Annotated in this window: 49 protein-coding genes and 1 tRNA gene; 29 read left to right on the forward strand and 21 right to left on the reverse strand. The window is 74.6% G+C overall.

The features are described 5' to 3' along the window. Positions 1 to 137 precede the first annotated feature (137 nt). Both ACIQUQ_RS18190 and hmgA read right to left on the reverse strand, forming a co-directional pair. Positions 138 to 887, reverse strand: coding sequence for a GntR family transcriptional regulator (locus tag ACIQUQ_RS18190; protein ID WP_403976793.1), 750 nt, complete (start codon positions 885 to 887; stop codon positions 138 to 140). Positions 888 to 926: 39 nt separating this feature from the next. Then, positions 927 to 2,258, reverse strand: a complete 1,332-nt coding sequence (hmgA, locus tag ACIQUQ_RS18195; RefSeq protein WP_403976795.1) for a homogentisate 1,2-dioxygenase — start codon at positions 2,256 to 2,258, stop codon at positions 927 to 929. Positions 2,259 to 2,429: 171 nt separating this feature from the next. Here hmgA and ACIQUQ_RS18200 point away from each other — a divergent pair, with 171 nt between their 5' ends. The 8 genes from ACIQUQ_RS18200 to ACIQUQ_RS18235 all read left to right on the forward strand — a co-directional run bounded on the left by ACIQUQ_RS18200 (position 2,430) and on the right by ACIQUQ_RS18235 (position 14,519). Next, complete coding sequence (locus ACIQUQ_RS18200) at positions 2,430 to 4,535, forward strand: right-handed parallel beta-helix repeat-containing protein (protein WP_403976797.1); 2,106 nt, start codon at positions 2,430 to 2,432, stop codon at positions 4,533 to 4,535. Beyond that, positions 4,532 to 5,446 (forward strand): hypothetical protein, encoded by a 915-nt coding sequence (locus ACIQUQ_RS18205; RefSeq protein ID WP_403976799.1) that lies wholly within the window; start codon positions 4,532 to 4,534, stop codon positions 5,444 to 5,446. Before ACIQUQ_RS18200 ends, ACIQUQ_RS18205 begins: the two co-directional genes overlap by 4 nt. Continuing rightward, positions 5,443 to 6,852, forward strand: coding sequence for a hypothetical protein (locus ACIQUQ_RS18210; protein WP_403976801.1), 1,410 nt, complete (start codon positions 5,443 to 5,445; stop codon positions 6,850 to 6,852). Before ACIQUQ_RS18205 ends, ACIQUQ_RS18210 begins: the two co-directional genes overlap by 4 nt. A gap of 89 nt (positions 6,853 to 6,941) precedes the next feature. Further along, positions 6,942 to 7,559 (forward strand): TetR family transcriptional regulator, encoded by a 618-nt coding sequence (locus tag ACIQUQ_RS18215; RefSeq protein WP_403976803.1) that lies wholly within the window; start codon positions 6,942 to 6,944, stop codon positions 7,557 to 7,559. Positions 7,560 to 7,886: 327 nt separating this feature from the next. Beyond that, the gene (locus ACIQUQ_RS18220) at positions 7,887 to 10,187 is read left to right on the forward strand and encodes a molybdopterin oxidoreductase family protein (RefSeq protein ID WP_403976805.1); all 2,301 of its coding nucleotides are present in this window, start codon (positions 7,887 to 7,889) and stop codon (positions 10,185 to 10,187) included. 143 nt (positions 10,188 to 10,330) lie between these two features. Next, positions 10,331 to 11,860 carry a CitMHS family transporter gene (locus tag ACIQUQ_RS18225; RefSeq protein WP_403976807.1) on the forward strand — a complete coding sequence of 510 codons (1,530 nt, stop codon included), beginning with the start codon at positions 10,331 to 10,333 and terminating at the stop codon, positions 11,858 to 11,860. A 149-nt stretch (positions 11,861 to 12,009) separates the two neighbouring features. After that, a complete protein-coding gene (locus ACIQUQ_RS18230; protein WP_403976809.1) occupies positions 12,010 to 13,422 on the forward strand; it encodes an aldehyde dehydrogenase family protein in 1,413 nt (470 codons plus the stop codon). A gap of 17 nt (positions 13,423 to 13,439) precedes the next feature. After that, a complete protein-coding gene (locus tag ACIQUQ_RS18235) occupies positions 13,440 to 14,519 on the forward strand; it encodes a Zn-dependent alcohol dehydrogenase (protein WP_403976811.1) in 1,080 nt (359 codons plus the stop codon). A 110-nt stretch (positions 14,520 to 14,629) separates the two neighbouring features. Here the strand turns inward: ACIQUQ_RS18235 and ACIQUQ_RS18240 are convergent, their stop codons facing one another. Beyond that, positions 14,630 to 15,229: a hypothetical protein gene (locus ACIQUQ_RS18240; RefSeq protein WP_403976813.1), complete on the reverse strand. Its 600-nt coding sequence runs from the start codon at positions 15,227 to 15,229 to the stop codon at positions 14,630 to 14,632. 40 nt (positions 15,230 to 15,269) lie between these two features. Then, a complete protein-coding gene (locus tag ACIQUQ_RS18245) occupies positions 15,270 to 15,914 on the reverse strand; it encodes a TetR/AcrR family transcriptional regulator (protein WP_399957372.1) in 645 nt (214 codons plus the stop codon). A gap of 74 nt (positions 15,915 to 15,988) precedes the next feature. Here ACIQUQ_RS18245 and ACIQUQ_RS18250 point away from each other — a divergent pair, with 74 nt between their 5' ends. The 3 genes from ACIQUQ_RS18250 to ACIQUQ_RS18260 all read left to right on the forward strand — a co-directional run bounded on the left by ACIQUQ_RS18250 (position 15,989) and on the right by ACIQUQ_RS18260 (position 18,189). Continuing rightward, a complete protein-coding gene (locus ACIQUQ_RS18250; protein WP_403976815.1) occupies positions 15,989 to 17,140 on the forward strand; it encodes an acyl-CoA dehydrogenase family protein in 1,152 nt (383 codons plus the stop codon). A gap of 84 nt (positions 17,141 to 17,224) precedes the next feature. Then, positions 17,225 to 17,458: a YiaA/YiaB family inner membrane protein gene (locus tag ACIQUQ_RS18255; protein WP_403977028.1), complete on the forward strand. Its 234-nt coding sequence runs from the start codon at positions 17,225 to 17,227 to the stop codon at positions 17,456 to 17,458. A gap of 104 nt (positions 17,459 to 17,562) precedes the next feature. Continuing rightward, a complete protein-coding gene (locus ACIQUQ_RS18260) occupies positions 17,563 to 18,189 on the forward strand; it encodes a TetR/AcrR family transcriptional regulator (RefSeq protein WP_403976817.1) in 627 nt (208 codons plus the stop codon). 45 nt (positions 18,190 to 18,234) lie between these two features. On the opposite strand, the gene ACIQUQ_RS18265 is transcribed toward ACIQUQ_RS18260, so the two are convergent. After that, the gene (locus tag ACIQUQ_RS18265) at positions 18,235 to 18,696 is read right to left on the reverse strand and encodes a MaoC family dehydratase (RefSeq protein ID WP_403976819.1); all 462 of its coding nucleotides are present in this window, start codon (positions 18,694 to 18,696) and stop codon (positions 18,235 to 18,237) included. Between the two features lie 119 nt (positions 18,697 to 18,815). Between ACIQUQ_RS18265 and soxR the strand changes: the two genes are divergently transcribed. Then, positions 18,816 to 19,259 carry a redox-sensitive transcriptional activator SoxR gene (soxR, locus tag ACIQUQ_RS18270; protein WP_399957384.1) on the forward strand — a complete coding sequence of 148 codons (444 nt, stop codon included), beginning with the start codon at positions 18,816 to 18,818 and terminating at the stop codon, positions 19,257 to 19,259. On the opposite strand, the gene ACIQUQ_RS18275 is transcribed toward soxR, so the two are convergent. The 4 genes from ACIQUQ_RS18275 to ACIQUQ_RS18290 form a co-directional block, all read right to left on the reverse strand. Further along, positions 19,240 to 19,974, reverse strand: coding sequence for a 3-keto-5-aminohexanoate cleavage protein (locus ACIQUQ_RS18275; RefSeq protein WP_403976821.1), 735 nt, complete (start codon positions 19,972 to 19,974; stop codon positions 19,240 to 19,242). The two genes, soxR and ACIQUQ_RS18275, sit on opposite strands and share 20 nt — an antisense overlap. A 97-nt stretch (positions 19,975 to 20,071) precedes the next feature. Further along, positions 20,072 to 20,641, reverse strand: a complete 570-nt coding sequence (locus ACIQUQ_RS18280) for a hypothetical protein (RefSeq protein WP_403976823.1) — start codon at positions 20,639 to 20,641, stop codon at positions 20,072 to 20,074. Positions 20,642 to 20,817: 176 nt separating this feature from the next. Further along, on the reverse strand, positions 20,818 to 22,173 hold the full coding sequence (locus ACIQUQ_RS18285; RefSeq protein ID WP_403976825.1) for a serine-threonine protein kinase: 1,356 nt from the start codon (positions 22,171 to 22,173) through the stop codon (positions 20,818 to 20,820). Positions 22,174 to 22,326: 153 nt separating this feature from the next. Further along, positions 22,327 to 23,568: an exo-beta-N-acetylmuramidase NamZ domain-containing protein gene (locus ACIQUQ_RS18290; RefSeq protein ID WP_403976827.1), complete on the reverse strand. Its 1,242-nt coding sequence runs from the start codon at positions 23,566 to 23,568 to the stop codon at positions 22,327 to 22,329. A 110-nt stretch (positions 23,569 to 23,678) separates the two neighbouring features. Here ACIQUQ_RS18290 and ACIQUQ_RS18295 point away from each other — a divergent pair, with 110 nt between their 5' ends. From ACIQUQ_RS18295 to ACIQUQ_RS18305, 3 genes are read left to right on the forward strand one after another with little or no spacing between them, the layout of a single operon-like run. Next, on the forward strand, positions 23,679 to 24,437 hold the full coding sequence (locus tag ACIQUQ_RS18295; protein ID WP_403976829.1) for an SDR family oxidoreductase: 759 nt from the start codon (positions 23,679 to 23,681) through the stop codon (positions 24,435 to 24,437). Next, positions 24,434 to 26,344, forward strand: coding sequence for a class I adenylate-forming enzyme family protein (locus tag ACIQUQ_RS18300; RefSeq protein WP_403976831.1), 1,911 nt, complete (start codon positions 24,434 to 24,436; stop codon positions 26,342 to 26,344). The genes ACIQUQ_RS18295 and ACIQUQ_RS18300 overlap by 4 nt, the downstream gene beginning before the upstream one ends. Positions 26,345 to 26,402: 58 nt before the next feature. Next, positions 26,403 to 26,996, forward strand: coding sequence for a TetR/AcrR family transcriptional regulator (locus tag ACIQUQ_RS18305; RefSeq protein ID WP_403976833.1), 594 nt, complete (start codon positions 26,403 to 26,405; stop codon positions 26,994 to 26,996). 29 nt (positions 26,997 to 27,025) lie between these two features. On the opposite strand, the gene ACIQUQ_RS18310 is transcribed toward ACIQUQ_RS18305, so the two are convergent. The 7 genes from ACIQUQ_RS18310 to ACIQUQ_RS18340 all read right to left on the reverse strand — a co-directional run bounded on the left by ACIQUQ_RS18310 (position 27,026) and on the right by ACIQUQ_RS18340 (position 32,371). Continuing rightward, positions 27,026 to 28,258, reverse strand: coding sequence for an acyl-CoA dehydrogenase family protein (locus ACIQUQ_RS18310; RefSeq protein WP_403976835.1), 1,233 nt, complete (start codon positions 28,256 to 28,258; stop codon positions 27,026 to 27,028). A gap of 6 nt (positions 28,259 to 28,264) precedes the next feature. After that, on the reverse strand, positions 28,265 to 29,287 hold the full coding sequence (locus tag ACIQUQ_RS18315) for a phosphotransferase family protein (protein ID WP_403976837.1): 1,023 nt from the start codon (positions 29,285 to 29,287) through the stop codon (positions 28,265 to 28,267). Between the two features lie 188 nt (positions 29,288 to 29,475). Then, positions 29,476 to 30,396, reverse strand: coding sequence for an MBL fold metallo-hydrolase (locus ACIQUQ_RS18320; protein ID WP_403976839.1), 921 nt, complete (start codon positions 30,394 to 30,396; stop codon positions 29,476 to 29,478). Between the two features lie 94 nt (positions 30,397 to 30,490). Then, entirely contained in the window at positions 30,491 to 30,787 is a 297-nt protein-coding gene (locus ACIQUQ_RS18325) for a hypothetical protein (protein ID WP_403976841.1), read from the reverse strand. A 229-nt stretch (positions 30,788 to 31,016) separates the two neighbouring features. Next, entirely contained in the window at positions 31,017 to 31,433 is a 417-nt protein-coding gene (locus tag ACIQUQ_RS18330; RefSeq protein ID WP_403976843.1) for a DUF202 domain-containing protein, read from the reverse strand. Then, positions 31,430 to 31,828 (reverse strand): YidH family protein, encoded by a 399-nt coding sequence (locus ACIQUQ_RS18335; protein ID WP_403976845.1) that lies wholly within the window; start codon positions 31,826 to 31,828, stop codon positions 31,430 to 31,432. The genes ACIQUQ_RS18330 and ACIQUQ_RS18335 overlap by 4 nt, the downstream gene beginning before the upstream one ends. Before the next feature lie 9 nt (positions 31,829 to 31,837). Further along, positions 31,838 to 32,371, reverse strand: coding sequence for an NUDIX domain-containing protein (locus ACIQUQ_RS18340; protein ID WP_403976847.1), 534 nt, complete (start codon positions 32,369 to 32,371; stop codon positions 31,838 to 31,840). A gap of 56 nt (positions 32,372 to 32,427) precedes the next feature. Between ACIQUQ_RS18340 and ACIQUQ_RS18345 the strand changes: the two genes are divergently transcribed. From ACIQUQ_RS18345 to ACIQUQ_RS18360, 4 genes are all read left to right on the forward strand, one after another. Continuing rightward, positions 32,428 to 34,083, forward strand: coding sequence for an FAD-binding dehydrogenase (locus ACIQUQ_RS18345; protein ID WP_403976849.1), 1,656 nt, complete (start codon positions 32,428 to 32,430; stop codon positions 34,081 to 34,083). 228 nt (positions 34,084 to 34,311) lie between these two features. After that, positions 34,312 to 35,256: a hypothetical protein gene (locus ACIQUQ_RS18350; RefSeq protein WP_403976851.1), complete on the forward strand. Its 945-nt coding sequence runs from the start codon at positions 34,312 to 34,314 to the stop codon at positions 35,254 to 35,256. Positions 35,257 to 35,483: 227 nt separating this feature from the next. Next, positions 35,484 to 37,019, forward strand: a complete 1,536-nt coding sequence (locus ACIQUQ_RS18355) for an APC family permease (RefSeq protein WP_403976853.1) — start codon at positions 35,484 to 35,486, stop codon at positions 37,017 to 37,019. Between the two features lie 321 nt (positions 37,020 to 37,340). Continuing rightward, a complete protein-coding gene (locus ACIQUQ_RS18360; RefSeq protein ID WP_403976855.1) occupies positions 37,341 to 38,798 on the forward strand; it encodes an amino acid permease in 1,458 nt (485 codons plus the stop codon). A gap of 178 nt (positions 38,799 to 38,976) precedes the next feature. Here ACIQUQ_RS18360 and ACIQUQ_RS18365 read toward each other — a convergent pair. Further along, positions 38,977 to 39,061: transfer RNA gene (locus ACIQUQ_RS18365), tRNA-Leu, on the reverse strand. A 209-nt stretch (positions 39,062 to 39,270) separates the two neighbouring features. Between ACIQUQ_RS18365 and ACIQUQ_RS18370 the strand changes: the two genes are divergently transcribed. The 3 genes from ACIQUQ_RS18370 to ACIQUQ_RS18380 all read left to right on the forward strand — a co-directional run bounded on the left by ACIQUQ_RS18370 (position 39,271) and on the right by ACIQUQ_RS18380 (position 42,047). Then, positions 39,271 to 40,596: a M20/M25/M40 family metallo-hydrolase gene (locus ACIQUQ_RS18370; protein ID WP_403976858.1), complete on the forward strand. Its 1,326-nt coding sequence runs from the start codon at positions 39,271 to 39,273 to the stop codon at positions 40,594 to 40,596. Between the two features lie 130 nt (positions 40,597 to 40,726). After that, positions 40,727 to 40,960 (forward strand): chaplin ChpH, encoded by a 234-nt coding sequence (gene chpH / locus ACIQUQ_RS18375; protein WP_399957482.1) that lies wholly within the window; start codon positions 40,727 to 40,729, stop codon positions 40,958 to 40,960. 148 nt (positions 40,961 to 41,108) lie between these two features. After that, a complete protein-coding gene (locus tag ACIQUQ_RS18380) occupies positions 41,109 to 42,047 on the forward strand; it encodes a chaplin (RefSeq protein ID WP_403976861.1) in 939 nt (312 codons plus the stop codon). A 36-nt stretch (positions 42,048 to 42,083) separates the two neighbouring features. Here ACIQUQ_RS18380 and ACIQUQ_RS18385 read toward each other — a convergent pair whose 3' ends face one another. After that, on the reverse strand, positions 42,084 to 42,272 hold the full coding sequence (locus ACIQUQ_RS18385) for a DUF5703 family protein (protein ID WP_403976863.1): 189 nt from the start codon (positions 42,270 to 42,272) through the stop codon (positions 42,084 to 42,086). Positions 42,273 to 42,319: 47 nt separating this feature from the next. On the opposite strand from ACIQUQ_RS18385, the gene ACIQUQ_RS18390 reads away from it, so the two are divergent. Further along, the gene (locus ACIQUQ_RS18390; RefSeq protein WP_403976865.1) at positions 42,320 to 42,952 is read left to right on the forward strand and encodes a hypothetical protein; all 633 of its coding nucleotides are present in this window, start codon (positions 42,320 to 42,322) and stop codon (positions 42,950 to 42,952) included. A gap of 213 nt (positions 42,953 to 43,165) precedes the next feature. On the opposite strand, the gene ACIQUQ_RS18395 is transcribed toward ACIQUQ_RS18390, so the two are convergent. Then, positions 43,166 to 45,529 (reverse strand): ATP-binding domain-containing protein, encoded by a 2,364-nt coding sequence (locus tag ACIQUQ_RS18395; RefSeq protein WP_403976866.1) that lies wholly within the window; start codon positions 45,527 to 45,529, stop codon positions 43,166 to 43,168. After that, positions 45,526 to 46,512, reverse strand: coding sequence for an aldo/keto reductase (locus tag ACIQUQ_RS18400; RefSeq protein ID WP_403976868.1), 987 nt, complete (start codon positions 46,510 to 46,512; stop codon positions 45,526 to 45,528). The genes ACIQUQ_RS18395 and ACIQUQ_RS18400 overlap by 4 nt, the downstream gene beginning before the upstream one ends. A gap of 93 nt (positions 46,513 to 46,605) precedes the next feature. On the opposite strand from ACIQUQ_RS18400, the gene ACIQUQ_RS18405 reads away from it, so the two are divergent. Together ACIQUQ_RS18405 and ACIQUQ_RS18410 are read left to right on the forward strand one after the other, a co-directional pair. Continuing rightward, on the forward strand, positions 46,606 to 47,655 hold the full coding sequence (locus ACIQUQ_RS18405) for an LLM class F420-dependent oxidoreductase (RefSeq protein WP_399957498.1): 1,050 nt from the start codon (positions 46,606 to 46,608) through the stop codon (positions 47,653 to 47,655). Between the two features lie 332 nt (positions 47,656 to 47,987). Further along, positions 47,988 to 48,776 (forward strand): ferritin-like domain-containing protein, encoded by a 789-nt coding sequence (locus tag ACIQUQ_RS18410; RefSeq protein ID WP_403976871.1) that lies wholly within the window; start codon positions 47,988 to 47,990, stop codon positions 48,774 to 48,776. 123 nt (positions 48,777 to 48,899) lie between these two features. On the opposite strand, the gene ACIQUQ_RS18415 is transcribed toward ACIQUQ_RS18410, so the two are convergent. Next, positions 48,900 to 49,883: a magnesium and cobalt transport protein CorA gene (locus ACIQUQ_RS18415; protein ID WP_403976873.1), complete on the reverse strand. Its 984-nt coding sequence runs from the start codon at positions 49,881 to 49,883 to the stop codon at positions 48,900 to 48,902. A gap of 57 nt (positions 49,884 to 49,940) precedes the next feature. Here ACIQUQ_RS18415 and ACIQUQ_RS18420 point away from each other — a divergent pair, with 57 nt between their 5' ends. The 4 genes from ACIQUQ_RS18420 to mshC all read left to right on the forward strand — a co-directional run bounded on the left by ACIQUQ_RS18420 (position 49,941) and on the right by mshC (position 53,502). Next, entirely contained in the window at positions 49,941 to 50,651 is a 711-nt protein-coding gene (locus tag ACIQUQ_RS18420) for a histidine phosphatase family protein (protein WP_403976875.1), read from the forward strand. Positions 50,652 to 50,735: 84 nt separating this feature from the next. Next, positions 50,736 to 51,326: a DUF3090 domain-containing protein gene (locus ACIQUQ_RS18425; protein ID WP_403976877.1), complete on the forward strand. Its 591-nt coding sequence runs from the start codon at positions 50,736 to 50,738 to the stop codon at positions 51,324 to 51,326. Next, entirely contained in the window at positions 51,290 to 52,162 is an 873-nt protein-coding gene (locus tag ACIQUQ_RS18430; RefSeq protein WP_403976879.1) for an SCO1664 family protein, read from the forward strand. The genes ACIQUQ_RS18425 and ACIQUQ_RS18430 overlap by 37 nt, the downstream gene beginning before the upstream one ends. 110 nt (positions 52,163 to 52,272) lie before the next feature. Further along, entirely contained in the window at positions 52,273 to 53,502 is a 1,230-nt protein-coding gene (gene mshC, locus ACIQUQ_RS18435; RefSeq protein WP_403976881.1) for a cysteine--1-D-myo-inosityl 2-amino-2-deoxy-alpha-D-glucopyranoside ligase, read from the forward strand. The last annotated feature ends 131 nt before the right edge of the window (positions 53,503 to 53,633 follow it).

Consider the following 53,633-nt stretch of genomic DNA (forward strand, 5'->3'; position numbering starts at 1 on the left):
CCCCGCGGGGGCGCGGGCCCCCCCCCCCGCCCCCCCCGCGGGGGCCCCCCGGGGGGGGGGGGCCCCGCCCCCCCCCCGGGGGGGGGGCCCCCCCCCCCCCCCCCGCCGCCGTCCCGCCGGCCCTGCGCCTCGGCCGGCTACCGCGCCTCGACCGTCACCGTGAACGAGAAGCGGTCCCCGCGGTACCGGATCCGCGCCACGTCCACCACCCGCCCGTCCTCGTCGTACGTCACGCCCGTGTAGTGCAGGATCGGGCTCAGCAGCGGCACCTGCAGCAGCTCCGCGGTGACCGGGTCCGCCAGCCGCGCCTCCACGGTGTCCGTGATCCGGCTGATCCGTACGCCGACCACGTCCCGCAGCACCTTCGTCATCGGCCACCGCTCCAGGTCGGCCACGTCGATGGCGTCCGCCAGCTCGGGCCGGACCGCGTTCTCCGCCCAGTTGGTCGGCTCGCCGGTGCCGCCGTCGCGCCGCAGCCGCCGGTACGTGACCACCTCGGGCAGCCCGCCGAAGAACTCGGCCAGCTCCCCGGGCACCGGCCCCGGCCCGTGACCGAGGACCGTGGTCCGCTCGCCCGACTGCTGGGCCACGATCGCGTCGACCGAGCCCAGCAGCCGTACCGGGGCACCGCGCTGCGCCCCCGGCTCGATGAACGTGCCCCGCCGCCGGTGCCTGCTGATCAGCCCCTCCTGCTCCAGCTCCTTCAGGGCCTGGCGCATGGTCAGCACGCTCACCCCGTAGTGCTCGGCGAGCTGCTCCTCGGTGGGCAGCCGCAGCGAGGCGTCCGGGGTGCGCCCCAGTATCGAGGCGCGCAGCGACTGCGACACCTGGTACCACAAGGGCAGCTTGCGGTTCAGGACCAGGGAGTCGGGGGCGAAAGCGGTCACGCGGTGTTCTCCGTACGGGCGGGGCGACGTGCAGGCAGCCTACGGCCGGAAGTGCCGCTCCAGACCCTGCCAGACGTCGTCGTACCCGCGCTGCAGGTGGTCGGCGCCCGCGGCCTGGGCGGTCGCGGTGACCGGCCAGCGGGTCTCGAACATGAAGGCCAGGCCGTCGTCGATCTTCTGCGGCTTCAGCTCGGCGGCGCTGGCCTTGTCGAAGGTCTCCCGGTCCGGGCCGTGCGCGGACATCATGTTGTGCAGCGAGCCGCCGCCGGGTACGAAGCCCTCGGCCTTGGCGTCGTACGCGCCCTCGATCAGGCCCATGTACTCGCTCATCACGTTCCGGTGGAAGTACGGCGGCCGGAAGGTGTCCTCGCCGACCAGCCAGCGCGGCGCGAAGACCACGAAGTCGACGCCGGCCAGCCCGGGGGTGTCGGAGGGCGAGGTCAGCACCGTGAAGATCGACGGGTCGGGGTGGTCGTAGCTGATGCTGCCGATGACGTTGAAGCGGCGCAGGTCGTAGACGTACGGCACGTGGTTGCCGTGCCAGGCGACGACGTCCAGCGGCGAGTGGCCGTACGTGGCCGCCCACAGGTTCCCGCAGAACTTGTTGACCACCTCCACCGGGCCCTCGACGTCCTCGTACGCCGCCACGGGCGCGAGGAAGTCGCGGACGTTGGCCAGGCCGTTGGCGCCGATCGGGCCCAGGTTCGGCAGCTCGAAGGGCTGCCCGTAGTTCTCGCAGACGTACCCGCGGGCCGTCTCGGCGAGGAGCTCGACGCGGAAGCGCACCCCGCGCGGGACCAGCGCCACGTGTCCGGGCTCGACGCGCAGCAGGCCCAGCTCGGTGCGGAGCAGCAGCCCGCCGCGCTCGGGGACGATCAGCAGCTCACCGTCGGAGTCGCTGAACACCCGCTCCATGGGGGCGTTCGCGGCGTAGAGGTGGATGGCCATGCCGGTGCGCTGTGACACGTCACCGTTGCCGCCGACGGTCCACAGGCCGGCCAGGAAGTCGGTGCCCGGCGCCGGCTCCGGCAGCGGGTTCCAGCGCAGCCGGTTCGGGTCCGGGACGGTCTCGGTGAAGGGTGCGGAGCGCAGCGCGCCGTTGTCGATGCGGGTGAACGGCGGGTGCGCGGCCGACGGGCGGATGCGGTAGAGCCACGACCGCCGGTTGTGCGTGCGCGGCTCGGTGAACGCGCTGCCGCTCAGCTGCTCGGCGTACAGGCCCAGCGGGGCGATCTGGGGGGAGTTCCGGCCGATCGGCAGCGCGCCCGGGACGGCCTCCGAGCTGTGCTCGTTGCCGAAGCCGGACTGGTACGCCAGCCCCTCCGCCGTCTTCCTGGCCTGCTCAACGCCCGCGCCCATGCCCGCGCCCATGTACGTGCTCCCGCTCTGCCGAAGGAATCCTATGGTCGACAGTAGGATTGCCGGCCCCCGTCCGTCAACGGGGTCCCCGTACGGGCCGGGCGGGCGCGGATTCGAAAGTCCGTCGGATCGGTACCGCAGAGGGGGCTCCCAAAAGATGAACATTGCTCTACTCTCACGCGCATGTCGTGGATCCGCAGGTTCCCTGCCGTTCCGGCGGCGCTCGTCGCCGCCCTCCTCGCACTCCTCGGAGTGCTCGCCGCCGCCCCCGCCGCCCAGGCGCACGAGGAGCGGCCCGTCACCTTCCCCGACGGCTCCGGATCGGTCCCCGCGTACCGCGCTGGCGAACCCGACCTGCTGGTCTGCAAGACCGACCGGGCCGAGTTCGAACGCCGGACCGCCGCCTTCCCCGCCGCCCTGAAGCAGCGGAACCTGGCCCTCTTCGAGCGCTGCCTCAAGAGCGGCTACCGCCACCTCCAGCAGGCCGTCGACGCCGTCGGCCGGCCGGGCATGAACATCGCGATCCTGCCGGGCCTCTACGAGGAGGAGCCCTCCCTCCCGAAGCCGGCCGGCCCCTGCGCCCGCCTGAAGGCCCCCAACTCCTCGCTGGGCTACCAGATCCTGTCGTACGAACAGCAGGTCCAGTGCCGCCACAACCAGAACCTGGTGGCCATCCTCGGCAAGACGGACCTCCAGATCGAGGGCACCGGCGCCGCCCGCACCGACGTGGTCGTCGACGCCAAGTACCAGAAGCTCAACGCCATCCGCGCCGACAGGTCCGACGGCATCTACTTCCGCAACTTCACCGCCCAGCGCACCACCTTCAACTCGCTGTACGTGCTGGCCGGCGACGGCTTCGTCATCGACGACGTGCTGACCCGCTGGAACGACGAGTACGGCTTCCTGACCTTCGCCAGCGACCACGGCCTGTACAAGAACTGCGAGTCGTACGGCAACGGCGACTCCGGCATCTACCCCGGCAGCGCCTCGGACATCAACGACGGCCGCGGCTACGACGTCCCCCGGCACTCCATCGAGATCACCGGCTGCCGCAGCCACCACAACATGGTCGGCTACTCCGGCACGGCCGGTGACTCCGTCTGGGCCCACGACAACGAGTTCGACCACAACATGGGCGGCGCCTCCATGGACAGCGCCTTCCCCGGCCACCCCGGACTGCCGCAGAACCACGCGAAGTTCGAGCGGAACCTGATCCACGACAACAACCAGGACTACTACCGGCACGTCGCCGACGGCACCTGCGCCAAGCCGCCCGCCCAGCGCGGCTACGAGCAGGGCGTGGTCTGCCCGCAGATCTCCATGCCGCCCGGCACCGGGATCATCACCGCCGGCGGCAACTGGAACATCTACGAGGACAACTGGGTCTACGGCCACGACCGCGCCGCCTTCTTCCTCAGCGCCGTCCCCGCCTTCATCCGCGGCGAGGAGCGCTGGTCCAAGCAGGCCGACACCTCGCACCACAACCGGTACGCCCGCAACCACCTGGGCGTGGACCGCTCCGGCGCCGCCCGCCCGAACGGCATGGACGTGTGGTGGGACGGCCAGGGCAAGGGCAACTGCTGGCAGCAGGGCCCGGACGGCTCCACCCCGGGCACCCTGCCCGAGTGCGGGGCGGCCCGCGGGGACGTCTCCGGCGGCTCGGCACGGCTGGCCGGCGAGCCGGTGAAGCTGGTGCAGCTGCTGGTCTGCGCCGACTACAACGTGCAGGCCAGGCGGCTGCCGGCGGGCTGCGACTGGTACGGCGCCACCGGCCTGGAGCGGGTCGAGACGCAGCTCGCGCTGGGCGTGGCCGCCGTACTGACGCTGGTCGGCGGGGTGCTGTGGTGGCGCAGGCTGCGGGGGAGCCGGCTCGGCACCGTCTCCGCCGCACTGGGCCTGGCCGGCCTCGCGCTGGACGTGGCCGGCTCCACCACCCCGCTGCAGGACACGGCCGTCCCCGCGCTCGGGCTGCTGCTCCTCGGCGCCGGCTGGACCGGCACGGGCCTGGCGCTGCGGCGGGGCGGGCGCCCGTGGCTCGGCTGGACGACCGTGGTGCTGGGCGCCCTGACCCTGCTGGACGCCTTCGACAAGGCGGTGCTGCTGATCCCGTGGATCCCGCTCGGCCCCGCCTGGATCCGCGGCCTGCTGGGCGTGGTCTGGGTCCTGTGGGCCGTCGTCGCCTCGGCCCGCCACGAGACCGGCCCCGCCGGGGACCCGGCCGACGACCTGCAGACGGCCCTCGCGGGCCGGCCGGCCCCCGGCACGCCCGCCGAGGAGGCCACCGCATGACCCGGCGCAGCCCCGCCCCCACGATCACGCCCCCCGTCCCCCCGGGCGCGGGTGCCTCCGGCGCCGCCGGGCGGGCCGGCCGGTGGGTGGCCGGACTGACCGCCGGGCTGCTCGTCGCCGGGGCGCTGGGCGGGTGCGGGGGACGGGCGACCACCCACCACAAGCCCGGCACCAGCCACCAGGAGGCCTCCGGGCCGGCCGGGACGCTGCTGGCCGCGCAGGACGGCCAGGGCCACCGGCTGCGGCAGGTCGGCGCCGACGGCGCACCCGAGGTCCAGCTGTCCGTACGCCCCGACACCGAGGACGGCTGGAACCTTCAGCTGACCGTGCGGAACTTCCGCTTCACCCCCGACAGCACCGGCGGCGGGGCCGTGCTCGGCGGCGGGCACGCCCACCTCCTGCTCGACGGCCGCAAGCTGGCGCGCCTGTACGGGCCCTGGCACCACCTGTCCGCGGCGCAGGTCCCCGCGGGCGGCCACACGCTGACCGTCCGCCTCTACGCCGACGACCACACCGCCTGGGCCGTGGCCGGCAAGCCGGTCGAGTCGAGCACCACCCTCACCGCCACCGGGGCCGGGGCCGGGCACGGTCACGCGCCCGCCCCGGGCGGCGGCCCGTCGACCCCCGCCGGCCCCCGTACCACCCCCGTCGACCGCACGGTCACGGTCGCCGTCCGGGACGGCAAGGTGGAACCCCCGCCCGGCCGCACCGAACTCGAGCGCGGCCGGCGCGTCGCCCTCACCGTCACCAGCGACACCGCCGACACCCTGCACGTCCACGGCTACGACAAGGAGCTCGCGCTGCCCGCGGGTCGCCCCGCCACCCTCGTCCTGACCGTGGACCGCGCCGGCCTCTTCGAGGTCGAGACCCACGACACCGGCCTCGTCCTCACCCAGCTCCTCGTCCGATGACCTCCACGCGCCTCCTCGCCCCGCCCGCCGGCCCGCCCGCCGGTGGGGCCGCCGTTCCCGCCGGCGGCCCGTCCCTCGCCCCCGACACCTTCCCGGACGCCCTCGCCGGTTTCCCCGGCACGTCCCCGCACCTCGACCCCCTCCGCGCCCTCGCCCACGGCGTCGGGTCCCAGCACGACCTGCCGATCTCCCCCTTCTACGCCTTCGCCGGAGCGTTCACCGCCCTCTTCGTCTCCTTCCTGGCCCTCGGCCTGCTCTGGTCCCGCTCCCGCTTCCGCGGCGACGCCTCCGGCCTCCCGCTGCCGGACGCCCTCCAGCGTGCGGCCGACGCCCCCGCGACCCGCACCGCCCTGCGGGTCCTCGGATCGGCCGCCTGGGCGTTCGTACTCCTGTGCCTGCTCCTCGGCCCCGACGACCCCGACTCCAACCCCGCTCCCGGCGCCGTCTACGTCCTGCTCTGGGTCGGACTCGTCCCCGCCTCCCTCCTCCTCGGCCCCGTCTGGCGCCTCCTCAGCCCCCTCCGCGCCCTGCACGCCCTGCTGCCCCGGCCGGCCGCGCCCCGCCCGCTGCCGCCACGGCTCGGTCTCCGGCCCGCCGCGCTCGGACTCTTCGCCTTCACCTGGCTCGAACTCGTGGCCCCCGACTCCGCGTCCTCGGCCACCCTCCTCGCCGCCCTCGCCGCCTACACCGTGCTCCACCTCCTCGCCGCCGCCCGTCACGGGGAGGCGTGGTTCGCCCAGGCGGACCCCTTCGAGGCGTACTCCACCCTGCTCGCCCGCCTGGCCCCCCTGGGCCGCCGCGCCGACGGACGCCTCGTCCTGCGCAACCCCTTCCACGGCCTCGACGCCACCCCCGAACAGCCCGGACTCGTCGCCACCATCTGCGTCCTGCTCGGCTCCACCGCCTACGACGGCTTCTCCGACACCCCCTCCTGGATCGACACCGTCCAGACCTCCCCCCTCGGCCGCACCCCGACCGCCACCCTCGGACTCCTCGGCGCCGTGGCCCTGGTCGCCGCCCTCTACTGCCTGTGCGCCGCCGCCACCCGTCCCCTCTCGGGCCCGGTCCCGCGCCCGCTCACCGCCTTCGCGCACTCACTCCTGCCGATCGCCCTCGGCTATCTCGTCGCGCACTACTTCTCCCTCCTCGTGACCGAAGGACCACGCACCGTCATGGTGGCACTGGGCACCGACAACGCCCTCCCGCCCGCCCCACCCCTGGGCCCCGGCGGCCTCGCCGCCCTCCAGGTCACCGCCGTCGTCACCGGCCACGTGCTGGGCGTCGTCGCCGCCCACGACCGCTCCGTGCGCCTCTTCCCGCCCGCCCGCGCGGTCGCCGGCCAACTGCCGCTGCTGGCCCTGATGATCACGTACACCACCGGGGGGCTCACCCTGCTCCTCGCCTGAGCCCGGCCCCCTCCCTCCCGGGCCCTCCCTCCCGGGCGCCCCACGCCGGCGCGGCCCCCGCCCGGCCGCCGTCACACCGGAGCGGCATCATGGACCCCGTGTCTCCCGCGAACTCACTCCGCCGCACCCCGATCCAGCAGCGCAGCACGGAGCGGCTGGCCCGGATCCTCGACGCCTGTGCAGAACTGCTCGACGAGACGGGCTACGAAAACCTCAGCACCCGCGCCGTCGCCCTGCGGGCCGGCGTGCCCATCGGCTCCGTGTACCGCTTCTTCGGCAACAAGCGGGCCATGGCCGACGCCCTCGCCCACCGCAACCTCGACCAGTACGCCGAGGGCATCGCCGCACGCCTGTCGGCCCTCCCGGCCACCGACTGGCGGCCCGCCGTCGACGCCGTCCTCGACGAGTACCTCTCGATGAAGCGCACCGTCCCCGGCTTCGGGCTGGTCGACTTCGGCGTGCCCGCGCCGCCCGAGAGCCCGGCCGCCGACACCAACCAGATGGTGGCCGCGCGCCTGGCCGAACTCCTCTGCGCCCACCTCGGCCGCCCCGCCGACGTGCCCCTGCGGCGCGCGGTGCTCGTCGCCGTCGAGGCCACGGACGCCCTGCTCCACCTGGCCTTCCGCAACGACCCGCAGGGTGATGCCGAACTGATCACCGAGACCCGGGCGATGATGCACGCCTACCTGGCCCGCGTCCTCGACTGACCCTCCCGCCGAACCGCCCCCGTACCTCCCACCGCACCACACCGAACCACCCCGCACCGAACCACTCCGCCCCGCACCACCCGGCACCGCGCGCCCGCACCCCGCGTCCCCCCACCGCGCGGCCCCTCCACCCGCAGCTCAGCACTCGCGGCCCCTCCCCCCGCAGCTCACCACTCGCGGCCCCTCCCCCCGCAGGTCACCACTCAGCGGCCCCCTCTCACCGCGCCCCCCACACCCGCCCGGCGCCCCGCACCCCTCCCCGCCGTCCCTACCGGTCGGTATGCTCGCACCGCTCGTGTGCCGCCAGCCCGCCGCCCGGGAGGACCCGTGTCCGCAACGCCGCCCGCTCCGCCCGCACCCCCCGCTCCGCCCGCCCCCACCCGCACCGCCCTCCGCATCTGCCCCCTCTGCGAGGCCACCTGCGGACTCACCCTCACCATCGAGGGCACCCGCGTCACCGGCGCCCGCGGCGACCGGGACGACGTCTTCAGCCGCGGCTTCATCTGCCCCAAGGGCGCCGCCTTCGGCGAACTCGACGCCGACCCCGACCGCCTCACCACCCCCCTCGTCCGCGGCGCGGACGGCGAACTCCACGAGGCCGGCTGGGACGAGGCCTTCGACGCCGTCGCCGCCGGACTGCGCCCCCTCGTCGAGCAGTACGGCCCCCAGGCCCTCGGCGTCGTCCTCGGCAACCCGAACGTCCACACCATGGCCGGCGCCCTCTACCCGCCGGTGCTCCTCCAGGCGCTGCGCACCCGCAACCTCTTCACCGCCAGCACCCTCGACCAGATGCCCAAGCACGTCTCCAGCGGCCTCCTCTTCGGCGACCCCCTCGCCATCGCCGTCCCCGACCTCGACCGCACCGACCACCTGCTGCTGCTCGGCGCCAACCCCCTGGAGTCCAACGGCAGCCTCTGCACCGCCCCCGACTTCCCCGGCCGCCTCAAGGCCCTCCGCGCCCGCGGCGGCACCCTGGTCGTCGTCGACCCCCGCCGCACCCGCACCGCCCGCCTCGCCGACCGCCACCTCGCGATCCGGCCCGGCACCGACGCGCTGCTCCTCGCCGCCCTCGCACACGTCCTGCTCGCCGAGAAGCTCACCGCGCCCGGCCGGCTCGAAGAGCACACCGACGGCCTGGCCGAACTCGCCGACGCGCTCGCCCCGTTCACCCCCGAGGCCGCCGCCGGCGCCTGCGACGTACCGGCTGCGGAGATCCGTACCCTCGCCCGGGAGCTCGCCGCCGCCCGCACCGCCGCCGTCTACGGCCGCATCGGCAGCTGCACCGTCGCCCACGGCACCCTCGCCAACTGGCTCGTCGACGTACTGAACGTCCTCACCGGCAACCTCGACCGCCCCGGCGGCGTCCTCTTCCCGCTCCCCGCCGCGGGCCCCCGCCCCCGCCCCGCCGGCCCCGGCCGCGGCTTCGCCCTCGGCCGCTGGCACAGCCGCGTCTCCGGCCACCCCGAGGCCAAGAGCGAGCTGCCCGCCGCCGCCCTCGCCGAGGAGATCGACACCCCGGGGGAGGGCCGGATCAGGGCCCTGGTCGCCATCGCCGCCAACCCGGTGCTCTCCGCCCCCGACGGCCGCCGCCTCGACGCGGCCCTGGCCGGCCTGGACTTCATGGTCAGCGTCGACCCGTACCTGAACGAGACCTCGCGCCACGCCCACGTCGTCCTGCCCCCGCCGCCGCCCTCCCAGAGCGCCCACCACGACTTCGCCTTCAACGCCTTCGCCATCCGCAACCAGGTCCGCTACACCCGGCCCGCCGTCCCCCTCGCCGACGGCCTCATGGACGAGTGCGAGATCCACGCCCGCCTGATCCTCGCCGCCTCCGGCATGCACGGCGCGGACCCCGGGAGCGTCGACGACCTCGTCATTGCCACCACCCTCGGCAAGGCGGTGGCCGACCCCGCCTCACCCGTCCACGGCCGCGACCCCGAGGCCCTCGCCGCCCTCCTGACCGGCGAGAACGGACCCGAACGCCGCCTCGACCTGATGCTGCGCCTCGGCCCCTACGGCGACGGCTTCGGCGCCGACCCCGAGGGCCTCACCCTCGACCGGCTGCTCGCCGCACCCCACGGCATCGACCTCGGCCCCCTCGCGCCCCGCCTGCCCGGCATCCTGCGCACCACCACCGGCCGCATCGACCTGCTGCCCGCCCCCGTCGCCGCGGACCTGCCCCGGCTCCGCGCGGCCCTCACCCCCGACCCCGCCGCCTTCCTCCTGGTCGGCCGCCGCCACCTGCGCTCCAACAACAGCTGGCTGCACAACGTCCCCGCCCTGACCGGCGGTTCCAACCGCTGCACCCTCCAGATCCACCCCGACGACGCCGGCCGCCTCGGCATCACCGACGGCACCCGCGTGCGCGTCACCGCGGACGGCGGCTCCGTCGAGGCCCCCGCCGAACTCACCGACACCCTCCGCCCCGGCGTCGTCAGCCTCCCGCACGGCTGGGGCCACGACCGGCCCGGCACCCGCCTCTCGGTCGCCTCGGCCGACCCCGGCGCCAACGTCAACCAGCTCCTCGACGGCACCCGCATGGACCCGCTCTCCGGCACCGCCGTGCTGAACGGCTTCCCCGTCACGCTCGCGCCGCTGCCCGCACCCGCACCCCTCACCCCCGCCTGACCAGGGCTTTTGCGCGTATTGCTCGCGGGCCGACGTCTTGTTCACGTCGTCCCGCGAGCCCTACGTTCATCCGGACCGCGGCCCCCAAGGGCGTCCACCAGCGGCTCAAGCGGAACTCCCAGGGTGAACGTGAGGTTCCTTCCATGCTGACCATTCTCGGCTTCGTCATGATCGCGACCTTCCTGGTCCTGATCATGATGAAGAAGCTGTCGCCGATCGCGGCGCTCGTGCTGATCCCCGCCCTCTTCTGCGTCATCGCCGGACAGGGCGCCCACCTCGGCGACTACGTCATCGAAGGCGTCGGCAAACTCGCGCCGACCGCCGCCATGCTGATGTTCGCCATCGTCTACTTCGGCGTGATGATCGACGTCGGGCTGTTCGACCCGGTCGTCCGGGGCATCCTGCGCTTCTGCAAGGCCGACCCGGTGCGTGTCGTCGTCGGCACCGCCGTCCTCGCCGCGATCGTCTCCCTCGACGGCGACGGCTCCACCACCTTCATGATCACGGTCTCGGCCATGTACCCGCTCTACAAGCGGCTCGGCCTCAGCCTCGTCGTCATGACCGGGGTCGCCGCCACCGCCAACGGCGTGATGAACACCCTCCCCTGGGGCGGCCCGACCGCCCGGGCCGCGACCGCCCTCAAGCTCGACGCCGGCGACGTCTTCGTCCCGATGATCCCCGCCCTCGGCGTCGGCCTGCTCTTCGTCTTCGCCCTCGCCTACGTCCTCGGCCTGCGCGAGCGCAAGCGGGTCGGCACCCTCGTCCTGCCCGGCGCCGCCGAGGAGCGGGAGCCCGTCCTGGTGGGAGGCCCGGGCGCGGCCGCCGGTACGGACTCCGCCGCGCCGGGTACGAAGGCCGGCGCGTCCGGTACGACGGCCACCGCGTCCCGCACGACGAGCGGCACCCCCGGCACCAGGACCACCGGCGGCCCCGCCGCGGCCGACGCCCCCCGCCCCGCCGGAGGCGCCACCGAGAACCCCGAGGGGAACCGCGAAAAGAACCCCGACGAGGACCCCGCCGAAGACCTCGCCCTCCAGGGCCTCGACCCGCACCGGCCCACCCTCCGCCCCCGCCTCTACTGGTTCAACGCCGGCCTCACCGTCGCCCTGCTCACCGCGATGATCATGGAACTGCTCCCCATCCCGGTGCTGTTCCTCCTCGGCGCCGCCCTCGCCCTCACGGTCAACTACCCCCGCATGACCGACCAGAAGGCCCGCATCGCCGCCCACGCCGAGAACGTCCTCAACGTCGCCGGCATGGTCTTCGCCGCCGCCGTCTTCACCGGCGTCCTCTCCGGCACCGGCATGGTCAAGGACATGGCCGACTGGCTGGTATCGGCCATTCCCGACGGCATGGGCCCGCACATGGCCCTCGTCACCGGCCTGCTCAGCCTGCCGCTCACCTACTTCATGTCCAACGACGGCTTCTACTTCGGCGTCCTGCCGGTCCTCGCCGAGGCCGGCGCCGCCCACGGCGTCTCGCCCCTGGAGATCGCCCGCGCCTCGCTGGTCGGCCAGGCCCTGCACATGTCCAGCCCGCTGGTGCCGGCCGTCTACGTCCTGGTCGGCATGGCCAAGGTCGAGTTCGGCGACCACACCCGCTTCACCGTCAAATGGGCCGCCCTCACGTCCCTGGTGGTCCTCGGCGCGGGCATGCTGTTCGGCATCATCTGACCCGCGGGCCGGCACGCGCCGGCGGGGTCCGGCCGGCCACGGCCGGACCCCACCCCTGGTGGCCGAAAACTATCACCGCTAGTTTGTAGGGTGGTCGACCAGCACCCGTCCCCCGGCCACCGCCGGGGAGGGACCCCAGGGAGGACGCGATGAAGGCGCACGACGGCATGTACATCGGCGGGGAGTGGCGCCCCGCCGCCGGCACGGACACGATCGCCGTCCTCAACCCCGCCGACGAGCAGGTCATCGGCCACGTCCCCGCGGGCACCGCCGAGGACGTCGAGGCCGCCGTACGGGCCGCCCGTACCGCCTTCCGCGGCTGGGCCGCCACCCCGCCCGCCGAGCGCGCCGCCCGGATCGCCGCCCTCCGCGACGTCCTGGTGGCCCGCAAGGCCGAGATCGCCGAGACCGTCACCGCCGAGCTGGGCGCCCCGCTCGGCTTCGCCGAGATGGTGCACGCGGGCGCCCCGATCGCGGTCGCCTCCTCGTACGCCGACCTGGCCGCCACGTACGCCTTCGAGGAGCGCATCGGCAACTCCACCGTCTACCTGGAGCCGGTCGGCGTCGTCGCCGCGATCACGCCCTGGAACTACCCGCTCCACCAGGTCGTCGCCAAGGTCGCCCCCGCCCTCGCCGCGGGCTGCACCGTGGTCCTCAAGCCCTCCGAGGACACCCCGCTCACCGCCCAGCTCTTCGCCGAGGCCGTCCACGAGGCGGGCCTGCCGGCCGGCGTCTTCAACCTGGTCACCGGCACCGGCCCGGTCGCCGGCCAGGCCCTCGCCGCCCACCCGGACGTCGACCTGGTCTCCTTCACCGGCTCCACCGCCGTCGGCCGCGCCATCGGCGCCGCCGCGGGCGGCGCCGTCAAGCGGGTCGCCCTCGAACTCGGCGGCAAGTCCGCCAACGTCATCCTCCCCGGCGCCGACCTCCCGAAGGCCGTCGGCCTCGGCGTCTCGCACGTGGTCAACAACTCCGGCCAGAGCTGCAACGCCCTGACCCGCATGCTGGTCCACCGCGACCAGTACGAGGAGGCCGTCGCCCTCGCCGCCGAGGCCGCCGGCAAGGCCCGGGCCGGCGACCCCCGCGACCCCGCCTCCCGCCTCGGCCCGCTGGTCAACGCCCGCCAGCTGGAGCGCGTACGCGGCTACATCGCCAAGGGCGTCGAGGAGGGCGCCCGCCTGGTCGCCGGCGGCGCCGAGGCCCCCCACGACAAGGGCTACTACGTCGCCCCGACCGTCTTCGCCGACGTCACCCCGGAAATGACCATCGCCCAGGAGGAGATCTTCGGGCCGGTCCTCGCGATCCTCCCGTACGAGGACGAGGAGCACGCCCTGGAGATCGCCAACGGCACCTCCTACGGCCTCGGCGGCGCCGTCTGGGCCGCCGACGCCGAGACGGCGGCCGCCTTCGCCCGCCGCATGGACACCGGCCAGGTCGACATCAACGGCGGCCGGTTCAACCCGCTCGCCCCCTTCGGCGGGTTCAAGCAGTCCGGCGTCGGCCGCGAGCTCGGCCCGCACGGCCTGACCGAGTACCTCCAGACCAAGTCCCTGCAGTTCTGAGCCCCCGGGAGCCGTCCGTGGTCCGCGCCGCCATCCTGCCCGCCGTCGGTTCACCCCTGCGGATTGCCGAGATCGACCTGCCCGAGCCCGGCCCCGGCCAGGTCCGGGTCCGGCTCGCCGCCGCCGGGGTCTGCCACTCCGACCTGTCCCTCACCAACGGCACCATGCGGGTCCCCGTCCCCGCCGTCCTCGGCCACGAGGGCGCCGGCACGGTGGTCTCCGTCGGCGAGGGCGTCACCCACGTCGCCCCCGGCGACGGCGTCGTCCTCAACTGGGCGCCCTCCTGCGGCGCCTGCCACCACTGCCGGCTGGGCGAGGTGTGGCTCTGCGCCTCCGCCCTGACCGGGGTGGGCGCCGTGTACGCCCGTACCGCCGACGGCACCGACCTGCACCCCGGCCTCAACGTCGCCGCCTTCGCCGAGGAGACCGTCGTCGCGGCCAACTGCGTGCTGCCCGCACCCGAGGGCATCCCGCTCACCGAGGCCGCGCTGCTCGGCTGCGCCGTGCTGACCGGTCACGGCGCGGTGCACCACAACGCCCGCGTGCGCGAAGGCGAGTCCGTGGCCGTGTTCGGCGTGGGCGGGGTCGGCCTGGCCGCCCTCCAGTCCGCCCGCATCGCGGGCGCCGGACCGGTCGTCGCCGTCGACGTCTCCCCGGCGAAGGAGGAACTCGCGCGGGCGGCCGGAGCCACCGACTTCGTCCTCGCCTCGGAGACCACGGCCAAGCAGGTCCGGGCCCTCACCGGCGGCCACGGCGCGGACGTCGCGATCGAGTGCGTGGGCCGCGCCGAGACCATCCGCACGGCCTGGGACTCCACCCGGCGCGGCGGCCGCACCACCGTCGTCGGCATCGGCGGCAAGGAACAGCAGGTCACCTTCCACGCCCTGGAGATCTTCCACTTCGCCCGCACCCTCTCGGGCTGCGTCTACGGCAACTGCGACCCGGCCCGCGACCTCCCGGTCCTGGCGGACCACATCCGCGCCGGCCGCCTGGACCTCGCCGCCCTGGTCTCCGACCGCATCACCCTGGACGGCATCCCGGCCGCCTTCGAAGCCATGCTGGCCGGCAAGGGCGGCCGCTCACTGGTGGTCTTCTAGCCGGCCCGAACGAAGCACCCACCCGGCTCCGGGACCTCAGCGGCACGTTCCGCCGGGGCCCGGAGCCGGGACACACAGCTGTCCTGGCCCCGGGCCACGGGCTCCCTCCGCTACGGCCCGCCCCCGGCGATTCGGTCCGCGGCCGGGACCGGGCCCTCGGACTGCCGTGCCGGCGCCACGACCCGTACCGGCGCGGTCGCCACCCCGAGGTCGTGACGCATCGCGCTCCTCATGGCCCGCAGCAGCTCCCAGACCTCTTCCCGGGCCCGGGCCGCTGTGTCCACGGTCTCGCCGGCTCCCGGCTCGCCGCGCTCCAGCCGCTTGACCTGGCCGTAGACGGCGTTGAGGGCCTGGTTGACCGCGCTCGCGCGGGCGAGCACCTCGTCCGGGGCGATCATCTGCGCCTCGGAGTACCGGTCCCGGTGGGCGGCCTTCGCCTCGTCGAGCGCGACGACGTCGGCCTCCCCGACGCCGCGCTCCCGCATGACGTGCAGATGGCGGTTGAGGGCGGTGGTGAACTGCCGGGCGTCCCGGTTGAGTTCCGCGTAGCAGGTGCGGCGCAGCTGCCGGGTTTCACGGGCTTCCTCCTGGGCGCGCACGAGCGCCAGTTCCCGCCGCTTCGCGCGCTCGGCCACGCGCTGGGTGAGGAACGAGCCCCCCAGCGTGCCGGCCACCCCCGCGACCGCGATGATCACTGCTCCCGGATCCAAGGTTCCCCCTCGTGCTTCGTGTCCGCCGGCCGAGGCTCCGTCAGGCGCGGGCCAGGGCCTCGTACTGGGTGGTGAGGCCGTCCAGGAGGGCGGTCAGGCCCGTTTCGAAGGCGCCCTCGTCGATCTCCTGCCGGCGTTCGGCGAGGAGGTGGGCCTGGCCCAGGTGCGGGTAGTCGGCCGGATCGTACGCGGTGCGGTCGTCGACGAAGCCGCGGGCGAACGAGCCGAGGGCCGAGCCCATCACGAAGTACCGCATCAGCGCGCCGATCCGGGTGGCCTGCGCGGGCGGCCAGCCGGCCCGGGTCATCGCCCCGAACACCGCGTCCGCCAGCCGCAGCCCCGCCGGGCGGCGGCCCGGCCCCCGCGCCAGCACCGGGACGATGTTCGGGTGGTCGGCCAGGGCACGGCGGTACGAGACGGCCCAGTCGTGCAGGGCGGTGCGCCAGTCCCGGCCGTCGCCGTCCTCGAACATCGAGAGGTCCACCCGCGCGCTCACCGCGTCCGCGACCGCGTCCAGGATCTCGTCCTTGGTCCGGAAGTGGTTGTACAGCGAGGGCCCGCTCACCCCGAGCGCGGCCGCCAGCCGCCGGGTCGACACCGCCTCCAGGCCCTCCGCGTCCACCAGCGCCCCCGCCGCGTCGACGATGCGTTCTCGGCTGAGGAGGGGCTTGCGCGGTCGGGCCATGCGGCACATAGTAAGGCCTCCCAGCCAAAAACTAGCGGTGATAATTAACCGCCCTTCGGAACCCGAGGTGCCCGGTGAACCTGGAGCTGAGCGAGGAGCAGACCGCCGTACGCCGGCTGGCCCGCGAGTTCGTCGAGCGCGAGGTCGTCCCGTACGCCGCCGCCTGGGACCGCGCCGAGAGCGTGGACCCCGGCATCGTCAAGAAGCTGGGCGACCTCGGCTTCCTCGGCCTGACCGTCCCGGAGGAGTACGGCGGCTCCGGCGGCGACCACCTCTCGTACGTCCTGGTCACCGAGGAACTCGGCCGCGGCGACTCCGCCGTGCGCGGCATCCTCTCCGTCTCCCTCGGCCTGGTCGCCAAGACCGTCGCCGCCTGGGGCAGCGAGGACCAGAAGCGGCACTGGCTGCCCCGCCTCTGCTCCGGCGAGGCCCTCGGCTGCTTCGGGCTCACCGAGCCCGGCACCGGCTCCGACGCCGCCCACCTCGCCACCCGCGCGGTCCGCGACGGCGACGCGTACGTGATCGACGGCAGCAAGACGTTCATCACCAACGGCACCCTCGCCGACGTGGTGCTGCTCTTCGCCCGCACCGGCGAGGAGCCCGGCCACCGCGGGATCTCCGCCTTCCTCGTCCCGGCCGACACCCCCGGCCTGACCCGCCGCGAGATCCACGGCAAGCTCGGCCTGCGCGGCCAGGCCACCGCCGAACTGGTCCTCCAGGGCGTCCGGGTGCCGGAATCGGCCCTCCTCGGCCCCGCCGGCAAGGGCTTCTCCGTCGCCATGTCCGCCCTGGCCAAGGGCCGGATGTCGGTGGCCGCGGGGTGCGTCGGGCTGGCGCAGGCGGCGCTGGACGCGGCCGTCTCGTACGCCGGACAGCGCGAGCAGTTCGGCCGCACCATCGCCCACCACCAGCTCGTCCAGGAGCTGATCGCCGACATCGCCGTCGACGTCGACGCGGCCCGGCTGCTGACCTGGCGGGTGGCCGATCTCATCGACCGGGGGCTGCCGTTCGCCACCGAGTCCTCCACCGCCAAGCTCTTCGCCTCCGAGGCCGCCGTCCGCGCCGCGGGCAACGCCCTCCAGGTGCACGGCGGTTACGGCTACATCGACGAGTACCCGGCGGGCAAACTGCTCCGCGACGCCCGCGTGATGACCCTCTACGAGGGCACCAGCCAGATCCAGAAACTCGTCATCGGGCGTGCGCTGACCGGGGTTTCGGCCTTCTGAGTAGCGGACTGAGTACGAGCGCGGATGTGGCGCCGGCCACAGCCGCCCATGCTGGGGGTCATGACATCGATGAACCCCGCGCCCATGCACCCGGTGCGCCCGGCCGGCACGCCGGGCAAGCCGCAGAACAGCGGCGCCTACTACGGCCAGGCCGTCGCCTCGTTCGCCATCGCGCTCGCCGCCGTGGCCATCGGGATCTACCAGCTGGACGCGGACGGCTGGGTCCGCGCCTTCCTCGGGATCGGCGTGCTCTACCTGACCACCTCGGCCTTCACGCTGGCCAAGGTGATCCGCGACCGCCAGGAGGAGGGGCGCTAGCGCCCGCCGCGCGTCCCGGCGCCCACCACGCCCGTCCCGGAGATCCGGCTAAGCGCTTGCTCACCCTCCGGTAAGGTGGTCAGTCACCGGGGAAAGGGTGAACGATGGACGGCGTGGAGGAGCAGGTCGGGGAGTACGTGCCCTGGTCGGAGGTCAGTCCCGACGCGGCCCGGCGGCTGCTCGTCGCCGCAGTCGACGCCTTCGCGGCACGCGGGTACCACGCCACCACCACCCGTGACATCGCGGGCCGCGCCGGCATGAGCCCCGCCGCGCTCTACATCCACTACAAGACCAAGGAAGAGCTGCTCCACCGGATCAGCCGCATCGGCCACGACAAGGCACTGGAGATCCTGCGGAGCGCCGCCGACGGCCCCGGCACCGCCGCCGACCGCCTCGACGCCGCCGTCCGGTCCTTCGTACGGTGGCACGCCGCGCACCACACCACCGCCCGCGTGGTCCAGTACGAACTCGACGCCCTGGGCGACGAGCACCGCACCGAGATCGTCGCCCTGCGCCGCGAGAGCGACGCCGCGGTGCGCCGGATCCTGGCCGACGGGGTCGCGGCCGGGGAGTTCGACGTACCGGACGTGCCCGGCACCACGCTCGCCGTGCTGTCGCTCTGCATCGACGTCGCCCGCTGGTTCGACGTGGCCGGCCGCCGCACGCCCGACGAGGTCGGCGCGCTCTACGCCGACCTCGTGCTGCGCATGGTGGGCGCCCGGACCGTCTGACGGCCGGCCCGCGGGCGCCGGAGCGCCCCGGCTGCCGCGAGCGGCTCAGAAGTAGTAGCGGGAGACCGTCTCCGCCACGCACACCGGCTTGTCGCCGCCCTCGGTCTCCACCGTGACCGTGGCCGCGACCTGCACGCCCCCGCCGGCCTCGGTGACCGCGGTGATCACGGCCGTGGCGCGCAGCCGCGAGCCGACCGGCACCGGGGCGGGGAAACGCACCTTGTCCACGCCGTAGTTGATGCCCATCCGCATCCCCTCGACCCGCATCACCTGCGGGACCAGGCTGGGCAGCAGCGACAGCGTCAGGTAGCCGTGCGCGATGGTCGAGCCGAACGGCCCGGACGCCGCCCGCTCCGGGTCCACGTGGATCCACTGATGGTCGCCGGTCGCGTCGGCGAACAGGTCGATCCGCTTCTGGTCGACCTCCAGCCAGTCGCTGGGCCCGAGCGGGGCGCCGGTCCCGGCGGCCAGCTCCTCGGCGGACGTGAAGATCCTCGGCTCGGCCATGCCTCTGCCTCCCATGGGGGTCACTTGATTAAGCGCTTGCTCAGAATGGCTTGCCCAGGATGCTCGGGCGCGGCAGCCCTGTCAACGCGTGCACAGGACCGCCCAGTAGGGTCGGCGGAGTGCCCCAGATTCCAGAGAAGATCCACGAACTGACCGTCGGACAGCTGTCCGCCCGCAGCGGCGCCGCCGTCTCCGCGCTGCACTTCTACGAGTCCAAGGGCCTGATCAGCAGCCGCCGCACCACCGGCAACCAGCGCCGCTACAGCCGCGACACCCTCCGCCGCGTCGCCTTCGTCCGCGCCGCGCAGCGCGTCGGCATCCCCCTCGCCACCATCGGCGAGGCCCTCGCCCAGCTGCCCGAGGGCCGCACCCCCACCCGCGAGGACTGGGCCAACCTCTCCGCACACTGGCGCGCCGTCCTCGACGAACGCATCGCCCGCCTCGGCCGCCTCCGCGACCAGCTCAGCGACTGCATCGGCTGCGGCTGCCTCTCCCTGAAGACCTGCGGCCTGTCCAACCCCGACGACGAGTTCGGCAACCGCCTCACGGGCTCCCGGCTGTGACCCCGTCCCGCACGGCCGCGGCGGCGGCCACCAGCTGAGCGTTCGACGCCGCCCGCCGGCCGTCGGGCAGGTACCCGGTGTCCGCCACCCCCGCCCGCACGTCCAGCCCGCGCCCGGCGGCCCACCGCAGCACCGGCCAGGCCGCCGCATCCACGCCGTACGCCAGCACCCGCAGACCCGGCACCCCCGCCGCCAGCCGGTCCACCACCACCCGGGCCGCACCCGGCGCCCCCGCCGGATCCCCGCCGGACACGGCCACCGCCACCCGCAGCACCCGGCCGCGCAACGGCGAACCCAGGAACCGCCCCGCGCCCGCCGAACCCGTACGCACCACCGCCTCCACCCCCACACCGCGCGCCAGCAGCAGCCCCGCCAGCTCCTCCGCACCCGGCAGGGCCCAGTCCACCGCCGCCACCTCGGGCAGCTCGGTCCACTCCCGCACCCGGTCGCCGCCCGCGTACGCGTCCACCCCGACCGGCACGCCGACCGCCGCCCGCACCTCCGCCAGCAGCGGGCCCAGCACCCGCGGCGACAGGCTCTCCCGCCCGCACGGCGTCCGCGGCCGCACCCGCACCTCACCCGCGCCCGCCGCCACGGCCAGCGCCGCGGCCTCGGCCAGCGCGGCCGGGGACAATGGCACGGCCGGCCCGTCCGCCGCACTCCGCGCCCCGTTCAGGGCCGCCAGGATCAGCACCACCACACCATCCTGTGACATGTCACCCTGTACGGTCACGCCTTACGCACGCCGGGTACGCCGCAGCGCCCCCGCTCCACACAGCCGGCCGCCCACCCCACGCACCCGGCCGCCCGCCTCACGCCGCACGCCCCGCCGCCCCCACGACGCCCTCGTCCAGCGCCCCCGCCAGCGCAGGCGGCGGCACCACGATCCCGCACCCCCCGCACACCGGCCCCCGCCCCGCCCCGGCCGGCCACCGCAGCTCCGGCTCCCCGCACACCGGACACCCCGTCCCCGGCGCCTCCGCCTCCAGCGCCCGCACCAGCCGCCGCAGCACCTCGCCCAGCGCCCCCTCCGGCCGCACCCCCGGATCCGCACAGGGCACCACTGCGGCACCGCTCCACGCCCACTCCGGCGTGCGCACCCCCACGTGCTTCTCGCGCCGCCGCCGCTCCGCGAACTGCCGCTCGTACGCCAGCCAGACGCCCCGCGCGTCCTCCAGCTCCTCCAGCGCCGCCACCAGCCGCAGCGGATCGCAGCCCCGGTCCTCGGGCCCGATCCCGTGCCGGTCGCACAGGTGCCACCACGTCGCCCGGTGCCCGTACGGGGCGAACCGCTCCAGACACCGCCGCAGCGAATGCCGGCGCAGCGCACGGTCGTTGGACGCGTCGCGCACCTGCACCGCCAGACTCCGGAAACCCGCCATCGCGCAGCCACCTCCATCGCTCGTGCCCGGGTGCGCCGGGGGAGAGACGATCCGGAGGGCGCTCCGGCTCCATCGACGACACGATGGGAACCATCACCGGCGCTGTGCCCAACATGCCCGGAGCCGGCCGGGCGCATGCCGAGCGCACGGGGCGCCCGGGTGGCATTGGCGCGATCTCAGCGGCCGATCCGGCCCGCCGAGACGACGATCCGGGCGAGTTCCTCGTGGCAGATGTCACTGTGCGCCCCCGAGGGCGCCCCGCCCCGCCGCACCACCGCCGCCGCGTCGACACTGACGCATCCCGCACCCGGCAGCCCGTCCCGCAACGCCGCCTCCAGCGTCAGCCGGACCGCCCCGCCGACCGCCTGCACGCCGTCGTGCCCCATGGCGCCCCACCGCTCGTCGAAGCCCGCGAAGGACGAGGAGTCCCCGGCCATCCGCGAGGCCAGCGGATAGAACACCCGCAGCGCCGCGTCGTGCCGCGAGTAGCAGCACACCACCGGCCCCGCCACCCGCCGCTGGAGCCCCCGCAGCGCCCCGCCGCTGCCCCGCGCGTGCGGCAGCGACTCCGCGAACGCGTAATGGGAGAAGGCGCCCTGAAGGAGCGTCAGAGAACGGACATGGCGCGCCCCGGCCGGTACGCCCCGCAGCGCGTACGCCACGAGCCGCGCGCCGAAGCTGTGGCCGACCAGATGGACCCGTACGCCCGGGCGCGCCCCCGCCAGCCGCGCCAGCACCGGACCCAGCCCCCGCTCGCCGACCTTCCCGGCCCGCCGCTTCATCTCGTAGTACGTCGCCTGGCGCAGCAGCTCCCGGCCGCCGCTCCACAGCCTCTTCAGCCCGCCGCCCACGGAGAACGAGGCCTCCGGCCCGGCGACCTCCGCCCCGGCCTCCCGCAGCCCCTCCGTCAGCAGCCGGCACAGGACCAGCGGATCCTCCGCGAGCAGCGCGGGCACCGGGTCGCCGACGACGTCCTCCACACCGCCGCCCGGGCCGTAGCCACCGCCGCCCGGCCCGCCCGCACCGGCCGCCGGCGCCGCCGCGACCGGGCCGCCCTCCGGCCCGGCGAGCAACTCCCGCACCAGGAAGCCGAATTCCGCGAACGCCTCCTCCGACTCCGGCTGCTCCCGCAGCAGTTCCGCGATCCGGTCCAGCTCCGTGCCGCGGCCCGGCCAGAACTCCCCGAGCGCCGCCCGCGTCCCCGCGTCCAGCTCGGGGCCGGCAGCCGGGCCGCCGGCCGCGGAGGGGGCGTCGAAGTCGGGGATCGGCTCGTCGGAGAACCGGATCGACGGCCACACCACGCCCACGTAGCCCAGCCGGACGCCGGGGGAGCCGGCCACCAGCGCGGGGAAGGGGGCGAAGAAGCGGTCGTACAGCCGCGTCGAGGTGGACCGGTCGCTGTTCCAGCCGTGCGAGAACACGATCAGGTCGGTGGCGTCCAGCCGGTCCACCGCCGCGCGCTGCCGCGGGTCGCAGTCCCCGTCGGCGTCGAAGGTCAGTTCCGTGTACGGTCCCACGCCCACACCCGACATGACGGTCCCCTCCCGCACCGCACCGTGCACCGGAGCACCAGCATCCCGCCGCCCCGGCCCCGCGGCCAGACCCGTGACGGGCGAAGCCGCACGGTCACATGTCACCGTGTACGGTCACCCGTCACACCGGACGCCCCCGCCCCATCCGCCCCGTCACTCGTACAGCCGGTACTCCTCCCGCACCCCGCGGAACCGTTTCAGCCCCGCCTCCCAGGAGGCCGTCACCTCGTCCACCCCGGCCCCCGCGTCGATCAGCGTCCGCACCCGGTCCGAGCCCGTCAGCCGGTCGATCCAGTGGTCCGGCCGCCACGCGAACCCGCTCCACACCCGCCGCGCCGTCACCAGCAGCCCGATCCCGGTCCGCACCGGGTCGAAGGCCTCCCGGTCGTGCACCAGCAGCCGCACCCCGCCCACCGTCCGCCCCTGAAACTTCGAGAACACCGGCGCGAACCACGCCTCCCGCACCCACACCCCCGGAAGCCCCAGCGCGTCCGCCGCCTCCGCCCACCGCCGGTCGATCCCCTCAGCGCCCAGCAGCTCGAAGGGCCGCGTCGTCCCCCGCCCCTCCGACAGGTTCGTCCCCTCGAACAGGCAGGTCCCCGGATACACCAGCGCCGTGTCGGGCGTCGGCATGTTCGGGCTCGGCGGCACCCACGGCAGCCCCGTCGCGGCGAAGTCCATCCCGCGCCGCCACCCCGCCAGCCGCTCCACCCGCAGCCGCACCGCCCCGCCCAGGAACTCGCCGTTGAACAGCAGCGCCAGCTCCCCGGCCGTCATCCCGTGCGCCAGCGCGACCGGCTCCCGCCCCACGAAACTCGCGTACGCCCGGTCCAGCACCGGCCCCAGCGCCCGCACCCCGCCCGCCGGGTGCGGCCGGTCGAGCACCACCACCCGCTTCCCCGCCCGCGCGGCCGCCGCCATGCAGTCGTACATCGTCCAGACGTACGTGTAGAACCGCGCCCCCACGTCCTGGATGTCGAACACCACCGTGTCCACGCCCGCCGCCTCGAACGCCGCCGCCAGCGCCCGCCCGTCGCTGCCGTACGTGTCGTACACCGGCAGCCCCGTCGCCGGGTCCCGCCGCACCGCCTCCGAACCCCCGGCCTGCGCCGTGCCCCGGAAACCGTGCTCCGGGCCGAAGACCGCGACCAGGTCCACCCGGGGGTCGGCGTGCATCAGGTCCACGACGTGCCGGGCCCCGGGACCGGTGCCGGTCGGATTGGTCACCACCCCCACGCGCCGGCCCGCGAGCGCCGCGTACCCGCTCGCGGCCAGCCGCTCGAAACCCGTCCGCACCCGCCCCGGCGGGGCCCCCGCCGCGCGCGCCGTACCCACCGTGCTCGCCGCGCCGGCCGCCCCCGCGCCGGCCAGCAGTCCTCGTCTCGACAGGCTCATACCGGCCCACGCTAGGAGAACGCCCCCTTCCGGCCCGGCATACCGACCGGTTAGTCTGCCGCCGGGCCGGGCAACCGGCGCCGCCGGCCGACCAGGAGGAGTGGATCCGCGTGGGTGCGTTCGAGGGACAGCGTGTCGTCGTCACCGGAGCGGGCGGGGGGATCGGCGCCGCCCTGGCCCGCCGGTTCGCCGGGGAGGGGGCCCGGCTCGCCGTCAACGACCTGGACCCCGGGCGGACCGCCGACATCGCCGCCGAGCTGGACGCCGTCGCCCTGCCCGGCGACGCCTCCGCCATCGCCCCGGCCGCCCTGGAGGCCCTCGACGGCACCGTGGACGTCTACTGCGCCAACGCCGGCATCCCGGCGGGCGGCGACGCCCTCGCCGGCGAGGACGCCTGGGCCGCCGCGTGGGACACCAACGTCATGTCCCACGTCCGCGCCGTCCGCACCCTGCTGCCCGGCTGGCTGGACCGCGGCCACGGCCGGTTCGTCTCCACCGTCTCCGCCGCCGGACTGCTCACCATGATCGGCGCGGCCCCGTACAGCGTCACCAAGCACGGCGCGCTCGCCTTCGCCGAATGGCTCTCGCTCACCTACCGGCACCGCGGCCTCGACGTCCACGCCATCTGCCCCCAGGGCGTGCGCACCGACATGCTCACCGCCGCCGGCACCGCCGGGGAACTGGTCCTGGCCCCCACCGCGATCGAACCCGCGGACGTGGCCGACGCCCTCTTCGAGGGCATGGCCAAGGGCCGCTTCCTGATCCTCCCCCACCCCGAGGTCGCCGACTACTACCGGACCCGGGCAACCGACCCCGAGCGGTGGCTTGGCAGCATGAACCACCTGCAACGGAACTGGGAGGGCGCATGACGGAACGGGCCGGCCGCACGGAGCCGGGGACGGGCGGGTCGTCCCGCTACGCCGCCCGCCCCTGGCTCGCGCTGCTCGGCCCCGCGCAGCGGGAGCCCGTCAGCCCGCCGCCCAGCGTGCTCGCCGCCTTCCGGTCGGCCGTGGCCCGCGCCCCCGGCCGCACCGCCCTCGCCTACTTCGACGGACGTCTGAGCTACGCCGAGACCGACGCGCTGTCCGACGCGGTCGCCGGCCACCTCGCCGGCCGCGGGGTACGCCCGGGCGACCGCGTCGCCGTGATGCTCCAGAACACCCCGCACTTCGTGCTGGCCGTCCTCGCCGCCTGGAAGGCCGGAGCCGTCGTCGTCCCGGTCAACCCCATGTACAAGGCCCGTGAGGTGTCACATGTGCTGCGTGACGCCGAGGTGTCGGCGCTCGTCTGCGCCGAGCACGCCTGGGAGGGCTTCCTCCGCGACACCCTCGCCGAGGCGTCCCCGGCCGCCACCGTCCACACCGTGCTCACCGCCCGCGACCACGACCTCCAGACCCGCGACGACCCCCGCGTCCTCCCGGGCCCCCGCCCCCCGCACCCGCCGGCCCCCACCGCGCCGGCCGACCCGACCGCGCCGACGGACCCGGCGGACCAGGCGGACCAGGCGGACCCGACCGCGCCGACGGCCCGGACCGCCCCGCCCGACCCGGCGGCCCCCACCCCCGCCGACCTGCTCACCGTCGCCCGCCAGGACCGCCCCGCACCCGAGGTCCCCGCCCCCGGCCCCGCCGACCCGGCCCTCATCAGCTACACCTCCGGCACCAGCGGCACCCCCAAGGGCGCCGTCAACCCGCACGGCGCCCTCACGTACAACGCCGAACGCCAGCGCACCGCCCACGCCCTCCCCGAGGGCGCCCGCTACTTCGCCCTGGCCCCCCTCTTCCACATCACCGGCATGGTCTGCGAGCTGGCCACCTGCCTCACCAACGCCGGCACCCTCGTCCTCACCCACCGCTTCGAGCCCGGCACCGTCCTCGACGCCTTCCTGGAGCACCGCCCCCACTACACGGTCGGCCCCGCCACCGCCTTCATGGCCCTGGCCGCCCACCCCGGCGTCACCCCGGACCACTTCACCTCCTTCCGGATCGTGTCCTCCGGCGGCGCCCCCCTGCCGCCCGCCCTCGTCACCCGCCTCCGCGACACCCTCGGCCTCGAACTCCGCAACGGCTACGGCCTCACCGAGACCACCGCCCACTGCACCTCCGTACCCGTCCACCGCACCGCCCCCGTCGACCCGGCCTCCGGCACCCTCTCCGTCGGCGTCCCCGGCGCCGACACCGTCGTCCGGATCGTCGACGACCACGGCGCGGAACTGCCCTTCGGCGAGACCGGCGAGATCGTGGTCCGCGGCCCCCAGGTCGTCCCCGGCTACTGGCGCCGGCCCGAGGACACCGCCCGCGCCCTCCCCGGCGGCGAACTCCGCACCGGAGACGTCGGGTTCATGGACCCGGAGGGCTGGCTGTACGTCGTCGACCGCAAGAAGGACATGATCAACGCCTCGGGCTTCAAGGTCTGGCCCCGGGAGGTCGAGGACGTCCTCTACACCCACCCCGCCGTCCGCGAGGCCGCCGTCGTCGGCGCCCCCGACCCGTACCGCGGCGAGACCGTCACGGCGTACGTCAGCCTGCGCCCCGGCACCGAGGCCACCCCCGCCGCCCTGGCCGCGTACTGCGCGGACCGGCTGGCCGCCTACAAGTACCCGCGCACGGTGGAGATCCTCCCCGCGCTGCCCAAGACCACCAGCGGCAAGATCCTCCGCCGGGACCTCCGCGACCGGGCCGCCGCCCCGGGCCCGGCCCCCGGCCCGGCCCCGGACCGGGCTCCCCGCCCGGCACCCGGCCCCGCCCCCGGCCGGATTTCGCCGGTGGCCCCCTGACCCGGCACACTCGTCCGGCAGTCGTTCACGCACACGCACACAAAGGCAGGTGGCGGTCATGGCCAGGTCCACGGACACGGAGGACACCCCCGTTCCCCAGCGGCTGCTCGCCGCCGCCACCCGGCTCTTCGCCGACCGCGGCTACGACCGGACCTCCGTCCAGGAGATCGTCGAGGCCGCAGGCGTCACCAAGGGCGCGCTGTACCACTACTTCGGCTCCAAGGACGACCTGCTGCACGAGGTGTACGCGCGCATGCTCCGCCTCCAGCAGGAGCGCCTCGACGCCGTGGCCGGATCCGACGCCCCGGTCGAGGAGCGGCTGCGCACGGCGGCGGCCGACGTCGTCGTCACCACCATCGAGAACCTCGACGACGCGATGATCTTCTTCCGGTCGATGCACCAGCTCAGCCCGGAGAAGAACAAGCAGGTGCGCGCCGCCCGCCGGCGCTACCACGAGACGTTCCGCGCCCTGATCGAAGAGGGCCAGAAGACCGGGGTGTTCTCCACGGCCACCCCCGCCGACCTGGTGGTGGACTACCACTTCGGCTCCGTCCACCACCTGTCCACCTGGTACCGCGCCGACGGCCCGCTGAGCCCGCAGCAGGTCGCCGACCACCTGGCCGACCTCCTGCTGCGCGCCCTGCGCCCGTAACCGCGACACGCCGCCGCCACCGGCGGCCGTCACAGGTACCGCTTCAGCTCCCGCCGCGCCAGGGACCGCTGGTGCACCTCGTCCGGGCCGTCCGCCAGCCGCAACGTCCGCGCCGCCGCCCAGAGTTCGGCCAGCGGCTGGTCCTGGCTCACACCGCCCGCGCCGTGCAGCTGGACGGCCTGGTCGAGGATCCCCACCACCGCCCGCGGGGTGGCGATCTTGATGGCCTGGATCTCGGTGTGCGCCCCGCGGTTGCCCACGGTGTCCATCAGCCAGGCCGTCTTCAGCACCAGCAGCCGCAGCTGCTCCACGGTCACCCGGGCGTCCGCGATCCAGTTCTGTACGACGCCCTGCCCGGCGAGCGGCTTGCCGAACGCGGTCCGCGCGACCGCCCGCCGGCACATCAGCTCGATCGCCCGCTCCGCCATGCCGATCAGCCGCATGCAGTGGTGGATCCGGCCCGGCCCCAGCCGCGCCTGGGCGATGGCGAAGCCGCCGCCCTCCTCGCCCACCAGGTGGTCCGCCGGCACCCGCGCCCCGTGGAACAGCACCTCCGCGTGGCCGCCGTGGGAGTGGTCCTCGTACCCGTACACCTTCATGGCGCGCCGGACCTCGACGCCGGGCGTGTCCCGGGGCACCAGGAGCATCGACTGCTGGCGGCGCACGTCCGGGCCGTCGGGGTCGGTCTTGCCCATCACGATGAACACCCGGCAGTCCGGGTTCATCGCCCCCGAGATGTACCACTTCCGCCCGGTGACCACGTACTCGTCGCCGTCGCGCTCGATCCGGGTCTCGATGTTCGTCGCGTCGGACGAGGCCACCTCCGGCTCGGTCATCGCGAAGGCCGAGCGGATCTCGCCGGCCAGCAGCGGCTCCAGCCACCGCTTCTGCTGCTCCGCGGAGCCGAACTGGGCCAGCAGCTCCATGTTCCCGGTGTCCGGCGCCGCGCAGTTGAGGGCGGTGGGCGCCAACTGCGGGCTGCGCCCGGTGATTTCCGCCAGCGGCGCGTACTGGAGGTTGGTCAGGCCGGCGCCGCGGCCCTCGCCCGGCGCGCCGGGCCCGTCCACGAAGAAGAGGTTCCACAGCCCCTGCCGCCGTGCCTCCTCCTTGAGTTCGGCCACCACCGGGGGCGTGTCCCAGGGGGAGGCGAGGCCGGCGCGCTGCTCCTCCGCGACCGCCTCGGCCGGGTACACGTACGCGTCCATGAAGGCCAGCAGCCGCTCCCGCAGCTCCTCGGTGCGCGCGTCGTATGCGAAGTCCATGACGGATCAGCCTTCCTGAAGGGTCGTCAGGCCGTGCTCGATGAACACGGGAACCAGGGCGCCGATCTGCTCGAAGCCCGCGCCGACCGTCTGGCCGAGCGTGTAGCGGTAGTGGATGCCCTCCAGGATCACGGCCAGCTTGAACCAGGCGAAGGCCGTGTACCAGGCGATGCCCGAGGTGTCCCGGCCCGACCGGGCGGCGTACCGCTCGACCAGCTCGGCGGGGGAGGGGTGGCCGGGGGCGCCGCTGGTGGTGCTCACCGGGGAGTCGTCCAGGCCGAGGTCGGAGCTGTACATCACGAGCAGCCCCAGGTCGGTGAGGGGGTCGCCGAGCGTGGACATCTCCCAGTCGAGCACCGCCGCGATCCGGTCCCCGGGGTCGACCAGCACGTTGTCGAGGCGGTAGTCGCCGTGCACCACGGTCGGCGCGGGGGAGCCGGGCAGCCGGCGGGCCAGCGTGGCCTGGAGCTCGTCGATGCCGGCCAGTTCGCGGCTGCCGGAGGCGGCGAGCTGCTTGGCCCAGCGGCGCAGCTGCCGGTCGAGGAAGCCCTCGGGCCGGCCGAAGTCGCCCAGTCCCGCCTCCTCCGGGTCCACCCGGTGCAGGTCGGCCAGGGTGTCCACGAGCCGCAGCACCACGTCCCGGGTGCGCCCGGGGCCGAGCGGGGCGAGCTGTGCGGCGGTCCGGTACGGGGTGCCGTCCACGTACTCCATGACGTAGAACGGCGCCCCGATGACGTCCTCGTCCTCGCAGAGCAGTACGGGCGCGGGCACCGGCACCCGGGTGCCGTGCAGGGCGCGGATCACCCGGTGTTCGCGGGACATGTCGTGCGCGGTGGCCAGGACGTGTCCGAGCGGCGGGCGGCGGACCACCCAGCGGGTGTGGCCGTCGGTGACCTCGTAGGTGAGGTTCGAGCGGCCGCCCTCGATCAGCCGGCCGGTGAGGGGGCCGGCGGTGAGCGGCGGCCGCTCGCGGTCGAGCCGCTCGCGGAGCCGTGCCAGGTCGAGGCCCCGGGGGCCGGCTGGGGTCATGGGCGCACCTTCCGTCGGGAGGGGTGGGCGGATCGTTGCTGCCGCTGTCCCGGCCCATCATGCCGACCAGTCGGTATGCCGTCCAGGGGGGTGGCCGGATCCCTCCGCTCCGGAGGGCCCGGGCCGGCCGCCCAGGCCGGTCCGGCCCGCCCCGGACCGGGGCGCCCGGTCCGGGGTCCCGCCCGCCGTCACGCGTGACAGGCGACCGGCGTCCCGCCGTTCATCTCGGTCATGTCCGTCAGCAGGGCGACCAGGTCCAGCCGGGAGCCGCCCGGCTCGCCCGCCAGCTCGGCGTAGGCCCGGTGCAGGTTGGCCACCAGCCGCTCGGGCTCCCGCCACCGGGCGAACTCACCGAGGTCGGCCTGACGGGCCGCCTCCAGCGGGGTGATCCCCTTGGCCCGGCCCTCCTCCGCCAGCGTCCCGACGAACCGCAGGTACCGCTCGGTCGCGTCGTACGCCGAGGCGTCGGTCAGCGGCCCGTGCCCCGGTACGACGGTCCGCGCGTCCAGGGAGCGCAGCAGGTCCAGGGCGCGGAGCGAGCCGGACAGGGAGCCGAACGGGATGAACGGGGTGCCGCCCGCGAAGACCAGGTCGCCGGTGAACACCACCCGCCGGTGCGGCAGCCACACCACCGAGTCGCCCGTCGTGTGCGCGACGCCCGGGTGCAGCACCCGTACCTCGGTATCCCCGATGTGCAACGTCACACTGTCGTCGTACGTGAGCGTGGGCGCGCTGATGCTGATCTCCCCGAAGTCCGTCCGGGGCCAGATCAGGTGCAGCTGGTGGCCGGCGTCGAGCTGTTCCCGCCGGCTGTTGTGGTGCGCCACCACGGTCGCCTCGGGGAACACGCAGTTGCCGTAGGTGTGGTCGCCGTGGTGGTGGGTGTTCACGATGACCGACGGCACCGCCGCGCCGGCCGCCTCGACGGCCTCCCGCAGCCACAGCGCCCGCCGCCGGGTGGCGGCCGTGTCCACCAGCAGGGTCCGTCCGCCGTCGCTGACGAACCCCGCGTTGCTCAGGCACCAGCCCCCGTCGGGCTGGACGTACGCGTACACCTCGGGCGTCAACTCGACGGTGTAGGGCTCTTCGACGGTCGTTCCTGCGGTCATCACGGCTCCCCGGGTCGTGGTGCGGGCGGGAGCATCCTGCCAGCCGCCCCGCGCCCCGGGGGAGGGGGCCCCTGTGCGGGGGCCCCGGGGTCGGTCAGTGGTCGTCCCAGTGCCCGTCGTGCGCGGCGTGCCGGTGTCCGTCGTGCAGGTAGTCCAGGTGGTCGCCGTGCTCGACGGCCGGGTGCCCGCAGCCCTCGCCGTGGGCGTGCTCGTGGGCCTCGTGCGCGACGTGCGAGGTCGTCTCGCACTCGTCCCAGTGGCCCGAGTGCTCGCGGTGCAGGTGGCCGTCGTGGGCGTAGTCGACGTGGTCGCCGTGCGGGACCTCGGCGTGACCGCAGTCCGGCCCGTGGACGTGCTCGTGGGTGCCGTGCTCTTGGTGCAGGGTGGTCATGGGCCGAGGCTAGTCCGTAGTGCCCGGGTATGTCCTGACGGACCGGCGTGCCGCGGCACAAGCGCGACCATCACATCAACCGACCACGTGGACCGGCGTCACCAGCCGACCACAGGAGCCGACCGCACGGGCCCGCCGCACGGGCCCGCCGCACCGGCCGGCGGCACCGGCCGGCGGCACCGGCCGGTGCGCCCGGCCGGTCCCGCCCGCCGTCCCGCGGGGCGCCCGCTCAGGCCGCGAGGATCACCACCACCGCGAAGCCCGCCAGCACCGCGATGCCCAGACCGGCCGCGAGCGCGTGGTGCACCGGCAGCAGCGCCGGCCGGGGCGCGGCGAGCGCCCGGATCCGGCGGTGCGCCACCACCAGGAACCCCGCCCAGACCAGCGTGATCAGCGCGGTCCCCGCCACCGTGAGCGGCGAACCGGAGCTCCGCAGCGCCTGCTTGAGCGCCAGCACCGCCACCACCGTGCAGGTCAGCGTGGTGCGCCGCCACGCCAGCCGGGTCCGCTCCGGCTGGAGCCCCGGATCCCGCGCCGTCGTCCCGTCGTCCGCCGGCGGCCCGGCCCCGCCCGCCCGCCGGCCCCCGCCCGCCCGCCCGGCCCCGCCCGCCCCCGGGACCCCGGCCGCTGCCGGAACCCCGGTCACTGCCCCGCCGTCCAGCCCAGCAGGACCACCACGATCATCACCAGCGCGACCAGCGCCACGCCCAGCGTGAGCACCACCGGGAAGCGGGACAGCGGCAGGTCCTCGCCCCGCCGCATCGCACGTTCGCACCGCATCCAGTGGTTGACCGCCCGCAGCGCGCAGGCCGCGCCCACCACCAGCAGTGCCACCGCGATCCCGACGCGTACGCCCCACCGCAGGTCCGGCAGGAACTGGTCCACGGCGAACCCGCCGCCCACCAGCGCCAGCGCGGTCCGCACCCAGGCCAGGAAGGTCCGCTCGTTGGCCAGCGAGAACCGGTAGTCCGGGGTGCCGCCCTCGTCGCGGAGCAGCTCCGGCGAGAACCAGAAGCGCACGTCCTTCAGGAAGTCGATCACCCGGGCAATCTACTGCGGCCCCTCCGCGCGCCCCGCGCGGAAGGCCCTCAGCCGCCGGTACGCGTCGAGCCCGTCCGGCACCCACGCCCAGCCGTCGAGCCGCCGCTCCAGCTCGGCCTCGTCGAGGAAGGCGTGCCAGGCCACCTCCTCCACCTGTGGATCGACCGCCATGTCACACCGCACCTCGTGCACGTACGACCACCAGGACTGCCCGCTCGCCGGATCCTCGTACAGGAACTTGAACAGCGGCACCGGCTGCGGCAGCCCCGACACCCCCAGCTCCTCCTCGGCCTCCCGCAGCGCGGCCTCGGCGTAGCTCTCGCCCGCCCCGACCACGCCGCCCACGAACATGTCGTACAGCGACGGGAACACCAGCTTCGTGGCGGTCCGCCGGTGCACGAAGACCCGTCCCCCGGCGTCGCGCGCCTGGACGAACACGCAGCGGTGCCGCAGCCCCTGCGCGTACATCTCGCCCCGGGTCGCCCGCCCCACCACCCGGTCGTTCTCGTCCACGATGTCCAGGATCTCCTCGGAAGCGCTCATGGATTCATCCAAGCACCGCTGTTGACGGGTTACCGCCGCGTAGCCAAGATCTGGCCATGGCGTACGACGCAGACGTGATCGTTATCGGAGCCGGACTCGCAGGCCTCGCGGCCACCGCCGAGCTGGTGGACGCGGGCAGGAAGGTGATCCTGCTCGACCAGGAGCCCGAGCAGTCCCTCGGCGGCCAGGCCCACTGGTCCTTCGGCGGCCTGTTCTTCGTCGACTCGCCGGAACAGCGGCGCATGCGCATCAAGGACAGCCACGCCCTGGCCCTCCAGGACTGGCTCGGCACCGCCGGCTTCGACCGGCCCGAGGACCTCTGGCCCCGCCGCTGGGCCGAGGCGTACGTCGACTTCGCCGCCGGCGAGAAGCGGTCCTGGCTGCACGCGCAGGGCGTGCGCTTCTTCCCCGTCGTCGGCTGGGCCGAGCGCGGCGGCTACGACGCCAACGGCCACGGCAACTCCGTGCCCCGCTTCCACATCACCTGGGGCACCGGCCCCGGCCTGGTCGAGCCCTTCGAGCGGCGGGTCCGGGCCGGCGTGGCCCGGGGCCTGGTCGAGCTGCGGTTCCGGCACCGCGTCACCGGCCTCGGCCGCAGCGCCGGCGCCGTGGACACCGTCACCGGAGAGGTCCTCGAACCCTCCGCGGTCGCCCGCGGCCAGTCCAGCAGCCGCGAGGTCACCGGCGCCTTCGAACTCCGCGCCCAGGCCGTGATCGTCACCTCCGGAGGCATCGGCGGCAACCACGACCTGGTCCGCGCCCAGTGGCCGGCCCGCCTCGGCACCCCGCCCGCCAAGCTCCTCTCCGGCGTGCCCGCGCACGTCGACGGCCTGATGCTCGGCATCACCGAACGGGCGGGCGCACGCCACATCAACAAGGACCGCATGTGGCACTACACCGAGGGCATCGAGAACTGGGACCCCATCTGGCCCCGCCACGGCATCCGCATCCTGCCCGGCCCGTCCAGCCTCTGGCTCGACGCCACCGGCAAGCGGCTGCCCGTACCGCTCTTCCCCGGCTTCGACACCCTCGGCACGCTCGAACACATCATGCGCACCGGCCACGACCACACCTGGTTCGTGCTCGACCAGCGCATCATCGGCAAGGAGTTCGCGCTCTCCGGGTCCGAGCAGAACCCGGACCTCACCGGCCGGTCGGTCCGCGACGTGATCAACCGCGCCCGGCAGGCCGTGCCCGGCCCGGTCAGGGCCTTCATGGACCACGGCGTCGACTTCGTCGTCGAGCGCGACCTGTCCGCCCTGGTCCGCGGCATGAACGCGCTCACCGAGGAGCCGCTCATCGACGAGGACGCGCTGCGCCGCGAGATCGTCGCCCGCGACCGCGAGATCACCAACCCGTTCACCAAGGACCTCCAGGTCACCGCCATCCACGGGGCCCGCAGGTACCTCGGCGACAAGCTGATCCGCACCGCCGCGCCGCACCGCATCCTCGACCCCGAGGCCGGCCCGCTGATCGCCGTACGGCTGAACATCCTCACCCGCAAGTCCCTCGGCGGGCTGGAGACCGACCTCTCCTCCCGGGTCCTCACCGAGGGCGGCGAGCCGCTGCCCGGCGTGTACGCGGCCGGCGAGGCCGCCGGCTTCGGCGGCGGGGGCGTGCACGGCTACCGCGCCCTGGAGGGCACCTTCCTCGGCGGCTGCCTGTTCTCCGGCCGTGCGGCGGGCCGCGCGGCCGCGGCGGCCACCGGCTGACCCGCCACCGGCCGGGGCCCCTCGGCTCCGGCCGTCCGGCGGCGGCCCGCCCTCCGCCCCGGGGCGGCCGTTCCGGCCAACTGCACCGCGTTCCGGACCAGTTGAAACGCGCCACGTAGTGGACTGGACCTTGACTCGGAGCAACCCCTACCGCTTTGCTGTGCGTGATCATTCGCTCGTAGACCGTAGTTGACACCGATGACCGTGTGCCTGGAGGGAAGTCCGCGGATGTCGCCGCCTCCGCCGCCGCCCTTCGGCCGCCCCCGCAAGAAGGACGACCAGTTCTTCGACCCCGCCCTCTGCGACACCGAACTCGTCGACGTACGCGGTCAGTTCACCCAGGGTCGATGGGTCAAGGCGCGCGCCCTGCTGGTCGCCACCGGCGACGACTGGGACCGCCGCGGCCACCGGGTGGTCGTCCTCGCCGAGACGCCCGCCGCCGTGGCCTGGTCCCGCGAATGGCTCCTCGCCGAACCCGAGAGCGCCGACGCCGCGACCCTCCTCGCCTGCGCCCAGGTCTTCGCGGCCCTGCGCGGAAAGGGTTCGCCGGAGAAGGCGGAACAGGCCTGCCGTGCCGCCGCGGCCCGCGAACCCGCCGACCCCACGCCCTGGCTCGGACTCCTGCTCCTGGCCCGCGCCTTCGGCCCGGCCGAGGAGTTCACCCGCACCTTCGACCAGGTCCGCGCCCGGCACCGCGAGCACCACCACGCCCACCACCTGATGGTCGCCCGGCTCGCCGAACACGCCCCGGCGGCGGGCCCCGACCCGCTCCACGAGGTGTACGACTTCGCCGCCTGGGCCGCCGAGGAGTCACCGGCCGACTCCCCGCTCGCCGTGCTGCCGGTCATCGCCCACGCCGAGCGCTACCGCGTGCTGGCCGCCGAGGGACACGCCCCCGGCGCCGCCGACCACTGGTCGGGCCGCCGCGCCCGCCAGGTGCTGCGCTCGGCCTTCGACTGGTGGCTGGAGTGGGAGCGCGAGGACCACCCGCGCAACCGCATCGACCTCAACTTCCTCGCCCACGCCAAGCTCTGCGAGGGCCGCCCGGCCGAGGCCGCCGCCCTGTTCCACCGGATCGGCCGGCACGCCACCCCCGCCCCCTGGTCGTACCCCGACCTCGACCCGCACCAGGCCTTCCTGGCCGCCCGCAGCGCGGCCCTCGGCTCCGCCTGACCCGGCACCACCCCGCACCCGGCACCACCCCGCACCCGGCACCACCCGGCACCACCTGCCCCACCCGGCACCACCCGCCCCACCCGGCACGACCGCGCCCCACCCGCTCCACGCCGCACCCCCGCACCGCTCCACCCCTCCGCAACGCAGCACGCCGCACCACGCCGCACCACCGTCGGGACCATCCCCAGCCCGACGCCACCCCCGTTCGGAAAGGACCACCCGCCATGGCGACGGGCAGTTCCAGCACGCTCCCCGGCACGGCCGAGATACGCACGTACAAGGGCCAGGACCGCGCGCTGCGCGCCGACCGGCTCGGCACCGCGGGCCTCCTGCTCTCCGTACTCGCCGCCAGCGCGCCCCTCATGGTCGTCGCCGGCGTGATGCCCACCACGTTCGGCGTGATGGGCATCGTCGGACAGCCCCTGCTCTTCGTGATCCTGGGCCTCGTCCTGGCGCTCTTCGGCATCGGCTACGCCGAGATGAGCCGGCACGTCCACAACGCGGGCGCCTTCTACGCCTACATCGCCCGCGGCCTCGGCCCCACCGCGGGCGCCGGCGCCTCCCTGGTCGCCCTCGTCGCGTACAGCGCCATGCAGGTCGGCGTGTACGGCATCCTCGGCTTCGAGGTCTCCGGCCTCTTCGCCACCTACCTCGACGTGCAGGTCGCCTGGTGGATCCCCGCCCTGGCCGGCGTCGCCGTCACCGGTGCGCTGGGCTGGCTCAAGATCGACCTCAACGCCCGGGTCCTCGGCGTGCTGCTGCTCGTCGAGTGCGCCCTCGTCGTGATCTTCGACGTCGCCGCCCTCGTCGAGCCGGGCCCGGAGGGCCGTTCGCTCGCCGCCTTCGACCCCGCCACCCTCGGCGGCGCCGGCCTCGGCACCGCCCTGTGCTTCTGCATCGCCGCGTTCGTCGGCTTCGAACAGTCCCCGGTCTACGCCGAGGAGACCAGCCGCCCGCACATCGTCGTGTCCCGCGTCATGTTCCTGGCGGTCGGCTTCGTCGCCCTCTTCTTCGCCCTCAGCGCCTGGGCCCTCACCGTGGCCACCGGGCCCTCCGCCGTCGTGGACACCTCCTTGAAGGCCGGCCCCGGCCTGCTCTTCGAGCTCACCGGCGCCCGCCTCGGCACCGCCTTCACCGACGTGCTGCACGTCCTCTTCGTCACCGGCATGTTCGCCGCCATGCTCAGCTTCCACAACGTCGTCGCCCGCTACGCGTTCGCCATGGGCCGCGAGGGCCTGCTCCCCTCCGCCTTCGGCCGCACCAGCCCCACCAGCGGAGCCCCCGCCACCGGTTCGCTGCTCCAGACCGTCGTCTCCGTGCTCGTCGTGGCCGCCTTCGCCCTCACCGACGACAAGCCGGCGGGCGACCCCACCACCCCGGTCCTGCACCTGTTCACCTGGATGGGCAGCGTCGGCGCCTTCGGCGTCACCGTACTGATGGCCACCGCGTCCTTCGCCGTCATCGCCTTCTTCGTACGGCGCGGCGCCGCCGGCGCCCAGGTCTGGCGCCTGGCCGCGGCCGGCCTGGCCGGACTCGCCCTGCTCGGCATCGCCGTCTACACCGTCAAGGACTTCGGCGTCCTGGTCGGCGCCGGCCCCGGCTCCGCCCTGAGCTGGATCCTGCCCGGCCTCATCGGCGCCGCCGCCGTCCTCGGCCTGCTCCACGGCGCGGTCCTGCGCTCCCGCAACCCCGAGGCGCACGCCCGGATCGGCCTGGGCAACGAGGCGTTCCGCCTCGACCAGGCCGCCGCGCGCGACTGACCCCCGCCGCGTACCACGTCACACGTCACCCGGCGCGCCACCGATACCGCGCCACACCCCACCGAACCGGGCGGACCGCAGCAGCGGTCCGCCCGGTTTTGGCTGATCCAGTAGCTCATGGTCTCCTTGTGGCCGTTGTACCCATGCCCAGGACCGCGCCCGCAGGCCCGAGTCCGGGCGCCCGGGTCACCGACGGGGCGATCCCCGGAGGTGCGGAGCGACCGCCGGACCGGCGGACCTCCGGCACCGCGAGCGGACCACAACAGACCGCCTCCGTGCCGCCCGGACCTGCCTGTCCCATCCACGAAGGCGAAGTCATACATGAGTGACCGCACCCTGACCGCGGCCCAGACGACCGCGGCGACCCCGCACGTCGACGCCGGTGACGAGGGCTACAGCAAGGACCTGAAGTCCCGCCACATCAACATGATCGCGATCGGCGGAGCGATAGGCACCGGCCTGTTCCTCGGCGCGGGCGGCCGCCTCGCCGGAGCAGGCCCCTCGCTCGCCATCGCGTACGCGGTCTGCGGCGTGTTCGCCTTCTTCGTCGTACGGGCCCTCGGCGAGCTGGTCCTCTACCGCCCCTCCTCGGGCGCCTTCGTCTCCTACGCCCGCGAGTTCATGGGCGAGAAGGGCGCGTACGCCGCCGGCTGGCTGTACTTCCTCAACTGGTCGACCACCACCGTGGCCGACATCACGGCCGCCGCCACCTACGCCCACTTCTGGGCCATGTTCAGCGACATCCCCCAGTGGTTCCTCGCGCTGATCGCCCTCTCCGTGGTGCTGGCCGCCAACCTCATCTCCGTCCGCTGGTTCGGTGAGATGGAGTTCTGGTTCTCGATCGTCAAGGTCGCCGCCCTCGTGGCGTTCATGCTGGTGGGCATCTACCTCGTCGCCACCAGCCACCCCGTCGACGGCCACACCCCGGGCCTGTCCAGCATCACCGACAACGGCGGCCTCTTCCCCGCCGGCGTGCTGCCGATGCTGCTCGTCGTCCAGGGCGTCGTCTTCGCGTACGCCTCCGTCGAGCTGTGCGGCGTCGCCGCCGGCGAGACCGAGAACCCCGAGAAGATCATGCCGAAGGCGATCAACTCGATCATGTGGCGCGTGGGCGTCTTCTACGTCGGCTCGGTCGTCCTGCTCGCCCTGCTGCTGCCGTACACCGCGTACTCCGGCGACCAGAGCCCGTTCGTCACCGTCTTCGACAAGCTCGGCGTCCCCGGCACCGCGGGCGTCATGAACCTGGTCGTGCTGACCGCCGCGCTCTCCTCCCTGAACTCCGGCCTCTACTCCACCGGCCGCATCCTGCGCTCCATGGCGATGTCGGGCTCCGCGCCGCGGTTCACCGCCCGCATGAACAAGGGCAAGGTCCCCTACGGCGGCGTGCTGTTCACCGCCGCCTTCGGCGTCGCCGGCGTGGCCCTCAACTACTTCGTGCCCTCCGACGCCTTCGAGATCGTGCTGAACCTCGCCTCGATCGGCATCCTGGGCACCTGGGCCATGGTCATGATCTGCTCGCTGCTGTTCTGGCGCCGCTCCCGGGCCGGCCTGGTCACCCGCCCCGGCTACCGGCTGCCCTGGGCCCCGTACACGCAGATCGTCACGCTGGTCTTCCTCGTCACCGTGCTGGTGCTGATGTGGAGCGACGGGGGAGTGGGCCGCCAGACGGTGATGTTCCTGCCCCTGATCGGCGCCGCCCTGGTCGGCGGCTGGTACCTCGTCCGCCGCCGCGTGGCCGCCATCGCCGCCGGCACGGACAGCGCGACGCGCACCGGCTGACGCAGCCCCCGCGACGCCGAAGGGCCCCGCGGTCCGGGACACTCCCGGACCGCGGGGCCCTTCCCGTTCCCCGCGGGCGTGTCCGGTCACAGGTGACACCGCAATGTCACACGTGACCGGAGCCCGTCACCGGGGAAACGGCGAGGACCCCAGTCGCATCGACTGGGGTCCTCATCTGTGTCCGAGGGGGGACTTGAACCCCCACGCCCGATAAAGGGCACTAGCACCTCAAGCTAGCGCGTCTGCCATTCCGCCACCCGGACAAGGTGTCTGTCTCGCGTCCCTTCCGGGCCGCTCCGACGAAGAGAACATTACCAGGGATTCGGAGTGCTCCGATCACACCCCCGCGCGCCCCCTCCGGACCGGCTCCGGCCGTGCTCCCGGCGGGTCCGGCCGGGTCCGCCCTTGGGCAGCGGCGGCCGGGGCGAGAGGATGAGGGGGATCACCGGCACCGAGTGTGGGAGGAAGCAGCGTGAGCGAGTCGAGCACCGGCAGGACCGTCTCCGGCGAGGACGAGGTCGTCGACCTCTGCCGCGAACTGATCCGGATCGACACCAGCAACTACGGCGACCACTCCGGGCCGGGCGAACGCAAGGCCGCCGAGTACGTGGCGGAGAAGCTCGCCGAGGTCGGCCTGGAGCCGCAGATCTTCGAGTCCCACAAGGGGCGCGCCTCCACCGTCGCCCGGATCGCGGGCGAGGACCCCTCCAAGCCCGCCCTGCTCATCCACGGCCACACCGACGTGGTCCCGGCCAACGCGGCCGACTGGACCCACCACCCCTTCTCGGGCGAGGTCGCCGACGGCTGCGTGTGGGGCCGCGGGGCGGTCGACATGAAGGACATGGACGCCATGACCCTCGCGGTCGTCCGCGACCGCCTGCGCACCGGCCGCAAGCCCCCGCGGGACATCGTGCTGGCCTTCCTCGCCGACGAGGAGGCCGGCGGCACCTACGGCGCCCGCCACCTGGTCGACAAGCACCCCGACCTCTTCGAGGGCGTCACCGAGGCCATCGGCGAGGTGGGCGGCTTCTCCTTCACGGTCAACGAGAACCTGCGCCTCTACCTGGTCGAGACGGCGCAGAAGGGCATGCACTGGATGCGCCTCACCGTCGAGGGCACCGCGGGCCACGGCTCGATGACCAACAACGACAACGCCATCACCGAGCTGTGCGAGGCCGTCGGCCGGCTGGGCCGCCACCAGTGGCCGGTCCGGGTCACCAAGACCGTGCGGTCCTTCCTGGACGAGCTCTCCGACGCCCTGGGCACCCCCCTCGACCCCGAGGACATGGACGGCACCCTGGCCAAGCTCGGCGGCATCGCCAAGATGGTCGGCGCGACCCTGCGGAACTCCGCCGCCCCCACGATGCTCGGCGCCGGCTACAAGGTGAACGTCATCCCCGGCCAGGCCACCGCCCACGTCGACGGCCGCTTCCTGCCCGGGTACGAGCAGGAGTTCCTGGCCGACCTCGACCGGATCCTCGGCCCGAAGGTCAGGCGGGAGGACGTGCACGGCGACAAGGCCCTGGAGACCGACTTCGACGGCCGTCTGGTCGACGCCATGCAGACCGCCCTCAAGGCGGAGGACCCGATCGCCCGCGCCGTGCCGTACATGCTCTCCGGCGGTACGGACGCCAAGTCCTTCGACGACCTCGGCATCCGCTGCTTCGGCTTCGCGCCGCTCCAGCTGCCGCCCGAGCTGGACTTCGCCGGCATGTTCCACGGGGTCGACGAGCGCGTCCCGGTCGACGGCCTGAAGTTCGGCGTGCGCGTGCTCGACCGATTCATCGACAACTGCTGAACGATCGCCAAGGTGTTCGCACACCACGCGGAAGAGTGAATGCGACCATAAGCTCGTAGCCCTGGTTGGTCCTCCTCGTTGTTGGTGGTGCGGTCCGCGGCTGGGACCGCATTGCCTACTAGGAGGAATGATGATCAAGAAGGTTGTCGCTGCTGCGGCTGCCACCGGTGGCCTGGTTCTCGCGGGTGCGGGCCTCGCCGTCGCCGACGCCGGTGCCCAGGGCGCCGCTGTCGGTTCGCCCGGTGTGCTCTCCGGCAACGTCGTCCAGGTCCCGGTTCACGTGCCGGTCAACGTGTGCGGCAACACGGTCAACGTGATCGGCCTGCTGAACCCGGCCTTCGGCAACACCTGCGTCAACGCCTGACGTCGAAGTCTCACCCTTCCAAGGGTCTGAGCCCGGGCCCCGGAACGCACCTCCCGCGTTCCGGGGCCGCGGGCCATCCAGCACTTCGGCGTCCGGGCAGGGGAGCACGTACGCCGATCCGGAACGCACAAGCAGGGAACGAGCAGCAATGCGACAGGTCACCAGGAAGACTCTCTTCACCATGGCGGCCGCGGGCGGTGCCCTCGCTCTGGGTGGGGGCTACGCACACGCGGATTCCGGTGCCGTGGGGGGCACTTCGAATTCCCCGGGCGTACTGTCCGGGAACACCATCCAGGCGCCGGTGCACGCACCCGTGAACGCCTGCGGCAACACCGTCTCCGTCATCGGTCTGCTGAACCCGGCCGCGGGCAACCGCTGCGCCAACACGGGCGGCGGCCACGGGGACCACGGCGGGTACGGCGGCTCCGGCGACCACGCCGACGGCGGCGGGTCCGGCTCCGGCGCGCACGGCGACGCCCACGGCTCGCCGGGCGTGGGCTCGGGCAACCTGATCCAGGCCCCGCTCCGGCTCCCGGTCAACGCCTGCGGGAACACGGCCGACGTGGTCGGCCTGCTGAACCCCGCGCTGGGAAACGATTGCGCCAATCTTCCCGGCCCCGGAAAGCCGGGCCATCCGGGCACTCCCGGCCATCCCGGACACCCCGGCAACCCTGGCACTCCGGGCCACCCGGGCACCCCCGGGACTCCGGGACACCCCGGTAACCCGGGCACGCCGGGGACTCCCGGCACCCCGGGCACGCCAGGCCACCCCGGCACCCCCGGTACGCCCGGCCACCCCGGCACTCCGGGCCACCCCGGCACCCCGGGCACGCCCGGGACCCCCGGTGGGCCCGGCACGCCGGCCCAGCCCGGCCCCGGCAAGAACCACCCGGGGAAGCCCGGCACCCCGGGCACGGCGAAGCCGGGCACCGGCCGCATCGGCACCGGTGTCCACGGCGAGCGCGGCTCCGAGCTCGCGCAGACCGGCGCGGGAGCCCTCGGCGCGGGCCTGCCGCTCGCCGGCGGCATGCTCCTCGCCGGGACCGTGCTCTACCGCCGCACCCGCGGCGACGGCGCCGCCGGCTAGCCGGCGCCCGTCACCCGGATCCGGGCCACCCCGGTCTCACCAGGTGGCCCGGAGCTGGCGGATGATCCGGCGGCGCAGCCGCACCCGGCGGCTGCCGTCCCGGTGCAGGCTCAACCGGTCCACCTCCCAGTTCCCGTACTCGGCGTGGTCGGTCAGCAGACGGGTCGCCTCCTTACGGCTCACACCGCGCGGCACGTACACGTCGACGAATTCGTATTCCGGCATCGCATCTATTGTGCGGGCACGGGCCTCGTACGGATAGCGTCTGCACTATGTCTGATGCCGCTCAGCCCACCGCTGCCGAGGTACGCGCCGCCGCCGAGGCGGTCAAGACCGCGCTGGACCGTCACCTGGCGGCGGTCGAAGGCCGGTCAGGGGACGACGACCCGGCCGTCTACGCCGCCTTCAACGAACTGGCCGCAGCGGCCGAGGAGTACGACGAACTGCTCTACGAGCGGTACGACGAGGTGACCCCCTTCGAGATCCCCGCGGGGGAGGGCCAGGCCCCGTACAGCGGGCCCGCCGAACCCACCTCCTTCAGCGTCCTGATCCGCCGCGACTACCTGGTCGCCGAACCCCAGCGGCTGGTCGCCCAGGCCGACCGCGTCGCCGCCCTGCACCACGAGGACGAGCCCGGCGAGGGAGGGGGCACGGCCGAGGCCCTCGGGGTGCTCTTCGGCGAGTACGAACCCGACGAGATCGCCTCCCGCTACAAGGAGTTCGGCCTCGAAGAGGGCGACTCCACGCTCTGGATCACTGCGGCCGAGGAGGCCCCCGAGCCCGGCGAGTGGCTCAACACCCCCTTCGACCACGCCGATCCGGGCAGCGTGCTGCACCGCATCGACGTCAGCTCGGTCTTCGACGACGAACTCGACGACGAGGAACTGGAACCCCTCGACCGCTGACGGTTCCGACCGCTGCCCGTCCCGACCGCTGCCCGTCCCGACCGCTGCCCGTCCCGACCGCTGCCCGTCCGACCGCTGACCGTCCCGACCCCGGGGCCCACGCGACCGCCGGCCCGGCCACCGGCCGGCCCCGGCCACAACGAAAACGGCGCCCGGCAGCCCCCTCAGGGGCCGCCGGGCGCCGCCCGCACCGGCAGCTGCCGGCCCGACGCCCTACTCCGCGGTCTGCGCCGCCAGCGTCCGGAGCAGGGCCGTCAGCCGCGTCGTACGGGGCTTCGGCAGCACCTCCGCCACGGCCCGCGGCAGCGCCTGGTCCACCCCGTGCACCACCGACAGGTGACGCTCGGCCCGCCCGAACGCCGTGTACACCCAGTCCCGCGACAGCGCCTCCGCCGCGTCGCCCGGCAGCACCACCACCACGGCCGGCCAGCGGCCGCCCACCGCCTGGTGCGCGGTCACCGCCCAGCCGTGCCGCACCGCCTGCTCCACGCGGTCCTTCGGTACGACGACCCGCTCGCCCGCGCAGTCCAGGTGCAGCCCCGCCGCGTCGGCCGAGACCACCCGGCCCGGCACCGCCCGGCCCGGGGCCGGCACGTGCACCACCAGGTCGCCGGGGTCGAAGCCGCCGAACCTGCCCGGGCCGGGGTTCAGCCGCTCCTTCAGCGCCGCGTTCAGCGCCCGCGTGCCCGCCGTGCCGCCGTGCCCGGGGGTGATCACCCGGACCTGGTCGGCGGCCACGCCGAAGGCGCGCGGCACCGAGTCCGCGACCAGCTGCACCGTGCGGTGCACGGCCTCGCCGGCGTCCCGCACCGGGACGATCACGACCTCCTTGCCGGGAGCCTCGACCTGGTTCAGCTCGCCCACGCCGATGCCGGACACCAGCTCGCCGACCGGGCCGGGGTCCGGGGTGCGGGAGGCGACCTGCGGGCAGACCCGCGCCGCGATCAGATCCCCGAACACCCGCCCGGCACCCGCCGGTCCGAGCACCGCGGGATCGCCGCTCAGCACCAGCCGCGCGCCGTCCGGCACCGACTCCACCAGCGCCGCGGCGCGGTCCACGTCCAGCTGGGGGGCGTCCAGCACGACCAGCAGGTCCAGCGCGAGCGCGCCCTCCGCGTCCCGGCCGGGGCCCTCCGCGCCGGACAGCAGGCCCGCGACGGTGACCGCGCCGGCCCCCAGCCGGTCCCGCGCGTCGGCCGTGTGCGTGGCCGCGCACGCCCGCAGCCCCAACGACCGGGCGGCGGCCACCAGCGCGGCCGGCTCCGCCCGGGCGGCCTCGCCGCCGGTGTGGACGACCAGGCCGTGCCCCGCCGCCGCGCGGACCAGCTCGGCCGCGGACGGCGACGGCGCCTGTGCAGCGGCCCCTTCCCAGTCGGCGTCCCCGCCCTTGCCGAACGTGCCGATCAGCCGGAACAGGCCGTCCGCGAGGCTCTCCTCGGCCAGCGTGTGGCTCTCCAGGCCCAGCAGGACACGGACCGGAACCTCCTCGTCCGCGTCCTCGGCGTCCTCCGCGTGCTCCGTGTCCCGCGACGCCTGCGGTTCGCCGAGGGGCTCCTGGAAGACGATCACCGTGCCCTCGGAGACGGCCAGTTCCACGGCCCGCTCCGGGTCGGGCACCCCGTACTGCCCGAGCGCGGACGCCAGGACGGGCTGCTCCAGGGCGGTGTGCCCCTTGACCGCCGCCTGCTCCAGCAGCCAGCCGGTCAGGGCGAGTACGCGCCGCTCGTCCCCGGGACCGCAGTCGGGGCCCAGCAGCGCGCGGGCGAAGCCGTCGGCCTGGGCGGGACGTACGGAGGCGACCGCCAGCAGCTGCCAGGGGTCCTCGCGCAGCAGCTCCGCCGCGCCGGTGCCGAGCGCCTCGACGGCGGGCGCGGCCAGGGCCTCCGGGGCGCCGCCGCGGGCCAGCACCTCGCGCACCGCGGCGAGGAGTTCCGGCGTGGCGGCCGGTGCCGGGGCCGGCGCGGGGGCGCGGGGGGCCGGCGGCGGAGCGGGGGCCGCCCGGCGGGGCGCGGGGGCGGCCTCGTCGAACACGGGCCGGGCGGGCTTGCCACCGCCCTCCACGGCGCGCACCGCGGCCAGCAGGTCGGCCGCGGTGCCGCTGAGCCCGGCCCCGGCCTCGATGGGAGCCGTGCGCTCGGCCTTGCGCCGCGCGATGCGCTCCCGCTCGACCTTCTGCGCGGCCAGCTCGGCCTCGGCCTCGCTCAGCTGCGGCGCCGCCCCGCCACCCTCCGCGTCCGCCCCGGCGGCCGCGTCCGTGCCGCCCTGCGCCCCGGTGCCGCCGTCCGCGTCCGCGTCCGTGCCGCCGTCCGCGTCCACGCCGGCGTCCCCGTCCGCGCCGGAGCCGACGCCCTCCTGGGCCTCCGTACCCGCCTCCGCGTCCGTACCCGCCTCGGCGTCCGTGCCCGCCTCCGCACCGTCGTCCGCGGCGCTTCCCGGGCCCGGGCCGTGGCCGGTGTCCGGGGTGTCCTCCGGGTGCGCGGCATCCGAGGGGCCGGCGGCCTCCGCCGCCGTCGGTGCCCCGGTGTCTCCGGGCTCCCCGGTGTGCGGCGCCTCGGGCGCCCCCGGCTCCGTGCTCACAGCTCGCTCCAGTCCTGGTCGGGATAGCGGTGCACCGGCGCGGACACGTCGTCCAGCGCCAGGCGGATCTCCTCGGGAAGACTAAGGGCCTCCACTGACAGCGCCTCCGTCAGCTGTTGCGCCGTCCGCGCGCCGACCACCGGCGCGGCCACGCCCGGCCGGTCGCGCACCCAGGCCAGGGCCACCTGGAGCGGGGTGACCGCGAGCCCGTTCGCCGCCGTCAGGACCGCGTCCACGATCCGGCTCGCGGTCTCGTCCAGGTACGGCGCGACGAAGGGCGCCAGGTGCTCGGAGTCGCCCCGCGAGCCCACCGGGGCGGCCCCGCCCCGGTACTTGCCGGTCAGCACCCCGCGCCCGAGCGGGGAGGACGGCAGCAGTCCGAGGCCCAGGTCCAGGGCGGCGGGCAGCACCTCGCGCTCGACGCCCCGCTGGAGCAGCGAGTACTCCATCTGCGTGCTCGCCAGCGGGGTGCGCGCACCCGGCGCCGCCAGCTGCCAGGTCGCGGCCTTCGCCAGCTGCCAGCCCGACAGGGTCGACACGCCGACGTAGCGGGCCCGGCCGCTGGTCACCGCCAGGTCCAGCGCCCCGAGCGTCTCCTCCAGCGGGGTGTACGGGTCGAAGGCGTGCAGCTGCCAGAGGTCGACGTGGTCGGTGCCCAGCCGGGCCAGTGAGTCGTCCAGCGCGGCCAGCAGGTGCCCGCGGGAGCCGTCGGACCGCCGGTCGGGGTCGGGCACGCTGCCCGCCTTGGTGGCGATCACCAGGTCGCGCCGCGGCACGAGGCCCCCGACGAGCTGCCCGAGCAGGTACTCGGCGTCCCCGCCGCCGTACACGTCGGCGGTGTCGACCAGCGTGCCGCCCGCCTCCCAGAAGGTCTTCAACTGGTCGGCCGCGTCGTGCTCGTCGGTGTCCCGCCCCCAGGTGAGCGTGCCGAGTCCGATCCTGGACACCCGCAGGCCGGTGCGGCCGAGTTGCCTCTGCTCCATGAGCGCTGAGACTACTGGGGGCACTGACGGATCGGACCTGCGCGCGCTACAGTCCCGGCACCAGGACGTTACTGATCGGTAAGGGGACAGGTCATGAGGCTCGGCATCAACCTCGGCTACTGGGGCGCGGGCATGGACGCCGACAATCTCGCCGTCGCGCGGGAGGCGGACCGCCTCGGCTACGACGTCTGCTGGGCCGCAGAGGCCTACGGCTCCGACGCGCCGACCGTGCTCTCCTGGGTCGCCGCGCAGACCGAGCGCATCGACGTGGGCTCGGCCATCATGCAGATCCCGGCCCGCCAGCCCGCGATGACGGCGATGACCGCGGCCACCCTCGACTCCCTCTCGGGCGGCCGGTTCCGGCTCGGCCTCGGCGTCTCGGGCCCGCAGGTCTCCGAGGGCTGGTACGGCGTGAAGTTCGACAAGCCGCTGGCCCGCACGCGCGAGTACGTCGAGATCGTCCGCAAGGCGATGACCCGCGAGCGGCTGTCGTACGACGGCGAGCACTGGACGCTGCCGCTGCCCGGCGGCCCCGGCAAGCCGATCAAGCTGACCGTCCACCCGGAGCGCGAGCACATCCCGCTCTACATCGCCGCGATCGGCCCGAAGAACCTGGAGCAGACCGGTGAGATCGCCGACGGCGCCCTGCTGATCTTCCCGGCGGCCGAGCACCTGGAGGCCACCGCGCTCACCCACATCCGGGCGGGCCGCGAGAAGGCCGGGCTGACCATGGAGGGCTTCGACGTGTGCCCGACGGTCCCGCTGGCCGTGGGCCCGGACGTGACGGGGCTGGCCGACATGTTCCGTCCGTACACCGCGCTCTACGTGGGCGGCATGGGCAGCCGGAAGCAGAACTTCTACAACCAGCTCGCGCAGCGCATGGGGTACGAGAAGGAGGCCGCCGAGATCCAGGACAAGTACCTGGGCGGCGACAAGGCGGGCGCGGCCGCGGCCGTACCGCACCAGCTGATCGACTCGACGACCCTGCTCGGTCCGGTGGAGCGGATCGCGGACGGCATGAAGGCGTACGCGGAGGCGGGGGTCACCACGCTGACGCTGGCCCCGGCGGGCTTCACGCTGGACGAGCGGCTCGCCTCGCTGCGGGCCGGCGTCGAGGCGCTGGAGCTGGCGGGCCTGGCCTAGCGGCGACGGCCGGCGCCGCGGCCGCGTGAGGCGGCCGGGCGCCGGGAGGCCGGAGGCGGCGGATGCGCATCGGGCCCGGGGCGGCGGACGCGTACCCGGTCCGGAAGAGGGCCGCGGCCGTGGTGGGGGCTCGGGGGTCTTCCCCGCCACGGCCGTCACCGCGAACAACGCGCCAGGGGCCCGGGTGGTTACGGGCGGGCGGGCGCCGCACCTCCGCGGGCCCCGCCGGGCGCGTCCTCCGTTCGGCCGAGTCCGTCCGGCACCCGGTTGCCCGCGCACCCCGTCGGCAGTTGACTCGGAGGCCGGGGGTGACCGCGAAAGAGGTGGCAGTCATGCTCTCGGCCCGAAGCCTGTTCCAGGAGATCATCGACAACGACGAGTCCTACCGGCTCTTCTGCTCCATCGCGGCCAGCGGGGAGACGCAGGGCGGCTGGGAGAACGCCCGGATCGCCGCGCTCGTGCCGACGGGCATGGCGGACATGGCCCCGAAGATCACCCGGCACGGTGCCGACGAGGACAAGCACGGCCGGATCTTCCAGCAGCTGCTGAGGAAGCGCGGCCTGGAGCCGGTCCCGGTGCCGCCCGAGACGGACTACACGATGCTGCTGGAGAAGAACGGCATCGGCCTGGCCCACTCGAAGCTGCGCGCGGAGGAGCGGCTGACCGAGGAGGACATCGTCGTCTACCTCTCGCACAGCCGGGTCACCGAGCAGCGGGCCGCGGACCAGATGGTGATGCTCAGGAAGCACTTCGGGGACCACCCCGAGGTCGGCCGGGCCATCCGGATGATCAGCAACGACGAGGACAACCACCTCGCCTACTGCCACGAGGAGCTGCTCCGGCTGAACCACGAGGGGCACGGCCGCACGATCCAGCGGGTGCTGCGCGAGAGCGCGCTCGCGGAGATCGTCGTCTACCGCGACGTCAGCCTGGCCGTGATGGAGCACATGGGCCGGATCCTCAAGTGGCCGAAGGCGAAGTCGGCCGCGCTGGCCGCCGGCATCCGGGGCATGCACGCGTACGAGCGCTTCGCGGGCTGGCACCGCGCGGTCGGCCTGGCCATGCCCGAGCGGCGCGACGCACTCGGCGGGCCGGTCACCCCGGTGCCCGAACCGGCCTGACCCGAGCCGGCCTGACCCGAGCCGGCCTGACCCGAGCCGGCCTGACCCGAGCCGGCCTGACCCGAGCCGGCCTGACCCGAGCTGGTCCGACGCCGGTCGGTCCGGCCCGGAGGGGGGCCGGGGCTACAGCCAGCCGCGGCGCTTGAAGAGCCGGTGGAGCCCCCACACGGTCAGGCCCATCAGCAGCAGCACCCCGGGGTAGCCGAGGCGCCAGCCCAGCTCCGGCATGTGGCTGAAGTTCATGCCGTAGATCCCGGCCACCATCGTCGGCACCGCGGCCATCGCCGCCCACGCGGAGATCTTCCGCATGTCGTCGTTCTGGCGCACGCCCATCTGGGCGAGGTGGGCCGAGAGGGCGTCGCTGAGCAGCCGGTCCAGGCCCTCGACGTACTCGTTGGCCTTGGTGAGGTGGTCGGCGACGTCCCGGAAGAACGGCCGGGAGTGCTCGTGCACGAACGGCACCCCCGGGCCGGCCAGCCGGGCCATCGGCTGGGCCAGCGGGGCGGTGGCCCGCCGGAACTCCAGGACCTGGCGCTTGAAGCCGTAGATCCGCGCGGCGGTGTTCCTGGGGTCCCCGCCGTCCGGCTGGAACACCTCGGTCTCCAGCTCCTCCAGGTCGGCCTGGAGCTCGGCGGCCACCTCGATGTAGTGGTCGACCACCATGTCGCTGACGGCGTACAGCACGGCCGTCGGCCCGTGCCGCAGCACGTCCGCCTCCCGCTCCAGGCGGCTGCGTACGGGGGCCAGCGCGCCGCCCTGGCCGTGCCGGACGGTGACCACGAAGGAGTCGCCGACGAAGACCATCAGCTCGCCGGTGGTGACGGTGTCCCGCCGCACGTCGTACAGCACCGGCTTGAGGACGACGAACAGCGAGTCGTCGTAGACCTCCAGCTTGGGCCGCTGATGCGCGGTCAGTGCGTCCTCGACGGCGAGGGGGTGCAGGCCGAACTCGCTGCTGACGTGCTCGAACTCCTTCTCCGTGGGCTCGTGCATGCCCACCCAGAGGAAGGCGTCGCCGGTGGCCCGTGCCTCCTCCAGGGCGTCGGAGAGGTCCGCCGGCCCGGCCACCCGCTTCCCGTCCCGGTAAATCGCGCTGTCCACAATCATTCGGGCATTCTTCCCCGGCCCCGCCCGGGGCGCACGCCAGCGCCTACGCTGGGGGCCATGGCGACCTTGATCCTGGTGCGGCACGGACGCTCGACCGCGAACACCTCCGGCGTGCTGGCCGGGTTGACCCCCGGCATCGCCCTCGACGAGCACGGCGCCGCGCAGGCGGCGGCCCTGCCGGGCCGGCTGGCGGGCCTGCCGCTGGCCGCGGCGGTGACTAGCCCGCTCCAGCGCTGCCGGGAGACCCTGGCCCCGCTGCTGGCCGCGCGGCCGGAGCTGCCGCTGCACACCGAGGAGCGCATCGGGGAGTGCGACTACGGCGACTGGTCGGGCCGCAAGCTCGCCGAACTGGCCGACGAGCCCCTGATGAAGGTGGTCCAGCAGCACCCGTCCGCCGCCGTGTTCCCGGGCGGCGAATCCATGCGCGCCATGCACTTCCGGTCGGCGGAGGCGGTGCGCGAGTGGAACGCCCGCATCGAGGCAGAGCACGGCCCGGACGCCCTGTACCTGATGTGCTCCCACGGGGACGTCATCAAGTCCCTTGTGGCGGACGCGCTCGGCCTGCACCTCGACCTGTTCCAGCGGGTCTCCGTCGAGCCCTGTTCCGTCACCGTGATCCGCTACACCCGGACCCGGCCCTTCCTGCTCCGCCTGGGCGACACCGGCGACTTCGCCTCGCTCGTGCCGCGCGAGCCGTCCCCCGAGGGCGGCACGGCGGCCGGTGATGGCGGGAACGCGGTGGTGGGGGGCGGTGCGGGCGCGGGTTGATCCACCGGCGCAGTAGGGTGGATGAACCTGAAACGTGCTCTGCCCGCCCTGCGCTGTCGGCGCCGATGAATCTGGAGACTGGACGTGCCCCGTCAGGTGTTCCTCTACGACCCGCCGGACCGCTTCGTGGCCGGCACGGTCGGTCTGCCTGGACGCCGTACGTTCTTCCTCCAGGCCTCCTCCGGCCCCCGGGTCACCAGCGTCTCCCTGGAGAAGACCCAGGTCGCCGCGCTGGCCGAGCGGATGGACGAGCTGCTGGACGAGGTCGTCCGGCGCACCGGCGGCAACGCGCCCGTCCCTGCCGTGGCCCCCGCGGAGGCGGCCGACACCGCGCCGCTTGACGTGCCGGTGGACGAGGAGTTCCGCGTCGGCACCATGGCCCTGGCCTGGGACGGCGAGGAGCAGCGGATGATCGTCGAGGCGCAGGCCCTGGTCGAGCTCGACGCGGACTCGGAGGAGGACCTCGCCGAGGCCGAGGAGCGGCTGCTCCAGGACGAGGAGAACGGCCCGCCCATGCTGCGGGTGCGGCTCACCGGGGCGCAGGCCCGCGCCTTCGCCAAGCGGGCCCTGGACGTGGTCAACGCCGGGCGGCCGCCGTGCCCCCTGTGCAGCCTGCCGCTGGACCCGGAGGGACATGTATGCCCGCGCCAGAACGGGTACCGCCGCGGAGCGTGACGGTGGAGCCGAGCGTGCCCGCCGCCGGAGAAGCGGGACGGACCGGGACCGAGGAGCTGCTCGCCCTCGGTGAGCTGACGGTGCGCGGACGGATCCGCGAGGCGTCGAACGCGGTGCTGTTGTGCGATGTCACGCGTGACGGTGCAACGTCACCATGCGTGTACAAGCCCGTCGCGGGGGAGCGTCCCCTGTGGGACTTCCCCGACGGGAACCTGGCCCGCCGCGAGGTCGCCGCCTACCTGGTCTCCGAGGCCACCGGCTGGGGCCTGGTCCCGCCCACCGTGCTGCGCGACGGCCCCTACGGCGAGGGCATGGTCCAGCAGTGGATCGATCCCGGCCCCGACGCGCCCGAGGAGGCCCTGCTGGCCCTCGTCGAGGGCGAGGAGCCGGGCGAGGGCTGGAAGGCCGTGGGCCTCGCCGACGTCGGGGAGGGCCGCACCGCCCTCCTCGTCCACGCCGACGACGAGCGGCTGCGCCGCCTCGCCGTCCTCGACGCCGTGATCAACAACGGCGACCGGAAGGGCGGCCACCTGCTGCCCGGTCCCGGCGGGCGGCTCTACGGCATCGACCACGGCGTCACCTTCAACACCGAGGACAAGCTGCGCACCCTGCTGTGGGGCTGGGCGGACGAACCCCTCACCGACGAGGCCCTGGCCGTCCTGGACCGGCTCACCGCCGAGCTCGCCGCGGGAGCCCCCCTCGCCACCCGGCTGGCCGAACTGATCACGGCCGCCGAGCTGGCCGCCGTACGGGACCGAGTGGCGCAGCTGACGGCCACCGGACGGCACCCCAAGCCGAGCGGACAGTGGCCGGCGATCCCCTGGCCACCGGTCTGACCTCCGCAAACGGGCCATGCACAGGAGTGGGGCAGGCGCAAGAGCGCCTATTCGGCCAACCGCCCGGATCCCGTTCGTTTCCGGAACAGGTGTCCGGTTAGGCTCAAGGCATGCATGCCTGGCCCGCTTCTGAGGTTCCCGCCCTGCCCGGCAAGGGCCGCGACCTCCAGATCCACGACACCGCGACCCAGGGGAAGATCACCCTCGACCCCGGTCCCGTCGCCCGCATCTACGTCTGCGGCATCACCCCGTACGACGCGACCCACATGGGTCACGCGGCGACCTACAACGCGTTCGACCTCGTGCAGCGCGTGTGGCTCGACACCAAGCGGCAGGTCCACTACGTCCAGAACGTGACGGACGTCGACGACCCGCTGCTGGAGCGGGCCGAGCGCGACGGCCACGACTGGACCGAACTCGCCGAGCGCGAGACCGCCCTGTTCCGCGAGGACATGACCGCCCTGCGGATGCTCCCGCCGCAGCACTACATCGGCGCCGTCGAGGCCATACCCGGCATCGTCCCGCTCGTCGAGCGGCTCCGGGACGCGGGCGCCGCGTACGAGCTCGAGGGCGACGTCTACTTCTCCGTCGAGTCCGACCCGCAGTTCGGCAAGGTCTCCAACCTCGACGCCGAGGCGATGCGGCTGCTGTCCGCCGAGCGCGGCGGCGACCCGGACCGCCCGGGCAAGAAGAACCCGCTCGACCCGATGCTGTGGATGGCCGCCCGCGAGGGCGAGCCCAGCTGGGACGGCGGCACGCTGGGGCGCGGCCGCCCCGGCTGGCACATCGAGTGCGTCGCCATCGCCCTGGACCACCTGGGCATGGGCTTCGACATCCAGGGCGGCGGTTCCGACCTGGCCTTCCCGCACCACGAGATGGGCGCCTCGCACGCCCAGGTGCTCACCGGGGAGTTCCCGATGGCCAAGGCCTACGTGCACGCGGGCATGGTCGCGCTGCACGGCGAGAAGATGTCGAAGTCCAAGGGCAACCTGGTCTTCGTCTCGAAGCTGCGGCGCGACGGGGTCGACCCGGGCGCCATCCGGCTCGCCCTGCTGGCCCACCACTACCGCGAGGACTGGGAGTGGACGGACCAGGTGCTCGCCGACGCCGAGGCGCGCCTCGCGCGCTGGCGCGCGGCCGTGTCCTGGCCGGACGGCCCCTCGGCCGACGCGCTGGTCGAGGAGGTCCGTGAGGCCCTCTCCGACGACCTGAACGCCCCGGCGGCCCTCGCGGCCGTCGACCGCTGGGTGGCGCTCCAGGAGTCCACCGGCGGCTCCGAGGGCTCGGCCCCGGGCGTGGTGTCCCGCACCGTCGACGCCCTCCTCGGCGTCGCGCTGTAGCCCGCGGCGCCCGCCCCACACGACCCGGCCCCGGGCGGGCCCCCCCCCCCGGGCCGCCCCGGGCGGGGGGTTGGGGGCGGCCCACAGCCCCCCCCCGCCCCGCCCCGCGCCCCCCACCCGCTCCCCCCCGC

It is taken from the genome of Streptomyces sp. NPDC101118, assembly GCF_044759445.1.
GTDB lineage: Bacteria > Actinomycetota > Actinomycetes > Streptomycetales > Streptomycetaceae > Streptomyces.

What these genes read in the sequence shown, in the direction of transcription:
- hmgA (WP_403976795.1), bottom strand. Translation starts at nt 2,258, where the DNA reads ATGGGCGCGGGCATGGGCGCGGGCGTTGAGCAGGCCAGGAAGACGGCG.
- ACIQUQ_RS18200 (WP_403976797.1), top strand. Translation starts at nt 2,430, where the DNA reads ATGTCGTGGATCCGCAGGTTCCCTGCCGTTCCGGCGGCGCTCGTCGCC.
- ACIQUQ_RS18205 (WP_403976799.1), top strand. Translation starts at nt 4,532, where the DNA reads ATGACCCGGCGCAGCCCCGCCCCCACGATCACGCCCCCCGTCCCCCCG.
- ACIQUQ_RS18210 (WP_403976801.1), top strand. Translation starts at nt 5,443, where the DNA reads ATGACCTCCACGCGCCTCCTCGCCCCGCCCGCCGGCCCGCCCGCCGGT.
- ACIQUQ_RS18215 (WP_403976803.1), top strand. Translation starts at nt 6,942, where the DNA reads ATGGACCCCGTGTCTCCCGCGAACTCACTCCGCCGCACCCCGATCCAG.
- ACIQUQ_RS18225 (WP_403976807.1), top strand. Translation starts at nt 10,331, where the DNA reads ATGCTGACCATTCTCGGCTTCGTCATGATCGCGACCTTCCTGGTCCTG.
- ACIQUQ_RS18230 (WP_403976809.1), top strand. Translation starts at nt 12,010, where the DNA reads ATGAAGGCGCACGACGGCATGTACATCGGCGGGGAGTGGCGCCCCGCC.
- ACIQUQ_RS18245 (WP_399957372.1), bottom strand. Translation starts at nt 15,914, where the DNA reads ATGGCCCGACCGCGCAAGCCCCTCCTCAGCCGAGAACGCATCGTCGAC.
- ACIQUQ_RS18255 (WP_403977028.1), top strand. Translation starts at nt 17,225, where the DNA reads ATGCACCCGGTGCGCCCGGCCGGCACGCCGGGCAAGCCGCAGAACAGC.
- ACIQUQ_RS18260 (WP_403976817.1), top strand. Translation starts at nt 17,563, where the DNA reads ATGGACGGCGTGGAGGAGCAGGTCGGGGAGTACGTGCCCTGGTCGGAG.
- ACIQUQ_RS18265 (WP_403976819.1), bottom strand. Translation starts at nt 18,696, where the DNA reads ATGGCCGAGCCGAGGATCTTCACGTCCGCCGAGGAGCTGGCCGCCGGG.
- ACIQUQ_RS18275 (WP_403976821.1), bottom strand. Translation starts at nt 19,974, where the DNA reads ATGTCACAGGATGGTGTGGTGGTGCTGATCCTGGCGGCCCTGAACGGG.
- ACIQUQ_RS18280 (WP_403976823.1), bottom strand. Translation starts at nt 20,641, where the DNA reads ATGGCGGGTTTCCGGAGTCTGGCGGTGCAGGTGCGCGACGCGTCCAAC.
- ACIQUQ_RS18285 (WP_403976825.1), bottom strand. Translation starts at nt 22,173, where the DNA reads ATGTCGGGTGTGGGCGTGGGACCGTACACGGAACTGACCTTCGACGCC.
- ACIQUQ_RS18290 (WP_403976827.1), bottom strand. Translation starts at nt 23,568, where the DNA reads ATGAGCCTGTCGAGACGAGGACTGCTGGCCGGCGCGGGGGCGGCCGGC.
- ACIQUQ_RS18300 (WP_403976831.1), top strand. Translation starts at nt 24,434, where the DNA reads ATGACGGAACGGGCCGGCCGCACGGAGCCGGGGACGGGCGGGTCGTCC.
- ACIQUQ_RS18305 (WP_403976833.1), top strand. Translation starts at nt 26,403, where the DNA reads ATGGCCAGGTCCACGGACACGGAGGACACCCCCGTTCCCCAGCGGCTG.
- ACIQUQ_RS18310 (WP_403976835.1), bottom strand. Translation starts at nt 28,258, where the DNA reads ATGGACTTCGCATACGACGCGCGCACCGAGGAGCTGCGGGAGCGGCTG.
- ACIQUQ_RS18315 (WP_403976837.1), bottom strand. Translation starts at nt 29,287, where the DNA reads ATGACCCCAGCCGGCCCCCGGGGCCTCGACCTGGCACGGCTCCGCGAG.
- ACIQUQ_RS18320 (WP_403976839.1), bottom strand. Translation starts at nt 30,396, where the DNA reads ATGACCGCAGGAACGACCGTCGAAGAGCCCTACACCGTCGAGTTGACG.
- ACIQUQ_RS18325 (WP_403976841.1), bottom strand. Translation starts at nt 30,787, where the DNA reads ATGACCACCCTGCACCAAGAGCACGGCACCCACGAGCACGTCCACGGG.
- ACIQUQ_RS18340 (WP_403976847.1), bottom strand. Translation starts at nt 32,371, where the DNA reads ATGAGCGCTTCCGAGGAGATCCTGGACATCGTGGACGAGAACGACCGG.
- ACIQUQ_RS18345 (WP_403976849.1), top strand. Translation starts at nt 32,428, where the DNA reads ATGGCGTACGACGCAGACGTGATCGTTATCGGAGCCGGACTCGCAGGC.
- ACIQUQ_RS18350 (WP_403976851.1), top strand. Translation starts at nt 34,312, where the DNA reads ATGTCGCCGCCTCCGCCGCCGCCCTTCGGCCGCCCCCGCAAGAAGGAC.
- ACIQUQ_RS18355 (WP_403976853.1), top strand. Translation starts at nt 35,484, where the DNA reads ATGGCGACGGGCAGTTCCAGCACGCTCCCCGGCACGGCCGAGATACGC.
- ACIQUQ_RS18360 (WP_403976855.1), top strand. Translation starts at nt 37,341, where the DNA reads ATGAGTGACCGCACCCTGACCGCGGCCCAGACGACCGCGGCGACCCCG.
- chpH (WP_399957482.1), top strand. Translation starts at nt 40,727, where the DNA reads ATGATCAAGAAGGTTGTCGCTGCTGCGGCTGCCACCGGTGGCCTGGTT.
- ACIQUQ_RS18380 (WP_403976861.1), top strand. Translation starts at nt 41,109, where the DNA reads ATGCGACAGGTCACCAGGAAGACTCTCTTCACCATGGCGGCCGCGGGC.
- ACIQUQ_RS18385 (WP_403976863.1), bottom strand. Translation starts at nt 42,272, where the DNA reads ATGCCGGAATACGAATTCGTCGACGTGTACGTGCCGCGCGGTGTGAGC.
- ACIQUQ_RS18390 (WP_403976865.1), top strand. Translation starts at nt 42,320, where the DNA reads ATGTCTGATGCCGCTCAGCCCACCGCTGCCGAGGTACGCGCCGCCGCC.
- ACIQUQ_RS18400 (WP_403976868.1), bottom strand. Translation starts at nt 46,512, where the DNA reads ATGGAGCAGAGGCAACTCGGCCGCACCGGCCTGCGGGTGTCCAGGATC.
- ACIQUQ_RS18405 (WP_399957498.1), top strand. Translation starts at nt 46,606, where the DNA reads ATGAGGCTCGGCATCAACCTCGGCTACTGGGGCGCGGGCATGGACGCC.
- ACIQUQ_RS18410 (WP_403976871.1), top strand. Translation starts at nt 47,988, where the DNA reads ATGCTCTCGGCCCGAAGCCTGTTCCAGGAGATCATCGACAACGACGAG.
- ACIQUQ_RS18415 (WP_403976873.1), bottom strand. Translation starts at nt 49,883, where the DNA reads ATGATTGTGGACAGCGCGATTTACCGGGACGGGAAGCGGGTGGCCGGG.
- ACIQUQ_RS18420 (WP_403976875.1), top strand. Translation starts at nt 49,941, where the DNA reads ATGGCGACCTTGATCCTGGTGCGGCACGGACGCTCGACCGCGAACACC.
- ACIQUQ_RS18430 (WP_403976879.1), top strand. Translation starts at nt 51,290, where the DNA reads ATGCCCGCGCCAGAACGGGTACCGCCGCGGAGCGTGACGGTGGAGCCG.
- mshC (WP_403976881.1), top strand. Translation starts at nt 52,273, where the DNA reads ATGCATGCCTGGCCCGCTTCTGAGGTTCCCGCCCTGCCCGGCAAGGGC.